We start from the raw sequence: 54,220 nt of genomic DNA on the forward strand, positions 1-54,220 counted from the left end.
GTTACGTTGTCAGAGCCGCTCTTGATTCAGGCTCCTAGATTCACCGGGTGACACCGGTGGTTCACTCCTTCAATGCGGCGAGAAGGGCGAACAACTTCTGTAAGCGACTTCGTGTCGCACCTCGATCAGGTTGTTCAGGTACTTCGAGGTCCGGACCATCGTGTGCTCAGGCAGTAGGCCATCGACCTTCATTTCACGCACGGCCGGGTGCGAGGCAGCGTATCCATCGAGCGTGATCGTCTCTGGAGGCTGGCCCTGATGTTTGATGGCGTTGCTGAGAAAGGCTTTGGCCGAGGTTACATCGCGCTTCGCACGGAGCATAAAGTCCACTGTCTGGCCGGCCCGATCCACGGCCCGGTAGAGATAGACCCACTTGCCACGAATCTTCAGATAGGTCTCGTCAACATGCCACGACTGTCCCGCAGGTGTTGCGAAGCGGTTCCAGCGCTCAACGAACTCCGGCGTAAAGCGCTTTACCCAGCGCATGCTCGTCGTATGCGCCAGCGACAAACCCCGCTCGGCCATCATCTCGACAAGATCGCGCAGGCTGAGCTTGTAGCGAAGGTACCAGCGCACACAGAGAATAATGATTTCCCGATCAAAATGCCGACCATCGACCCCCCCCTCCAGACCTTTTTCCTTGCTCGTCACCGGCCACCAGATTGATTGGATCGCCACTTAGCCGATCCGATGCGCCTATTTGCACCATGTATGGACGACTCCCTGTTGTCAAGCAGTCTCAGTTCTCTGGCATTGGGTCGAGGTTGCAGCCATGTATCCGGGCTCGGTTCACAGCACTCGCTGCGGGCCCACGATGAATATCCGCGAATGGGTACCCCATCAGAGCCTCGGGCCTGGTTGCCCTTGGTGCAAAGCGGGTTTGGCCCACCACGGTCCGACCGTTCTGTCATCGAATTGAAGTCTGCTCAAGCAACCTCTGGAAAGTGAACGCGGCTTCGATGTTAAAAGCTGGGTCTGTTAATCCGTCACGCTGGATCGCGCGGGAACGTGGCCAGCCTGATAGGCCTGGTTTCGTATCAGCATGGCCCAGGCTGTTCGTGCATTCTTTGCCGCAAGCGCCACGGCAGCAATGTTTTTGTGTCGGCGTTGACACAGTTTCATCAGCCAGGAATCAGCCATCTCGGGCTTGACGGCTGCCATGCGGATAACCGCGCGGGCACCGTGAATCAGAAGTGTTCGTAATGCCGTATCGCCGCGCTTGCTGATGCCCAGCAGGCGTGGAGTACCGCCCGAGGAATGCTGGCGCGGGACCAGACCCAGCCATGCAGCGAGTTCCCTGCCGCTGCGAAAGGCTCGGGCGTCGCCGATCGACGCGGCCAGGGCCGACGCGGTGAGCGGCCCGATTCCGGGTATTGACTCCAGAAGGCGGCCGGGCGCATCGGTACGATGGATCGCGCGGATGCGACCTTCCAGTTCAGCCACCTTGTTGCCCAGTTCGCGCAGGTGCTCGACGAGCATCTGGATTAACGCCCGGAAAGGCTCGCTATGCTCACGGTCACGCGTGGAAAGCGCCTCCATGGCCCGTTGCCCCAGCAGCCGGATGCCCTGTGGCAGCGCGATGCCGAATTCGCCCAGAAGCCCACGGATCTGGTTGGCCAGTGCTGTGCGTGACTTGACCAGGCCGGCACGTGCCCGATGAAGTGAAAGTATTGTCTGTTGCACCGGCGTCTTGACCGGCACAAACCGCATATGCGGTCGCTGTACCGCCTCGCAGATTGCTTCGGCATCAGCGGCATCGGTCTTGTTGCTCTTTACGTAAGGTCGTACGAACTGCGGGGCGATCAGACGAACGGTGTGCCCGAGCTTTGCGAGCTCCCGGCCCCAGTAGTGCGACGACCCACACGCTTCCATGCCGACTACGCACGGTTCAAGCTTCGCGAAAAACGCCAGTACGTCAGCGCGGCGCAGTTGCTTGCGTACGACAACATGTCCCTGAGAATCCACTCCATGAACCTGGAATAGAGTCTTGGCAAGATCCAGTCCGACAGTGGTTACCTTCATGATGAACGCTCCTTTGCCGTGGACATCACGACCCGTCCACTTTGGCATAAATCTCTCGCCGTTTAGCGGGAGTCGTCCATCACATCAGAGCCCGGACGAGGGTCCTGCGGCGCCGGTGCAAACTGCTCATGACTCGTCGTCGCTGAGCCGCACGATCGGTGTACGGCTGAATTCATTGTTCGTTTCGACGAGCAGCAGCAGATGGTTGAGAAACTGCGCGCGCGCTTTCGGCGGCAAGGCGGCGATGGTGCGCTCATTGCCCGCTGTTCTCGGTTCCGCTTTTCGACGCCCTCAGCCACACGAAAAACGCGGTGACGATGTTCGTGCTCTGTTTCGCCGGGCTCCTCATGCTGAGCGGATTCACTTCCATCCACATGCTGGTGAAGACGGGACTTTTTCCGGCGCGGATCAGGGCACTTGCGGTCGGGCTCCCCTACGCGCTGACAACCGCGGTCCTCGGCGGCACGACGGAATTTGTCGCGTTGCGGTTCAAGGCGTCCGGCCACGAGTCGTACTTCTTCTGGTACGTCACAATCTGGGCCGCCATTTCGCTGCTCGTCTATCTACGGATGCCTGAAACCAATGTCAGGCGGCGGCGGTGAGCCCGGCGCGACTTGCTTCGTAGAACCAGTGCGACTGCCGACGCCGTCGCGCGAAAATTCGCCGGCGTGGATAGGTTGACCGTTTCAACGGGGACGCGCCACATTCAAACGGTTGCGAAAGCGTCCAGGTGCACGCCGGCGGACGTGTTCGTTGCGCGGCGACGGGATGAGGCGCGGGGCAGCAACAGCATTCACGCCGAGACGCGGGGCTTGCCCTTGCTCTTCGGACCGACGCCTTTGCCCGAAGCGGAACGCTCCTTGGGTGTTGCGCCTCGTTGCGCTGCGCCGGTTCGTCCACCACGCGTGGCTTCCATCACGTCCTCAAGTTAGTGCTCTACCACGCGCTGGAAATCCAGCATCGCCGCATGCTGATCAGCGACGCTCGTATCGTGGCTCAGCCGTGACGGCTGCTTTCATCAGATGCTGGACGACTACGGCCCGAAACAAAGCCTCTTTCACGGACAGTCGCGGCGCGAGGGCGGCCACTACGGATGCGATTCCCTTGCACAGTCTTTCGCGCACGCTGGTGGCGCCGGGCAGCACGACATCATGCGCGTCGGCCAGCACCACGAAAGCGGGGTGCGTCGTGCGAAACGCCACGAAAAACGTCGTCAGCCGGCCCGCAACGACCGATACCTCAAGCAACGGCACCTCCTCGCTCAGCCGGTCGAACGCTGCTTCAAGCTCGGTCAGGTATTGCTCGATCAGCGTACCTGCAACCTGCTCGTTCGTCGGAAAGAACTGGTAGAGCGAACCGATCGACGACTCCGCGCGCGCGGCGATCGCTGTCATCGTCGTTGCTTTGTACCCTTTTTCGGCGAATTCCGCGCTTGCGGCTTCCAGTAACGACGCCACCCGCGCATGACCGCGGGCACGGCGCCTTCGCTTCGCCCGAATTCGGCGTTGACTTTTGTGAGATTATCCTCATATACTATTTGTGAGCACCACCTCACAATACACCAGCGGCTCGCCGCTTTCAACGGAAGACCTTTATGTTGCAAAAACTTGACCCTAAGACTACCGCTCTCGTTCTGATCGATCTTCAGCAGGGCATTCTCGGATTCGGGAAAGCACCCCGCCCAGGTGTTGCCGTGGTGGCTACCGCGGCAACACTCGCGAAACGCTTCCGGGAAGTGGACGCGCCGGTCGTCCTGGTGCGGGTGGGCTGGAGCGCCGACTTCGGCGATGCATTGAAGCAGCCCGTCGATCAGCCCATGGTGCTTCCCACTGACGGACTGCCCTCGAACTGGTGGGACTTCCCGGCCGAACTGGCGGTGGAGGAGCGCGACATCAAGATCACGAAGCGCCAATGGAGCGCTTTTTACGGCACGGAACTCGACCTGCAATTGCGGCGTCGCGGCATCGAAACCATTGTGCTTGGCGGGATTTCGACGAACATCGGCGTCGAGTCGACGGCCCGCGCCGCACACGAGCATGGGTACTCGCTGGTGCTCGTGGAGGACGCAATGAGCTGCTCGGCGCCCGAGCATCACCATGCGTCGCTGAATTTCGTCTTCCCGAGGCTCGGTTTCGTGAGGCAATCCGGGGACGTACTCGAGGCGCTCGCAGGCTGATGAGACTGATGGACAAGCGCGGCAAAACAAGTATCTGAACAAACTTGTTGAACAGGACCATCGTGCCATCAAACGCATCATCAAATCCATGATGGGCTTCAAGGACTTTTGTTGCGCCCGCATCATCCTGTCGGGCATCGAGGTGATGTATATGATCAGGAAGGGACAGATGAATACGGCGAAGGGAACCTCTCCGTCGGCCGCCCGGGCGGTTTTACTCTTTGCTCATGTAAGGCCTCCTAACAAGATATTATTGTTTTACCGTTCTTTTCTTATTGCGACACAACCGTGTTATCCCGAAACCAGCTTTTATCGAAGGAGAAGCAGATTATGACGATGAACAGACGTAGTTTCTCGGCTGCCCTGATAGCCGGAGCCGCCGCCTCACTCGTTTCTACCCGCGGTATGGCGGCGACTCAACCGCCGAAGAAAGCGCGGAACGTCGTCCTTGTGCACGGGTTGTTCGCCGATGGGTCGTCCTGGTCCGAAGTGATCCCGCGATTGCAAGCAGCGGGACTCAATACCACGTCTGTCCAGAACCCGCTGACGACGTTGCCTGACGCGGTTGCTTCGGCCCAACGCGTCCTGGCGCGCCAGGACGGCCCGACCGTATTGGTCGGGCATTCCTTCTCGGGGATGATCGTGACGGAGGCTGGTGTGCACCCGAAGGTTTCTGCAGTTGTTTATGTGGCAGCTCGGGCGCCTGACGCGGGCGAGGATTACTCTGAGCTGGCCAAGAAATTTCCTGTGCCGCCGGCGTCTGCGGGGATTGTTTTCGACGGCGATGAAGGTCGTCTGAGCGAGGCGGCGTTCCTTCGCGATTTTGCGGGCGATCTACCGGAAGCGAAGGCGAAGGTCCTCTATGCAGTGCAAGAGCCGTTTCACAAGGCGCTGCTAACCGGAAAAACCACACAGGCTGCCTGGCGGTCAAAGCCGAGTTTTTACGCTGTTTCGACGGAGGACAGGACAATTAACCCCGACCTCGAACGTTTCATGGCGAAGCGCATGGGTGCCACGACCATCGAGTTGAAAGCAAGCCATCTCTCGTTGATCTCTCATCCCGACGAGATCACCCAGCTAATCCTGGAAGCCGCGGGGCAGGTTAGTTAAAGAAGCCAGAAGGTTCTGGCTCGTCGCAAGATTGCATTGTCTCAAACGTCACTTGCAGCGTGCAGGGGGTGACGCGCCATCGCGTGGCTGTTTCAGTGGCGCCTCCTCCCAACGGGTCAAGTGAGGGAGCGGTGACTGGGACTTTGCGACGTGGCGTCGGCCCTCCGGGAACCAGCAGTTGAATCTGCCAAAGCGACACACAAGTGGCATTGTCATTCTTCCCTTTTCGAGGGGGCACGACAACGCGGAAGTCATTTCTCTACGCAGCATGATCCCCCGGCGTCAGACAAGTTGTCGCCTCTGAATTTTCTTATCAAGAAGAGTCAGAGGTGCAGGTTGAAGGCAAAACAAACGTATTCTGTGTGCGCCGGGAGACCGGCAAGGAGTAAGTGGTGCAAGTCCACTACGATGAACGAGTAGCGAACCACATCGACCCCGAGCCGTGCGTCGGTATCCGCGAGGATATCGGCGAAGCGTCGGTAGGGTAACGTGCGGGCCAGCCATTGAGCCACGATAGAATTGCGATCCCGGGTGCCGACGCTGTACAGAAAGCGGAAGGCAATACGGCGGGGCGCGTAAGCGCGAGCGCCCCGAAGACCTGGCGTGGTCGAAGACCCTGGCACGTACGGACGCTCTTTGCGCGGGAACCGGGAGATCTCTCGTCTGGCCAGTCGCAACACCAGGCTGATCCGCATCGGGAAACTGTTTTTCGCCATGCCATCGTGACCATCCTTCCGCCGGGCATCGTCGGTGTTCTTCCAACTAAGCCAGTCCTCGCGCACGTCCGGCGGCACGATCTCGACAGGCTGCTTTTCCTCCCTGGCTTTTTCGAACCACCGGAACTAAATTCCTAACAACTCTGTGGCTGTCTTGCTTGAGTCGCCCAGCTACTAGGAACAAAATTCTGCAGAACGTGGGAGCAATATTGTGCAAACCAACGGGTCGAGATAGCCTGACGCCATCCCCAGCCATACGACTTTACATAACATAATTAATCATCATTAAATAGGATAACTACTGACCTGTGTGGGTCATGCCTTGGATGCCTCGGTCGGACCTTCGATGCACTCGGTTTGAAGTAGGGCAACGACACTGAGATCTGTGCCGACCGGTCCGGCGCGTTCTCGGACAGCAGGAAGCCGACAGTCGCCGAGCGGATCGAGCGCCTTCGCAAGTACCGCGGACGACTGCGTGCCGGCTTCAAGTTTGATCGGGAATCGCTCAGCGAAAAGGGGAAATGCTGAATGACCGTTGAGGCACCGCAACGATTTGCGGTCGATAGCGACGTCATTGCCTATCTGTTCTCCGCCCACGCCGGGAAGGCTGACCGGGCCGAGGCGCTGGTGGTGCAGGGGACTCGACGCCCGTCATCAGCGCACAGGTAATGGATGAGGCCACGCTCGTCATGAGCCGGAAAATTGCCTCTCTTGGCCGGAGACCAACGTCTTCGTGGGCGATGTTGAGGAGTTCTGCGAGGCCGTGCCATTGATGCCCGAAGCCACAAGGAATCGCTAGCGGGTAAAGCGGCTGATGCACGCCGTCCCCGCTGCTGACAGTCGTATCGAAGCACAAACGCGGCGAATACGACCGCGAAATTGAGTCTGCCGGCCGGCGCGTCTTCCTGATCGCGCGGCGGAAAACGCTTGACGTCAGTCCGGCACTGCTCGCCCCGAGTCTCGCCAGGCGCTCGCAGTCTCTGTCACAATAGCGGTATTGGTTCTGCCAGCTTCAATGCGCACGATAGTGAGTTCGTCGGGCCGCCTGTCGCCGCTAACATGCGACGTTCAGTGCCGAAGACCACCGTTACAGTAGGCGCGACATGACATACGAGCGTTGCGAACATTGCGGCAACGAGACGCCGCCCTGGGACACCATACGCAGCGACTCTGGCGACGGCAGCTATGAGTTGCTCTGCACTCTGTGCTTCAACGCCAGGATTGCCGAGTCCAACGGATTCACCGATTTCGAGAACGTCCGACTTGATCCCATCCGGATTATCGATTGCCACGGGGAGTCCCACCAGTTCCATTTCCAGCTCCGGCTCCTGGGCGACCGAATTGCGCTGGATGCTTTCGAGCTTCGTGGAGAAATTCCCGCCGGCTACCGGTTCCAGCTGATCGGTGAGGCCGACGACGATGTGCTCGTCCTGCTCGGGCGCCTCGTCGAAAAGATTCGTCGGGCACTGTCGGTCACGCACATCGATTTTCGTGAGCGCCGAATCATTGACTGCACGGTACGGGGACGCATCGAATGGGACGAGTCGCAGGCCGGACACATGCCGCTTGTGGTGGTCGACGGCAAGGACATCTCGTGGAACGACCTTGGGAGAATGCTCATGAGCATGGAAGGGTGGCAATTCCGGCTGGATATCGCTGATCCGAGCGAAGAGCTTTGAGTTTGAGTTGCGTTGTCGACGCGGCGAAACGGATAGCCAAGCCCGGCGTGGGCTGATTACCCGCCTGGCCGCGCGAACGTTACAACCTGTGGGAGGAACGCCATGGTCGCAGTCAGGCACGATGATCTTTCTATGGCCTTTGACTTCGTCAGCTACGCGGCAGCAATGGAACATAACGCGTATGTCTCGCTCGATACAGGCAAGGTCTGGTGGACTTCCGATTCCAGCGACGCGTTCGATGAGGAGCTTCCTGACGACCTTGAAACTTCCGACCGCTACCTTGCGATACCGCATAAGCACGAGCTCGATCTGGGAGGACGTCTCGCCTTGCGCTTTGTCGCACAGGAGTTGCCTGCGTGTTACGACCAGGTCGAAGGATTTTTCCGGCGGCAGGGGGCTTATGCGCGTTTCAAGGATTTGCTGGAGCGTGAAGGCATTCTCGAGCACTGGTATGCGTTTGAAGCCGATGCAGTCGAAAGCGCGCTGAGGCAATGGTGTGCGGAGAACGGGCTTGAGCTTGTTGAGACGTGACGGGCGCCGTCAGCTTTCGCAACGTCAAGTGTGGCGTCTCCTGTGGTCGAATGCGGACGTGTTCTGCTGACGCATCTGGCGCCGGGCCGCCCGAGCGACTGTGTGCCGTGCGAAAATCAGCGATTTCACATCGCCAGGAGCGAATGCGCATGAGGTCTGGTATCGCGTGAAGAGGACCTTTATTCCAACGGCGCAGCAGCAGGCCGTGATCGAGGCGGCGCGTGGCGCCGGGGACCTGAAGATCAAGGCATTTGCAGGCGCGGGCAAGACCTCCACGCTCCAGCTCGTGGCCGAACACTTCGGCCAGCGGCGCGGCATGTATCTCGCGTTTAACCGGGAGATCGCAGCAAGCGCAGTCCGGCGATTCCCGCCTCACGTCGACTCGCGGACGATGCATTCGCTGGCGTGGGCATCCGTCAGCCCAACGCTGCGAAACCGGATGAGCTTTCAGGGCGAGCCACCGCACGAACTGGCTGCACGCTACGGGCTTGGCGCGCTGGAAGTGCGAACGGTGACGGGCAGGGCCGTCGAGATTGCCCCGTTCGAGATCGGGCGGATGATCGCCGATGGGCGGGACAGGTTCTGCCGGTCCGCTGACATCCAGCCGGCAGTACAGCATATCGTCGTCGACGAAAAAGTCGACGATGCGGTGGCCGCGCAACTGCGCCTCTACCTGCTGCCCTACGTCGGGCGCCTGTGGGAAGAGGGCGCGGCTGCGCGCGCCGTGAGTGCCGTTTCGCCTGACGTGCTCCTGAAGCTCTGGGCGCTTTCCGAGCCACGCATTGAAGCCGACTATCTCCTGTTCGACGAGGCGCAGGACAGCGAGGGTGTCATGCTTTCCGTCCTTGGCCGGCAGCGCCACGCGCAAATCATCTACGTGGGCGACCCGTACCAGCAGATTTATGAGTGGCGGGGCGCGGTCAATGCGATGGCGCAGATCGACGCGCCCGAATGCGCGCTCACGGAGTCGTTCCGCTTTGGCGCCACGTTCGCGGCGCTTGCCAGCCGCCTGCTTGGACTGCTCGGTGAGCGCACGCCCATCCGGGGCCAGGAGACCATCGGCTCGATCCTGGTGGACGATCCCGCGATAGCGCCGCCGGTCGACGCGATCCTGTGCCGGAAAAACGTCACCGCGATCTGGCAGTTTGCCGCGGGACTCGAGGCGGGACATCGACCGGCGATCCGGATGAGTCCGGCCGAGATTCTCGCATACGCCGATGGTGCGGACCGGTTGCTGGCCGGCCAGCGCGCGTTTCGCCCGGCGGCGTTTTCGCTCTTCGAGACGTGGAGCGACGCACAGGCGTTTGCGCGCAGTGCGTTTGGTCAGGACCTGCTGCCAGTGGTGCGGATCGTGGACGAACTCGGTACCGGCTATCTGCGGGCCCTGGCGCAGCGCTCGGCGGCGGAAGGCGCCGTCGACTACGTGATCTCAACTGTCCACCGCGCGAAGGGCCTCGAATGGAAGCGGGTTAGAGTGGCGAACGATTTCCGTTTGCGGGGTACCGACGGCAGCCCGATGCCGGACGACGATGAGCTTCGCCTGGTCTACGTGGCGGTCACGCGCGCACAGCATGTTCTCGATATTTCGGGGTTGCGAGACGAGCTGCTACGACTTTTCAGTCTTCGGCGTTAGTACCTGCTGATGAAAGCGGCTTGGGCGTCGCTCCGATGATGTTTACGCAGTGCCGTCTGGCAGGTCGGGACGCAGTTCGGCTTCGATCTGATCGATGGTCGGCAGGCCCGTCTCCAGCGACGGGGGCACCTCGCGCATGAGTTGGTACTCGGCCACGCCCATCGGTTTGGCCACGCCGCGCAACGCATATTCCCCCACGAGCCGATTCTTTTCCTTGCACAGCAGCAGGCCGATGGTCGGCTGGTCCTCGGGCGCCTTGACCTGCGCATCGATCGCGGAGAGGTAGAAGTTCAGCTGGCCCGCATATTCGGGCTTGAACGGCGTCGTTTTCAGTTCGACAACGACATAGCAACGCAGCTTGAGGTGGTAGAAAAGCAGGTCGATGTTATGCCGAGGTCGGGATAACATCGATCTTCTCTTTTACAACCGCAAGCTCCGACGGCTTGTCGCAATCGAACTCAAGTTGGGCGCATTCAAGGCCGAGTACAAAAGCCAGATGGAACTGTATTTGCGCTGGCTCGCGAAGCACGAGCGGGAGCCAGACGAGGAACCGCCGCTCGGCATCATCCTGTGTGCAGGCAAGAAGCAGGAGCAGATCGAACTTCTGGAGCTTGATAAAAGCGGTATTCATGTCGCCGAGTATCTGACCGTGTTGCCTCCACGGGAGCAGTTGCAGGCGAAATTGCACCAGTCGATCGAAGCCGCGAGGTCTCGACTCCAGAGCAAGCGGCGCGAATGATTTGATCCCCGTAATCGACTGGTCGATTTTTCCGGGGAAGTCAGCCCAGGCGGGCGATATCCTGGAAAGGAGCGCTTTCTCTCTCGTAACGGGACTTGAAAACGAGCGCATTACGAGACACGGAAGCATGGAGCCCAAACGCACCACAATCCTCGTCCTCGCCAGCATTCTGACGTTCTTCTGGACAGCGTCAAGCAGGAAGTCCGGCGCATTGACTCAGGTTTTTTGCTACCAAGTAGCGGCTGTTGCCTCACGTAATTTCGCGGCGCACTTCCCCATGTGCTTCCAACTGAGCCTCGTGCGAGGCCCAAGCGGAATTACATGTCCGATTCCGACGATTATCGCCGACAGGCGAAGAAAGGACCCGGAGAGTGTCGCCTGCAACTGTCCACGTGCGGTTCCGCAGGCAGCCCGGCTGCTGCGGAGTGCCGGTGAGCTGTCGATTCAGGTTAGAGCGCCACGATCTGTCGCAGTAGTTCCAGCGCTTTCATTTCGTCCAGACGTCCAGTTCGTGCTTTTCCCGCGAGCGTCTTGATCAACGCCTCTGCGATCGGTTCGATACCTATCAGATCGTCCAGGCTCGTGACGGGAGCAGAACGGAGTGGCTCCGCGATGACCTCTGTGACGGAAGCCGACGCAGGCTGCTGGTGAGAAACAGACGAAGGGACATCATTGTCAACAGTTTGCCGGATCGCCAGATCGGAGGCAGGCGGGGCGGTGCCGTTGGCGTGATCCGCCTCAGATGGCTGGGCGTGCCGGTCGCCCGTGGTTTTCGCCTTCTTACCCGTGGGCTTTCTTGTCACCGCCGCTTTCGGCTTTATCGCTGCTGGCAATTCCTGCTGATCGGATGCAGGTCGACCCGATTGCGGATCGAGCAGAGCCGACACCGACTCAGGAATGTCCGTCACCAGACGCGGAACGTCCAGCCAGGCCCTTGGCAACCCAAGATGTTCGGTGAAACGGTTGGCTTCGGCATCGTCCATACGCTTCTGTCCATACAGACGATTGTCCAAATTGGAGGCGCTGATTTTCACTACTGCGCTGAGTCGCACCTTGGAACCTTTGCGGTGGGTAAGCACATGCAGGTTGGCACGACGGATGTCTCCCAGCGCTGCCACGTCGTTCAGCGGCAGGGATTGCTGAGCCCCCGACTTTGGAGACGCTTTAGCTTTCGCCGATGCCGATTTTGACGAGGGCGTCGCACCAGGTTTTGCCCCGGCAGGATTACTCTTCGCAGCGGCCTGTGATGAGCCGCCACCGGTTTTTTTTGACATCTCTGATTTCCTGGGCAAACAGTCTATGAGGGCAGGCGGGTGATTCGTCTGGGTGGCAGGAGCCGTCTCCACTACCTGCCCGTATGCGGATTCCAGTTCAGTATTGACGTGGATAAACTCGAGCGGCGCCTTCAGACGACTGATGGTCTCGGATGTGAGGGCGGGATTGGGTTGATCGAAAAACCCATCGGGTAACCCGAGCGTCGTTTCGATGTGAAAGGCCGTCTCGGGTGTGAATCTCTCGCCGTTGACCAACTCGGCCACGCGCGTCAGGCTGGAATCGAGTCCCAGTGCGATGTTCTCCGCGCCTACCGCGTCAACCAGCCACCTAAACGAACGCGTTTTGAAAATGGATGCCGTCTGGGCCGAGTCTCGCGGCGGTGGCGTTTTTACGTGTGGCTTGTTCTGTCGGTGGGATGTCGTTTTCGAAGGTTGGCGCGATTGACGCTGGCCCTTGTCTCGAGATCCCGAATATCGCCCATGTGGCTGACTCATAAAGTGCGACTCTCCGCCGGTGAAATCACTATCAATGCGGAGATTATAAGGGAGGAGATGCTGGCGTCGGGCTCGCCATCATTCATGAGTTGTTCGGGCGACTTCCTTGGTCCAGGTGACCTCGGCGGCAAGTCAGAGAGGTCAACGAAGGCACCTTGCTGTTGTGCGCGCCAAGGCGGGCAGTGGAGTGTAATGTCATTGCTAACAGTCGATCAAGGGCAAGCATCAGCTCGACAACGATGATCGATCGATTCATGTTTCACTGTCGATGATGGGTCTTGTGCTGCTACGACGACGATTCTGCCTCGCGTTTACTCGCATTAGGCGCGTGGGGATCGCGTCACTCCTGAGTCGCGGTATAGCAACTCGGCGCCGTTTTTGCTGGTGCGGTGCCTTGCCAACAACGCTTCATTTCGCCCGTGTTCGTATCTAATCTCCACGCATTGCCGCCGCCATCCACAGCCAGTTGGTAGTGGCCTGATGCCGTGGGCGAAGCATCATGCGATGCTTGGCCGCAGCCAGTGAGGAGTAGGGATAGCGCAATAGGGATGAGTCTCATATGGTTTTTCCTCGGTATCTCAGGCCACAGCTGATTACTCTGCGCCTGGCGCTTCCTTGTCCAGTTCGTTGTAGTCCTCGGCGGGGTCATCGCCGACCACATCCTCAAATTCGAGCGACTCGGGGAAGACGTCGAGCGCTGCCTCAGTTAGTTCCTCGGCCAACGCGTTGATCGAATCGATCCATTCCTTCGTAGCGATTCCCTTGTCTCCGTTCTGCCAGTTCGCCGACCTATCATCGAATTCGTCTTCAAGGGCGCGATGCAGGTCATCGAGCATGCCCCGCGCCACATCGACCTTTTCGTTATATGCGTCCACGTCTGGTTGCAGCTTCGCACGTGCTACGGCAAACGCCTCATTGAACACACGCACAGACTCTTCCAACGTGTTCCGCTGTGCCGTCAGTTCTCCGAACGCTGCATCGATGCGCTTCTGATCGGCCGCCTTGATCTTGAATGCCATGCTTGTCCTCTTTCGCGATACCCAAGTCCTGCTACTGGGCGGCGAAACTTAACTGATGATCGCCAAAGGCTTTTCCTAGGCGATGAGTACTTCAGCTGGAATCTTCAACTCGCGATTCAGACGACGAATCATGGCAAGGCTTAGCCCGCGTTTCCGATTGAGCACCTCGTAGACTCTGTTCAGGTTGCCAAGATACGGCTGCATGTCGCTGGCAGACAGTCCGGCCTGCTCCATGCGGAACTTAATGGCCTCAATGGGATCGGGAAGATCGAGCGGAAAATGCTCAGCTTCATAACGCTCCACCAAGGTGGCCAACACCTCCAAACGGTCTCCTTCCGGAGTGCCGGGAGCCGGGTCGACGTCGACCAGGCCAGATACTGTCTGCAAGGCTTCTTTGTAATCGTGTTCGTTGTGAATTGGACGGATTTCCATCTTGGTCACTCCAGTTCCACAGTTTGAGCATCAATCCTGTCGTACTCACCACGCGTTCCGACGAACTTGATGTAGACGACCCCGATGCGATACGCGACCGCAACAATCAGCCTGTAGTCGTTTCCCTTGATGTTGAATACCACACGGTTTCGACCAACAAAGCTCGCGGTCGCATATCTGGCCTTTATGTCCTGCGGCGTCATCCAGACGGCCTTTACCGCTTCCTCATGCCATGCCAGCAGCGACTGCCGCGCGATCGGATGCTTGTCGCAGAATGCCAGGAGGACTTTTTTCGCAATGATTCGCATCGGTGCATATTAGTCCCATTTTGGGACTAAAGCAAGTGTCAAACCTCGGTGCGCCCCACCTGTTCCTTAGGACGAGGGATTGCGAAGCAAAGGAATTGAGAGCGCAAAAAATGGTGTAAGTGAAGGCCCGGATGACCGGAGCTATGCGCCCCTTCGTTTCAGGACACCGGCCCCAATTACGGCGTTTTTGTCCTTTTTCACTCTTTCCCACCGGCGCCACCCGTTCCATCAACCACCTCGGTGGGTAACCGGACGCGGCCCGATCTTCGGAGCGAAGCACGCGCACGGGGGCCGGATCGGTGTTGGGGCGGGGCGTCACGCGGCACGCGCGGTACCCATGATAGAAAACGCGGAACGGTCGGAGGCCGGCGGACGGGGCCCCGCGGCGGCTTGCACCGGGCCGCCCGCGGAGCTTGAGGATTGATGGGGTAACCCCGGATTCAAGTCATTAAATGCAGTTTTGCTTGTCGCAGTTATCAAAACTGTCATCATGTGGCCCTTTTTACCTTATTGATGTATTCTCTATTCGGCCACGGGGGGAGCAATGCGCGCGTCGCCACACCGAACCAGCTGCAGCAGCGGCGGTGTCTGCGACGGAGCGCGAAGCACGGATGCGTGTCGGTAGAGAAGTTCCACGAGGTGTCGGCATTTACAGACGGAAAGAGAATTTGCAGCGGCAACGAATCGGACCCGTCGCGGCAGCCCAAACCGTTGCCCCCCTCATATGGCCGTGACGAAAGCGAGATCACGTAGGGTGGGGCGGTTCGCTTGCTCTGCTGCGGTCCCGGTCGGCCGGCACGATTGGGTTCAACCTGCGGTGGTGGAACAGCTACAGGCCACGGTACCGCTTCACTCTTCGCCTGCACCCGCTTTACACGATGCATGAAAGTTCGCCCGACCGACACCAAACGGCGGCCATCGGACGCGACAGGGATCAGCGCGGGCGCCTCGTAATCGATCTGGTGATGCGACGCTGGTCGGACTGGCGCAGATTGCGCAAAGCCCCTCCGATCGGGTAGGGTGACGGCATCTTCGGAACCACAATGAGGCAGGACACGATGAACAAGCAGGAACTGGTGGTCGCTGTTGCAGCAAAAACTGGCGACAGCAAGGTCGCCACGGGCGAGACGCTCGACGCACTGATCGGGGCCATCACGGCAGCCGTCACGAAAGGCGATACCGTGCAGCTGATCGGCTTCGGCTCGTTTTCCACGGGTGCGCGCGCCGCGCGGGTCGGTCGCAATCCGGCGACCGGCGCCGAGATCCAGATCCCTGCCGCAAAGACAGTCAAGTTCACCGCGGGCAAGGCGTTCAAGGATGCAGTCAACGGCGCCTGACACTGGAAGTAATCCGTCAATCAGATTGCTGCGGCGGCGTCGCCGACGAATTTCGGCGACCACCGCGCGGCATTCCTGATGGACCGCCATGTAGCCTCGCTGCAACTGCCGAAGCCGGCGGGCTGGACGCAAACCGATACATACAGCAGCTGTTTGCAACTAGGGAGGATGTACGTGCCTTCCGACTCATTCTGCGCGGAGCGGGACAAGAGAGGTGGCTGAACGACAGGCACCACAACGAAACGCCGAACTAGACTTGACGACCTACGTCGGAATCGCGAGCCTGTTCGACCCGGCCAAGTAAACCTCTGGACGTACGTGTGCCGAACGAATTCATCCTCGTACATCCCCGTTCTGATTGCGCAATCTGCGCCGCTGTTTCGTCTTGTGAACAGCAACTTCAATCGTCCGCTCGAACCAATAACTTGCCTCACGACAAATCCTGCCACAGCCCCATAGCGCAACGCAAAGCGTTTAAGCCCATCAAAGCCGCTGCAGTTCATCTTTCATCCACTCATGGACGGCTCGACTCAGTTCCTGCTGCGACAAGTCCCGAGGGAAGAGTGCTGGGCCGACAACTACGCGAATTTCTCCGCGGCGAGTGGGCCAGCCTTTTGCAGGCCATACCTTTCCCGCGTTGAGGACCACGGGGACAGCGGGCGCGCCAGTCGCACAAGCCAATCGAACGCCTCCCGATGTCATCTTCAAGGGGGCGCCATGCGGCACCCGGGTCCCCTCGGGAAATATGACAACGACATCTCCCTTCGCAAGCCTCTCAGCGCTCTCCTGCGTCACGGCCTGATGAGCCTGTCGAACAGAGCCGCGGTTCAGACTAACCATATCGAGACCACGCAGTACCCATCCAAAAAAGGGAATGCGAAGAAGCTCTTCCTTGAAAACAAAACTGATGCGTTGCGGAAAAAGCGCGAGAAACGCGAGTGTCTCCCACGTCGATTCGTGACGGCACAGCAATATCGCCGGTCCTTCGGGAATATTTTCGAGCCCTTCTATCGAAACTGAGACTCCGGGCAGGTAGCGCATCACAACCACCAATGCTCGGCACCATTGTTTTGCCAGCCAGTATCGTCCCGCCCTGCCGACGAACGGGAACAGGAGCAGTATGACCATTGAATACAGCGTCCCGCTACCGAAAAGGTAAAAGATGAATAGCCATTTAGTAAAAAACGAGCGCATCGGGACGTGATTCAGATTGGTTTGCGGCGGAACTTTCCGCTCTTGATGGGTAAGACTACGCCGACGACGATGCGTTCGTTCCACAGACAGAAGCGGCGATGTCGCGCGTGAGTCGTGGCACGCAAAACAGCTGGTCAGTGCGGCTTGCGCCAAAGGGTTCTAAGGCTTGTCGAATCCTGGAATGCGCTCGTACGGTTTCTGGAAACAGGCGCGTCAATGTTGCGCGCAGGGTTGAATCCAAAGTTCCATTCGTCAATTTCGATTTGCGAGCGCTCAAGCGGCCAGCCGGTGCTCATAGCACGGCCGGTCTCTGTCATCAAGTATTGCGTAAGTCCTCCAGGCCCGATGCTCCGGGCTGCGCAACGGGCCCGCGCTCGTACATTTAAGTTGTACCACGCAGCGGTCCTTGAACTCACACGACGCTCCTGGCCATCCCGTTCTTCGCAAGCGTTCGTTCTTCCATCGGCCGCGCGACTCAAGCCACGACCCGATGGACCGCGCGCGCGATTCGGTACGCGCGAAGCCTCAAGGCGCGACCGCAGGCGCGTTGGTAGGCTTTTGACCGGCCGCTTTCTGTTGAGCGTTCTGCAAATTTTGCGGATAGTTCGATTGATTTCCTGCCGGGTTATATCCGTTCTTTTCCAGCGTGCTCAGCTCAGCGTTCTTTTTAGCGCGGTGCGCCTTGCGCTCGGCCTTCTTTTCCGCCTTCAACTCTTGCTTTGACATAGCGCCATCGCTGGCCCCGGCATCGGTTGCGGCCGCATGAGCTTGCGACAACGGAAGTGAGAGGAGACTCAAAGCCATACCTGCTGAAACGGCAAGAGCCGACAGTTGCTTGACCTTCATACGTATCTCCGTATCGATGCGTTAGGCGACGTGAGACTGCTCACGGACCGTTTGGGTTGGTTCCTGAGAAGAAAATGCCTCTTCGCGCTGGAACGACCCAACCGTAATCGATGAGTCGTCGAAGGGGATACAGGGGTTAGCCGCGAGGAGATGAACAAGCATAGCGCTGAAAAGCTCTTGCTCACTTGCTTTGAGCCGCATTTTCCCTGATTTCACGAAAGAGATTCCCCCTTCTGCTCTTCGTCTGAGCGGATGGGGAATATACACTCGGCAAAAATACACAGGCGCAGTTCAGGGCACGTGCCGCGAGGAAATTACCGCCCTGCACATAGCCTCACTGTTGTGCTTGATGTTACCTGTCATTTTCTTCCATGCGAGCGTCTGTGCGATTCAACGTCGTTCGGCCGTGTCACGCTCGATGAAAGATAGACGGGCGTTCGAACGGGCGACTTCAGAAAATTTCGGGTGAGCGAAGAAATTGACCGGCCTCGATAGTTGGAATTTTACATAGTAGAACTATATTAAAGGAGATAACGATGAAGAAACTTCTGTTCAGCGTGTTCGCATTATCTACGGCGGCGACCGCCACGGCCCAGAGCAGCGTTACGCTATACGGCATCGTGGACAACGGCATCGTCTACGAGACCAATCAGCCAAAAGGCCATGTTTTTGCCGCACAAAGTGGTGGTTGGGCGCAATCAAGATTCGGTCTGAAAGGCGCTGAGGACCTCGGCGGAGGAACCCAGGCCATCTTTCAGCTTGAGTCTCGCTTGAATACCCAGAATGGCAGCTTCGCGAACGGCAGTTTCTTTGAGGGGCAAGCGACGGTCGGTCTTCACAACGATACCTGGGGGCAAATCAAGTTCGGCAATATGGGCTCGGCCGAAATCAGCCAGTATTCAGGCGACGTCGACCCCCAGCAGACGAAGCGGTATTCGATTGGAACGTTGGTTCGGGGACGCATCTTCTCTCAGGCGGCGAATGGCGTAGAGTATCTTTCGCCGACGATTGCCGGCTTCACGCTACAAGGCCAGTATGATTTGACGAACTCGTCTACGTGGAACGCCGGCGACCCCGGGAGCGCGCCAGGTCAGTTGGGAACTTCAAGCGGACTTGGGAGTGCGCAAGGTCGTTCCGATGGCATCAAATTGTCTTACGCAAATCGAGGGCTCTTCTGGCAAGCGACGTATGACGAGATTCGCGACCCCAATGGCCAATTCAGCAACGTTTATCTGACGTCCCGCTCGATTCTCACGGGATTGACTTACGGTTTTGGACCCGTGACTGCATATCTTGGCTACCAGCACCTCAGCGCGCCCAATGCATCTAACGCCGGATACTTCGGCGCGGCCACTCCGCCAGCGTTGCCCGGGGGAACGAGCCTCCCCACGAACGTCAACCATGAATGGATTGGTGCGATATGGCAGACTACACCTGCGCTTGCTATTACTGGAGCGGTTTACCATGCCAACGCAAACAACGGCAATGGAAACGCAACGCTGTACACGCTCGGTGCAAACTACTCGCTCTCCAAGCGAACACTCCTGTACACGGAACTGGCGTATCTCCGAAACAGTTCAACTTCTAATTTGGGCCTCGATAGCGGCTTGTATGGAGCGAACCTCAATAACGACCCAATCAACGGAAATGCTTCCAGCACCAATCCCAACTTCGGCAAGAGCCAGTTTGGGATCATGGCAGGTCTGGCTACAAGGTTCTAAGGGGGCATGGGAGTTTAGGAGGAGGTGTGATTCTCCTGGGCTTCCAGCGACCTCGAACTCGTAGACCCGCTCTAGCGAACAGTTGCTGCCTCGCAGTCCCCAGCTACAAAAGGCTTGGCTCTGTGATAGCAGCCTACGCGCGAAATCGACTGGCTATGTGGTCAGGAATATTTTCAGGTGTGACGACCACAACGGACGACGACTGCGACACGGCCGACGCGGGTAGAAGCTTGTGATAATGCATGATGTGCTGGCACGCTGACCGCATGTCTTGCCGGAGGTCATGATGCAAGATTGCCTGAATCTTTCCAGCACGTAAGAGCTGCACATTATCCGTGTCCAGGTCATGACCGATGAAGCAGACTGGAGCTTGTTGCTGCGCTTCCAGCGCGCGAAGAATCGACACGTTACCTCCGCCCATCGAGTACACGGCGGCGATGGGAGTATCGTCGTTGAGAACGCTCCGGACTCTTTCTTCTGTTGGCAAATCAAGCCCATGCCCGCCGCTTGCATCAATCAGTTTGAGTTGGGGGTGGCGCTTGCGCAATGCTCGACGAAAGCTTATCTCGCGCTCTTCCTCCCCCCGAAATTGCTCGTCGCTCATCGTTATCAACACATTGGCCGGCTGTGGTCCCAGCAATAGGCCCAGAAGGTAAGCGGCCGTGGCGCCGGCGACGCGATTGTCGAGCCCGGCGTAGGCGATGCGGCCTGACAGCGGTATGTCGGTGAAGACCGTGACGACAGGAATTCCATGACGCTGGAGTTCGCCGACCGCCTCAGCAATCTCGGGAACGTCGCGAGCCTTCAGGAAAACCCCGTGGCTGCCTCTTCGCACGATAGACCGAAGAGCCTCTACGACTTCGGGCGTCGTCATCGTCTCCCGCAACAGGAAGCGCGGACGAACAACCGCCGGGTGCATGAACGCGAGTTCCGCTTCGAGCGCATCCTTTATCTCGTCACTGAACCGCGCCGGTGCTTCCACTACCACATCGACGATGAGCTTCCGCCCCGTGTTTGCCAGGTTCAGCTCCTGTTTCTCAAGCTCCTTTATCGCTTGCTCAACCCGCTTGCGGGTGTGCTCCCGGACGTTGGCGCGCGCGTTCAGGACCCTGTCAACAGTCGCCACACCAAGGCCTGCCTGAAGGGCGATTTCCTTAATCAAGAAGCGGTGAGCCAATCCGACCCTCCTTATCTGATAGTTTTTTGATGTGTTTCTGAGACTTCGATTTGTGCTTTGCGCGTTATCCTACATCGAAAATAGGAGACACGGATGGACTATCAAGTCGAAGCTGAGCGAACCAGCTGGTATCGCGAAAGCGACTGCAGCTTGAGTGATTTCGTGACAGTACTTAACGCGGGGAGGGAGCGGCTGCTCCGCTACGCTGCGAGGTCGGCTCAAGGAATTCCTGTATACGAATGCCTCGACCTGGAAGAGGTGGTCTCATCCGACGTTGAAAGGACGCAGTTACAGTCGGAATGGGTCGACGTCCTGCGGGACGGAGCAGGCGTTTTCGTGCTCAAGCACGCGTTTGCCGACACGGGATGCGTCGACGAGGCGACGGCCATCTTCGAATCGATTATTGAAGCTGAGAAAAAGTCGGGTCCGGCGGCTGACCATTTCGCGAAAGCGGGCGCCAATGACCGTATCTGGAACGCGCAGGAGAAACTCTGCGTTACAGCACCTGAGGTCTTCACCAGATATTTTTCAAATCAGTGGCTGCCAGCGGCCGCCGAGGCATGGCTCGGCCCGTCTTTTCAGGTCACGTCGCAGGTCAATGTTGTCAGACCTGGCGGGCAAGCGCAGCAAGCCCATCGCGACTACCATCTGGGCTTCCAGACGGCTGAGGTTGCCGCGTCTTTTCCGGCGCACGTACACGGGATGTCGGCTTTCCTCACGTTGCAAGGGGCCGTCGCGCACAGCGATATGCCCATTGAGAGCGGTCCGACCAAGCTTCTTCCTTCCTCGCAACGATACGCTCAAGGCTATGTCGCTTGGCGTAGGCCCGACTTCCGGGAGTATTTCGAAAACAACTTCGTCCAGATGCCGCTTGGCAAGGGCGATGCCATCTTCTTCAATCCGGCGCTATTTCATGCAGCCGGTTCGAACCGAACGAGCCACGTGCAGCGCATGGCAAACCTGCTTCAAATCTCGTCAGCTTATGGTCGCGCGATGGAAGTAGTGAATCGCACGCGAATGTCCGAGACCCTCTACCCAGTCCTTCGACACCGATTGATGACCGGCAACATGACCGAGTTCGAGGCGCGGTCGGTGATTGCCTCGTGCGCCGAAGGCTATTCGTTCCCGACAAATCTGGACAGGGACCCGCCCGTCAGGGGACTTGCGCCAGAGAGCCAGGGCCAGATGATGCTCCGGGCGCTTCGCGAGGACTGGGAGCCTGCCGAGTTCGCACGAGCCCTCGCAAAGCATGCCTGGCGTCGCGGCACCGGCGAATCCGACAATCTGATAGATTATTGATGTGTTTTTGTGATTAAAAGATAGAGTGACAGCACTATTATGATGTCAACGCGAAACACAAGATGACTCAGCGAAGTCGCGCATGCTCCCGTATCTGGCTCGGATGCGGGCGGAGACAGGGCGTAATGGTGCAAGGGCATGGACCAGTTCAAGGAACTACAACTGTTCGTCGAGGTAGCGGAGACGGGCAGCATCAGCCGGGCTGCGGAAGCTACCGAGCTTTCTATTTCGGCGGCAAGCCGGTATCTGATTTCGTTGGAGGCGAGGCTCGGGGTCCAACTGGTACGGAGGACGACGCGCAACCTTTACCTGACTGAGGCCGGCGCCGAATTTCACCGGCGCTGCAAATCTATCCTGGGTGACCTTGGCGAAGCCGAGGCAGTAATCAAGGAAGCGGTTGTGCGCCCCAGCGGCGTTCTCCGCGTCACAGCTTCCTTATCGTTCTGCATGCTGCACATTGCGCCCATGCTTCCTGATTTCACGGCGCGTTACCCCGACATCACGGTGGACGTGCTAGCGGCCAACCGTTACTGCGACATTATCGAGAACGGCATCGACGTCGCGATTCGTACGAAAGTCCTTGAGCCAGACAGCAACATCACGATTAGAAGACCGGCGTCAACGCGCCGGATTCTGGCTGCTTCGCCAGGCTACATTGAGGCGAACGGCTGTCCCCGATTCCCAGCAGAGCTTGCGAAGCACAGGCTGCTGAACTATCAACTTGCCGACAATCCACGCGAGCTCTCATTCACACGATGGGGCGAGAATGTTGTTGTCAGAGTAAAACCGTTGGTCGAGTCGAATGACGGTCAGATATTGCGAGTCGCCGCGCTCGACGGCATGGGCATCCTCGTCCAACCCAAATACATCATCCACGACGACCTCAAGGCCGGCCGCCTTGTCCCGGTGGTCGACGACTGGGACCTGCCACGGCTGACGATGAACATCGCGTTTCAGACCCGCTCACATCTACCTGTCAAGGTGCGGCTGTTCATTGATGCACTTGTGGCGCGGTTCCAGCAGAACGACTACGAACGGCATTGGACGGCGTGAGCCCTATGCTCACTGCAGTTGAGGCTTCTTCCCACTCAATGCGAAAGACTTTCCCTTTCCAGCTCTGTTTTGCCAACCACGGCGAATATAGACTCGTCTCAAAGCTGCAGAAAAGATTGATGGAGACACTCGATGCAAAGCGCAACCTCTACAGTTCAGTCCACCTCGCCGTACTTCGATGAAGCTCGCTCGGCCGAAGTCGTCAATGCACGCATGAGCGAAGACGCCGACGCTCGCCTGCGCCAGGTGATGTCGGTCCTGGTGAAGCATCTTCACGCTGCGGTCAAGGAAATCGAACCGACGCATGAAGAGTGGTTCACCGCCATCCGCTTCCTGACCGAGACGGGTCAAATGTGCACGGACTGGCGGCAAGAGTACATCCTGCTCTCGGATGTCCTCGGCGTCTCGATGCTCGTTGATGCAATCAACCATCGTCGCCCGAGCGGCGCTACGCCGAACACGATTCTGGGTCCGTTCTACATCGCCAACGCACCCGACTATCCAAACGGCGCGAACATCTGCCTGGATGGGAAGGGCGAACCCCTGGTTGTCGAAGGTCGGGTAACCGATATCAACGGAAACCCGATTCCGAACGCAAAGCTCGAAGTGTGGCAGACCAACGACGACGGCTTCTATGACGTGCAGCAGAAAGGCATTCAGCCCGATTCGAATCTGCGCGGCGTCTTTACCTCCGATGCTGACGGCCGCTACTGGTTCAAGTCCGTCAAGCCGCGTCACTATCCGATTCCCTCGGACGGCCCAGTCGGAAAGCTGTTGGGCGCAATGGGTCGACACCCGAATCGGGCGGCTCACCTGCACTTCATCGTGACCGCGCCTGGCTTTGACCCGGTCATCACTCACATTTTCACGCCCGACTGTCCGTATCTTCCGGAAGACGCGGTGTTCGGCGTCAAGCGTGAACTCATCGCCGAATTCAACAGGATTGAAGACCCGGAAGCTGGCAAGCGCCTCGGGTTCTCGTCGCCGTTCTGGACTGTTTCGTGGGACTTCACTCTCGCGACGTCCAGCAAGCCCACGCGGGCCATCCCGTAAATCGTCTGGCACGTCGAGCGTGCCGTCAAGAACCTGATGACATTGAGAGACAGAGGACTACTACATATGAGCGCGAAGAAAGAACTACTGGCTGCGTACTGGACCCTCGCGGGCGACGTTTATCCGTGTGCATCGAATGAAATCAGCCCGTTCCCGTTGCGCGAGCGCTGCGAAGCGGCTTCGCGTGCAGGCTGGAGTGGCATCGGCCTCATTCTCGACGACCTCGAGTACAGCATCGGGAAGTACGGGGTGTCCGGCGTCAGGAAGATTCTGGACGATACGGGCATGAAGTACTTTGAGCTCGAAATCCTCATGGACTGGTACTTCGACGGAGAGGCGCGTGCCAAGTCGGACGACTGCCGTCGCCGCTTCATCGAACTGGGGGGCGAACTCGGCATGCGCAATCTGAAAATCGGTGCGAGCCCCTTCGACAAAAATCCGGCCGACTTCGCCCGTATGACCGACGAATTCGCAAAGCTTTGCCAGGACGTGGCGACGGTCGACGCGACGGTCGCAATCGAGTTTATGCCCTTCTCTCCGATTCGGAATATCGCCGAAGCGCTGAAGGTTGCCGAAGGGGCCAACCAACCCAATGGCGGTCTGATGGTCGACCACTGGCACGTTGCCCGCGCCGGCACGCCTTATAGCGAAGTCGCCCGTATCCCGACGCGCTTCATCAAGGGAGTCGAACTGGATGATGTAGGCGCACAGGTCAAGGGTTCACTGTTTGATGACTCGACCTTCAACCGCCAGCTTTGTGGGGAGGGTGCAGGTGACTGCCGCGCCTTTGTTGATGCCCTGGAACAGGCAGGCTGCACGCTCCCATACTACGGCGTTGAACTCATCTCGGAGGTGCACCGGAAATTTCCGCTCGACGAGATGGCGAAGCGCGCTTATGACACCACCATCGCGCAGTTCTCGGCAAAAGCCGGCACTGCTGCCTGACGCTTCCAACCCTTAACGACAAAACATTTCAGGAGACTCACATGATTCGAATCGCCGTACTCGGTGCCGGCCGCATTGGTCGCATTCACGCGGGCAATGTTGCCGCGAGCCCGAACGCACAACTGGTCGTGGTGGCCGACCCGGTTGAAAGTGCCGCCAGGTCGCTGGCCACGCGCCTCGGCTGCGAAGCCTCGACGGACCCCGCGGCCGTCCTTGAGCGAAAGGACATCGACGCAGTCGTCATCGGTACGCCCACGGACACGCACATCACGTTCATGCTCGAGGCCGTCAAGCGCGGCAAGGCTGTCCTGTGCGAAAAACCCATCGACCTTGACATTGAAAAGTCGCTCGCCGCAGCGAACGAGGTCGAACGCCAGGGTGGTCGTGTCATGCTCGCGTTCAATCGCCGTTTCGACCCGACGTCGCAGGCGTTCCGCAAGGCAATCGACGCGGGTGATGTTGGCGAAGTGCGTCAGGTCATCATATCGAGCCGGGACCCGGGCATGCCTCCCCGCGACTATGTCGAACACTCGGGCGGCATTTTCCGCGACATGGTCATCCACGACCTGGACATGGCTCGCTGGCTGCTCGGCGAAGAGCCTGTCGAAGTGATGGCTATGGCTAGCCGCCTCATCGACGAGTCGCTGGAGAAGCTGACCGATTTCGATACGGTGATGGTGCAGTTGCGCACCGCTTCGGGCAAGCAATGCCACATCAACTGCTGCCGCGAAGCCGTGTACGGCTATGACCAGAGAATGGAAGTCTCCGGTTCCAAGGGGATGCTGCTCCAAGACAACCTTCGTCCGTCGACGATTCGTCGCTGGTCGAAGGAATCCACGGACGCGCGGGAGCCGCTCCTCAACTTCTTCCTCGAACGCTACGTAGAAGCGTACAAGGCCGAACTCGAAGCCTTCGTCGACGCACTGAACGCGAACTCGCCTTTGCCGACCTCCGTGCAGGATGGGCTGAAGGCGTTGCGCCTGGCGGATGCCGCGCTCGAGTCCGCTCTATCGGGCAAAGCCGTCAAGGTCTAACTGGAAATCCGGAGGAGATAAGTCATGACGCGAAAGATTGGTCCCAACGAGACGCTCGGCGTAGCCTGTCTTGGAATTACGCACCCCCATACGTCCGGGCGAGTCAAGGCCATCCAGCGTCGCACCGACGCAAAGATGCTCGGTGCGTGGGATACGAGCCCGCTGCTCACCCCATTCGTCGACGCGCTCGGTCTCCAATCGCGCTCGAAGGAAGACATCCTGGCGGACGAGAATGTTCATGTCGTGCTCGTCCACTCCAAGAGCGAGAAGATGGCCGACCTGACCATCGAGGCACTGGAAGCCGGCAAGGCAGTCTTGTGCGAAAAGCCCGCTGGCCGGAGTTCTGCGGACGCGAAACGCATCGTCGACGCAGTCGAGCGTACGGGGGGGTTGTTTCAAGTCGGCTATTGCTGGCGTTTTGCGCCTTCGGTCGATGCCATGCAGGCTGCCCTCAAGAGCGGTCGTCTCGGGAAAGTCGTACAGGTGCGCGCCCACGGAGGCTGTTCACATGACGAAGCGGGCACTGCACACATGACTCAGCCAGGCGATATCGGCGGCGCAGTGTTCGTTATCGGCTGCCACCTCATCGACCGCATTCTTTTGCACTTCGGCCTGCCGCGCTCGGTGAACGCTCGAATCACGAAGTTCCCGAATTTTCACGGTGATGAATCGCGTGAAGACGCGGCAGGCACAGTGCTGAACTACGAAGACAAGATTGTCTCCGTCGACTTCATGTCGTGGGACGTCCTGCCGTGGACCGAAAGCTGGGACATCACCGCCTACGGAACGGAAGGCATCATGTCGTCACGTTCGCTGCCCGCGAGCTACAAGATTTACGACGCGGGTAAAGGCGACCATCCGGAGGGCTGGACCGAGTGGCAAGAGACCAGCTTTCCGGAAATCTGGGCCACGAAAAAGACGGAGTATTCGCCCGATATTGCTGAAATCGGCAACCCGGTGTACTTCGACCGGGAGTCGAACGCGTTCTTCGACGCCTTGCGCAACGGCACGCAGTCGGTTGTGCCTGCCACGCAGGCGTACAACATCAGCCGTGTCATCGAGGCTATGTTCGCTTCATCCAAAGAAGCCGGTGCAGAGGTTGTTATCGGTCAATAGTTTGAATGGCCGACGCCCTCGGACGTCGGCCACGGATTCCGTACCTTGTAAAACCGGAATCACAAATATGCATTCCTAAATAGGAGACGAAGTCATGAAGATTCTAAAGAGTGTCGCGGCCATCCTGGCCGCTTCGGCTGCCTTCTCGGCAGTGTCTGGTGCGGCCTTCGCCCAGGATAAGGGTGTTGTTGGAATATCGCTGCCCGACAAGACCGAATCCCGGTGGATTACCGACGGTAAAAGCATGGTCGACGCACTGAAGGCAAAAGGCTATTCGGCCGACCTGCAGTATGCGAACTACGATGTTCCGACGCAGGTGAACCAGGTCGAGAATATGCTCGCGAAGGGTGTCAAGGCACTGGTCATCGCACCTATCGACGGCAAGACGTTTTCTGACGCTCTGGCGCTCGCCCACAAGAAAGGCATCAAGGTCATTTCGTATGACCGCCTGATTAGCCAGACCAAGGATGTCGACTACTACGCAACCTTCGATAACTACGGTGTGGGTGTTTTGCAGGGACAGAGCATCGTCTCCGCATGGCAGAAAGGCGGGAGCAAAACCCCATTCAACATCGAGATTTTCGGGGGTTCTTCGGATGACAACAATGCCCACATGGTCTATGCGGGCGGCATGTCGGTTCTGAAACCGTACATCGACAGCGGCAAGTTCGTGATTCGGAGCAAACAGATTGCTTTCGAAAAAGTTGCGACACGCAACTGGGATGGGGCGACCGCTCAGGCCCGGATGGACAACTTGCTGAGCGCATTTTATGGCAAGGACCACCTCGACGCAGTCTGGGCACCGAATGACGCGCTCGCGATTGGCATTATCTCGTCTCTCAAGGGCGTGGGATACGGTTCGGGTCAGCAAGCAATGCCCATCATCACGGGACAGGACGCGGACGTGCAGAACGTGAAGAACATCGTTCGCGGTGACCAGACGTCGACTGTGTTCAAGGACACGCGCAAGCTCGCCGGCGTCGCCGCCGACATGGTCGACGACGCGCTGACCGGCAAGCAGGTGCCCATCAACGACACGAAGAGTTACAACAACGGTGCGAAGATTGTTCCGACGTATCTTGTAAAGCCTGTTCTGGTAGATAAGTCCAACTACCAGTCGGAACTGGTCACGAGCGGCTACTACACGCAGACTCAAATCAAATAAGGCATCTGAATTTCAGTGTGGGCGGGCTTCGAGCGGGACCCCGCTTCACGCAGGCACGCCCCGAGCGTGACCAATTGGAGGAAGTTGACCATGGATACCATTCTGGAGATGCGCGGAATTCAGAAGAGCTTTGGCGCTGTCAAAGCCCTGAATAACGTTAATCTGAGGGTGCGTCGGGGCGAAATTCACGCCATTTGTGGAGAAAATGGCGCAGGAAAATCGACCCTGATGAAAATCCTCAGTGGCGTCTATCCGCACGGCTCATATTCTGGCGACGTCCTTTACGACGGCCAGGAGCGGGTATTCGCCGATATTTCGGATAGCGAGGCGGTTGGAATCATCATCATCCACCAGGAGCTTGCCCTAGTGCCGATGCTCTCGATTACCGAGAACATCTTTCTTGGTAACGAACAGTCGAAGCGCGGCGTCATCGATTGGCAGGTTTCACGTGCGAAGGCAAAGGTACTGCTCGCCAAGGTGGGTCTCACGGACTCTCCAGACGCAGCGGTCGGCACGCTTGGGATTGGCAAGCAGCAACTCATCGAGATTGCCAAAGCATTGTCGAAAGAGGTTCGTTTGCTGATTCTTGACGAGCCCACTGCAAGCCTGAATGAAAAAGACAGCGACACGCTGCTTAGCCTTCTGCTCGAGCTCAAGTCGCGAGGTGTGACGTCAATCATCATTTCGCACAAGCTTAATGAGATTTCGCGCGTCGCAGACGGCATCACCGTTATCCGTGACGGCTCGACGGTCGACGCCCTCGATTGCAGCACCGAGAGTGTGAGCGAAGACCGCATCATCAAGGCAATGGTTGGCCGGGAGATGTCCGACCGTTATCCGCCGCGTACGTCGAACATCGGCAAAGTGATTTTCGAAGTCAATGACTGGTGCGTCCAGCATCCCACGCAGCGCGACCGTGCCGTCATAAAAGGCGTGAACCTGACGGCGCGCAAGGGCGAAATTGTTGGTATCGCGGGGCTGATGGGTTCCGGGCGCACCGAGCTCGCCATGAGTGTCTTCGGCGGAACGTACGGCCAGGGCATCACAGGCGAAGTGCTGATGCACGGAAAACACGTTGACACTTCATCGGTCAAGAAGGCTATCAAGGCGGGACTCGCCTACGTGACCGAAGACCGGAAAGGCAACGGTCTGCTCCTGGACGACAACATCAAGCGAAACATCACGCTGGCGAACCTGTCCGGGGTATCCAGATTGGGCATTGTCGACGAGCACGAGGAGATAACGGTTGCGACCGATTTCCTCAAAAAACTCCGAATCCGTGCTCAAGGCGTTACCCAGGTCGTCGGCAACCTGTCGGGCGGAAACCAGCAAAAAGTCGTCATCAGCAAATGGCTGTTCTCGGAACCCGAGGTGCTGATTCTCGACGAGCCCACACGAGGCATCGATGTGGGAGCGAAGTACGAGATTTACAACATCATCAACCAGGCGGTTGTGGCGGGTAAGTGTGTGGTCATGATTTCCTCGGAAATGCCTGAACTTCTTGGCATGTGTGACCGCGTTTATGTCATGAACGAAGGCCGGTTTGTCGGCGAATTCACCGCAGCAGAAGTCTCGCAGGAAAAAATCATGCGAGCAATTATGCGAAATGGAGGCATCGAAAATGCGTAAGGCACTCTCTCCGGTAGTCGCCGAAGGCGCCGAGGTCAAGAAAAGCGAACTGGTCGGTCTGGTCAAGCGTGTTGGCAGCGAATATGGGCTACTGATTTCGCTTGTCATCATCATGGCGTTCTTCCAGGTTTCAACGAGCGGCGTACTTATGCAGCCACTCAATCTCACCAACCTGGTGCTTCAGAACAGCTACATCGTCATCATGGCGCTCGGCATGCTCATGGTGATTGTTTCAGGCCACATCGACCTCTCCGTCGGTTCAACGGCCGGGTTGGTGGGCGCCCTGGCAGCGGTGTTGATGGTGCAGTTCGAGGTCAACTACATCTGGGCGACCATCATCTGTATCGCGGCGGGCGCGCTGATTGGCGCCGTACAGGGCTACTGGATTGCGTTCTGGCGGATGCCATCGTTCATTGTGACGCTGGCTGGCATGCTGGTCTTCCGTGGCATGACCAACCTCGTCCTCCAGGGACAGTCCATCGGTCCGTTCCCTGATGCCTTCGGCGCAGTCAGTTCAGGTTTCATCCCTGATTTTTTTCATGGTCAGGCGCTTCACCTCACCTCGATTCTCCTCGGCGTGCTTGTCGGTGTGCTTTTCTTTGTGATTGAGCTTCGGCATCGTGCCGGCGCGGCTAAACATGGAGTCGAGAGTGGCTCGTTCTCGATGTTCGTGACGAAGAATGTCGTCCTGACGGCGCTGATTGTGTTCTTCTGTTACCTGCTCGCATCCTATCGTGGCCTGCCTACCGTGCTCGTCATCATGGGTGTGCTGATTGGCGTGTACACGTTCATCATGAATCGCACGACAATCGGCCGTCGTATCTACGCTGTTGGCGGAAATTCAAAAGCAGCAAGATTGTCGGGTGTCAGCGTTCCGGCAGTGAGTTTCATGACTTTCGTGAACATGGGTGTCCTTGCGGCGCTGGCAGGTCTGATTTTCGCCGCACGTCTGAATAGTGGAACGCCGAAGGCTGGCACGGGATTCGAACTCGACGTCATTGCAGCGTGTTTCATCGGCGGCGCATCCGCCTCCGGTGGTGTCGGAAAGGTCGTCGGTGCGGTCGTGGGCGCCTTCATCATGGGCGTGATGAACAACGGCATGTCCATCATGGGTATCGGCGTGGACTATCAGCAAGTCATCAAAGGCATCGTTCTGCTCGCAGCCGTGTTCGTCGACGTATACAACAAGAACAAAGCGTAACCACTCTTTCCACGGCAGACCAGATTTAGAAATCAGCAGGGCGAAGTGCGTAGCGAGGCCCAGCTGACATGCATACCTGAGTTATTAAATTGCATGCCAGAACATCTGGTTTGTTTATAAGCACTACAAATGGAATTTAATATGGTCAAGCATATCGTGATGTGGAATGTTCGCGGCGAGACTCCCCAGCAAAAGCAGAAATCCGCGATGCTGGTAAAGAACGCCTTCGAGAGCTTGGGCGGAAAGATTCCCGGGCTCACCAGGCTGGAGGTCGGGCTGGATGTAAGCGCCGTGGAATATGCCTGCGACGTCGTCCTGTACACGGAATTCGAAAGCCAGGAATTGCTCGACGCGTATGCGTCGCATCCTGAGCATCTGCGAGTGAAGGAAATCGTGGGTGACGTTCGTATCGCTCGCCACCAAGTCGATTACGTCTAAGCGTGCTGCACCGTTTGACGACACAGGAAGCCAATCCCCATGTATGACTTCACCTACACCACGCAGGCGTCGAGAGTGGTATTCGGCGCCGGATGCATGAAGCTGATTCAACAGGAAGTCGAGACGTTAGGCGCACGTCGCGCGTTAGTTCTATGTACGCCCGAGCAGAAGGCGCAGGCGGAGGTGGTTTCATCGCTCCTCGGTCCTTCGAGCGCGGGAGTCTTCGACGGCGCCCAGATGCATGTTCCCATCGAGAACGCTCGCCGCGCGCGCGAACACGCGAAGTCGGTCGACGCGGACTGTGCAGTGGCTGTTGGTGGCGGTTCGACGATAGGGCTCGGCAAGGCGATTGCACTAGAATCGTCGTTGCCGATTATCGCGATACCGACGACATATGCTGGGTCTGAGATGACTCCCATCTACGGGATAACTGAAAACGGCCTGAAGAAAACGGGTCGGGACGCCAAGGTAATCCCCAAGACAGTCCTCTACGACCCGGAGTTGACCATCGGGCTTCCGGTTCGTCTCTCGATTGTTAGCGGCCTCAACGCTATCGCCCATGCCGCCGAGGGGCTCTACGCAAAGGACGGAAATCCCGTCATGTCAATGATGGCAGAGGAAGGCATTCGCGCGCTCGCCAACGGGCTTCGTGGGGTAAAGAAAAACAGCAAAGACAGAGCTGCGCGCAGTGAGTGTCTCTACGGTGCGTGGCTGTGCGGCATGATACTCGGTAGTGTCGGAATGGCGCTTCATCATAAGCTTTGCCATACGCTGGGCGGAACATTCAACCTTCCTCATGCAGAGACGCATGCAATCGTGCTCCCTCATGTGCTTGCGTACAACGGTGCCGTCGTGGACGCGGCGATGGGTCGAATCGCCAGGGCGTTGAACGTAGAGTCGGCGCCTGACGGCCTCTACAAACTCAACGAAGAACTCGGAGTACCGCGAGGTCTTCGCGAGATTGGATTGCGCGAAGCTGACCTCGACTATGCATGCGAGGTTGCATTGTCGAATCCATACTGGAACCCGAGGCCGATTGAGGAGGAACCGCTTAGAGCACTGCTACAGCGTGCCTGGGAGGGGGCGCGTCCCACCGCGTAACCTTCGACAAACTGATTTCCCCGTAGCATTCTGTCGTCTCCAGGGGGAGTTATATGCTGTCAACGCCGAATAAAGGCTAGGGTTTGCTCAACTCGCCTTTCAGAATCCATTGGCGGTCGCTCTCCGATATTCGGTTAATCTGGAGGGTGCCGGCAACCTGCAGCCCGGGAAATTTACCCGCCGCGCCGCTGACTTCCCACAGGCCGTTAAAAGCTGAACGGGGCTCGCCGGCTTTGCCTGTGACGGTTATCTGTCGCAGCTCTGTTTTCAGATAAAGAATGTCGCCCGGTCCACGAGTGATGGCAAGGTGGCCGGTTCCCCTGCCATTGGTTTCAGGTCCCAAGGTCACCTCGTGAAGACTCGGCACTGTCAAGTTGAGGAGCGTCGGCTACGTGTCTGGCGAAAAAGTAGTTATCCTTACCAGGCAACTCGCTCAGCTGCGGCTGAGACAGTCCAGCCATGCCATGTGGCGAGGCGTTCTTTCAGAATGGTGCGGTGACATTCCGCGTTCATCCGATGTCTGGGTAACGCGAAGTGCTGCCGGATCGGGCCGAAGCATGAGAGAAAAGCCTGCGTGCGACGCGCGTCGCGAAAGCCGCACATTTGGCGCTCGCGCCTGCGGGTTGGTTGATGGCTATTCTCGGCGCGGTTGTTTACTCGTGCAGCTGCTTTGACGAAAACGTGCTTTACCTGAGCGAGTTCAGGGATATCAGCCTTCGCTGCCGGATAACTGCGCAGTTGATCCGTAACGATCTTCCGCGGCACCGGGTTTGATCGCAGCACTCGTCGACAGAAGCGCCTGGCCGCAGCCTTCGCGCCGCTTTTGTACCAACACGTCGAGTTCTGCGCCATGCTCGTCGACGGCACGCCACAATAGATACGGCTCGCCGCGCAGCGTCACGAACATCTCGTCAAGGTGCCAGGTGCTGCCCGGCTTGTGCCGCACCGCCTTGGCGCATTTGGCGAATCCAGCACCGAACTTGTCACACCAGCAACGGATCGTTTCGTACGTGACCACGACGCCGCGCTCGAGCAACAACTCTTCGATGTCGCGCAGGCTCAGGCTGAACCGGAAATACCAGCGAACCGCGCAGCTGATGACGACAGCAGGGAAGCGGTGGCCGTGATAAAGCGATTTCGTCTTGTGCATCGCTTCATTCTACCGCCGCCTGTCCACCAACCTGACACAGCCACACAGAGTCCCTCGTCAAGGTTGCGGTGCTCGACGACTCCAGAGCCGTCACCTGTCGCCCACGCCTTGAGCGTCCGCTGATCAGGGCGAAACCGACATCGCGGAGCGCTGCTGCAACGGTCGCATCGCTGCTGCAACGGTCGCATCAAGGGAGCGGCGGTTTTCTGCGGCGTTGAGGGCGCGGTCTATTCCTGCGGGGAATGACTGTTATCGATAGCGCCCATCTTCTGTTCGAGCGCCCTGTGCTTCATCATCTCCTCGCCACGATGCGCAGCCACGACCTGTACAACACCACGCTCTACCCGCACTCGGACCGCTATCGCGGCGTGTTCGGGCAGCTCGATGTGGTGTTCATGAACCAGCGCGAGCTGGAGAGACGAGGCTTGCGTCCAAGCGAGCACGTTGACATCGCCGTTTTGCGAAGAAGCATGTGGAGGGCTTCTAGTCGTGCTCCTTGCAAGAGTTCGGCCCGACTGAATCGGTGTCGCCGACGCCGACCGTGCGAGAGGCGCGCCCCGCTCGTTTTCTACGTTCGGTAGCCGGTGGCGGCGTGGAGCACCCAGCGAATACTCGCAAGCAGTGGACGGCAACGATCTGCCGGACTGACAACGGATCTTCAACTCGAGAGCCACATGAAAGCGATTGAATTGCGTCAACTGCGCTACTTCTCGATTCTTGCGCGGGAACTCCATTTCGGCCGGGCGGCCGACCTCGCGTCGATAACGCAGTCTGCGCTTAGCCAGCAGATTGCGAAACTGGAAGAACTTGTGGGCGCGCAATTACTAAACCGCGGCCGGCGCGGCGTGACGCTGACCGCTTCGGGCGAGGCTCTGCGGAACAGCGCCGATGCAATCTTCGTTCAGGTTGAGCGCGCATTGCGTGAGGCGCAGGATGCCGCGGGCTGTAGAGAATCCAGGCTCTCGATCGGTCTGGTCGAGTACGCGAATCTGCCATTTATTCCGCCTGCGCTCATTCGGTTGCAGGCACTATATCCGGACATCACGATAGAGCGCCACGAGATGAACACGGCGCAGCAGATTACCGCGCTGACTGAGAAACATATCGACATCGGTTTCGGCGTATTGGTCGACGCTGCACCAGAAAACGACGACGTACTGGTTCAGCCGCTGTTCGAAGCAGAGTGGGTCTTGTTGATGCGCAGCGATCACCGGCTGGCAAATGTCGACTGTCTGAACCTTTGCGATCTTGCGCAGGAGCGACTGATCGGCTCGGCACGTGCGGTCAATGCGCCGCTTTATGACTCGATGGTTGCTCGGTTCGAGCAAGCTGGCTTCACGCCAAATTTCATCTATGAAACGACGCAGATACAGGTTGGCGTCACGCTCATCGAACAAGGACTCGGCGCGATGATCGGCACTACATACCTATTCTCGTCGCTTCCAAAAACTTTGCGGTACCGGCAGATCAACGGCCTCGAGCCCGTAACGGTCCAGATGCTGTCGCGCACAAATGAACGCAATTCGCTGATACTTGACTTTCTCGAACTGGCGGCTGAAGAAGCGCGTTGCGCGCAAACCCACGCTACGGCGCTCGCACCGCCGGTCGATAGGCAGCGCGTACTAAGTGCGCCTACTAAACCGTGATCGGCGTGGAGTAACGTAGACTCTGCCCGGGGAGCACCACGCGACAGCGTCGATGCCATCATCCGGCAAGTGGAGCAGGCGCTACGGATTATTCGGGAAGCGGCGGGGTATCAGAGTTTCAAGATCTCGATTGGCCGCATTGAAGATGCCAATCTGCCGTTCATTCCGCTCGCGTTGATTCGGTTTCAGGCGCTATATCCGGACATCACAGTTGAGTGCCACGAGACGAACACGGCGCAGCAAATCGTCGCGCTAAAAAGAAACAGCATCGATCTGGGCTTTGGTTTGCCAGCAGGCAGTTTGCTCAACGATGTGGAGACTCTAACGGAGCCACTGCTCGAGTCGAGCTGTGCGTTGCCGGTGCGCAGCGACCACCGGCTCGCGAATGTCGACTGCCTCAACCTTGTCGACCTTGTGCATGAGCGTCTGATCACCTCGGCGTGCGGCGCAAATGCTCCGCTCGACGACTCGATCGTAGCGCATTCCAAAGGCGCCGGCCTCAGGCCAAATTTCGTCTACGAAACCTTGCAGGCGCAGGCCGGAACTACGTTGATCGAACAGGGACCAGGAGTAGTGACGGGTACGACCTGTCCATATCATTGCCGTAGACAATCATATATCGATTCATCAATGACATGGAGCCGATGTCGGTTCAAATGTTCTCGCGCTTGGAAGAGCGCGATTCGCTGATTTTCGATTTCGGTGAAATGGTTGCCGAAGAAGCGTGTCGCTTGCGTGCTCTGAACCTCCAGCCGGGCGCATCTCTCGATAAGTACGCGGTTCGCTTCACGTGTCGGATCGATTAGCGCCAGTAATCGGCCTTGCAAGTATTTCGAATTGGCTAATACTGATGATGTCATCCAAACTTCTCCTCAACGCACGAGCGGCTTGATGAATAGGCGGATCACCGTCGAGTTCATCCGCCGGCATGCGTTCATGCACTGTCTGTTTCATGCGTATCGCGAGAATTCGGAAGTGGATATGACATCACGAGAACGCATGCTAGAGATTGCAAAAAACCGCGCAACCGATGTATTTCGCGCATTCCTAATCGACTGGAGTATTAAAGATGGCCCAAGCACAAGCGAAGCCCGGAAAGACCCTTTTGTCCCCTAACGATCACACGCTGATCATGATTGACCATCAGTCGCAGATGGCATTCGCGACGAAGTCGATCGATGCGGTTCTTCTGCGCAACAATGTCGCATTGGTCGCGAAGGCGGCCCGCGAGTTTGGCGTGTCGACGATTCTGACTACCGTCGCAGAAAAGGCGTTCTCCGGTCCGATTTTCGAAGAGATCAGCTCGACATTTCCTGGCCAGACGATGATTGATCGGACTAACATGAATGCGTGGGAGGACCCTCGCATCACCGCTCGCGTAAACGAAATCGGAAAATCACGCATCGTGATGGCGGGTCTCTGGAGCAGCGTCTGTATCGTCGGGCCGGCGCTTTCGGCGCTTGATCAGGGATTTGAGGTGTACGTTATCACTGATGCGTGCGGCGATGTTTCGGACGAAGCGCATCAACGCGCGCTAGATCGCCTCGTCCAACAAGGCGCACGCCCGATGACGTCGTTGCAATATTTGCTCGAGTTGCAACGCGATTGGGCTCGCACCGAAACCTACACTGAAACAGTGCAAACCTCGGTAGCGCACGGCGGTGGTTACGGACTAGGTCTGATCTATGCGAAGACGATGTTCGGCGGTTCCGAGGGACACTGAACGAGATTTGTCATACCCGCTCGGTCTTGGTCTTATCGCCGCCGGTCGAGCCGGTGGCGAAAATCGAAGTGCAGGTTGACCAGTGACAGCGATCGGCAACACGGCGATCATTATATATTCAGGATAACGAGATATTTGTTGCGTTATCTACGCCGCGCGACTAAACCGGTCGTCCGATTTTTTGTCTTTGAATTGTCGTAGGTTGCCAGGGTCCTTGATTGGCGATGCAGCCAGTCGATCTCGCCGCTTTGCGTAATTAGCTGGAGCGACTGGCGCGCTTCAATCCGATACTTCGACGTCAGGGCAGGACCAATGAAACTCTATCTGTTATCACTAGGCGCCGGCATCCTGGTCGGCATTATCTATAGCGTGATCAATGTACGTTCGCCAGCACCTCCGCTTGTCGCACTGCTGGGCCTGCTCGGCATGCTGATCGGCGAGCAGGCGATTCCTTCCGCGAGGCAGTTGTTGGGTTATTCGACGCCACCGCCCCTATCGCATCAGGCGAGCGGAACCGGTCGTCTTTCCAGCAAACGGTCGTGTCATGCCGTGTTGCAGGCAGACCGGGGGCTTGTTGGCAACGAAGAGGAACACTCATGAGCATTACCATTACTCAACCGGACCTGATCCTCTACAACGGCCGGGTTACGACGCTGGATCGTTCGAACCCCGCGGCAACGGCTGTTGCGATCAAGGATGGCAAGTTTGCTGCGGTGGGCAGCGACGCCGAGGTCCTGCTGCTCGCAGGGTCAACAACCCGGGTGATCGACCTGAAGGGGCGCAGAGTACTGCCCGGACTGATCGACAATCACACTCACATCATTCGCGGCGGACTGAGCTTCAATATGGAGCTGCGTTGGGATGGTGTGCGCTCCCTTGCCACCGCGATGGACATGCTGCGCGAGCAGGTTGCCGTCACTCCGGCGCCGCAATGGGTGCGCGTGGTGGGTGGATTCACCGAGCACCAATTCGACGAGAAACGCTTGCCCACGATCGAAGAACTGAATGCGGTTGCGCCCGATACCCCCGTGTTCATTCTGCATTTGTACGATCGCGCGCTACTGAATGCGGCGGCTCTGCGCGTGGTCGGCTACACGAAGGACACGCCGGAGCCTCCGGGAGGACAGATCGTGCGAGACAACGCCGGCAATCCGACCGGCTTGCTGCTCGCGCAGCCGAATGCATCGATCCTGTACGCGACGCTGGCGAAGGGTCCGAAACTGCCGTTCGACTATCAGGTGAATTCGACACGCCACTTCATGCGCGAACTTAACCGGTTGGGCGTGACCGGTGCGATCGACGCGGGCGGCGGCTCCCAGAACTATCCGGACGATTACGAGGTTATCCAGAAACTGTCCGACGAAGGCCAACTGACGATCCGTCTCGCATACAACCTGTTCACGCAGAAGCCGAAGGCGGAGAAGGAAGACTTCTTGAACTGGACGAAGACGTCAAAGTACAAGCAGGGTAACGATTACTTCCGCCACAACGGCGCAGGCGAGATGCTGGTGTTCTCGGCGGCGGACTTCGAGGACTTCCGTGTCGCGCGTCCGGATATGCCCCCGCAGATGGAGGGCGAGCTGGAAGAAGTCGTGCGTGTACTGGCGGAGAACCGTTGGCCGTGGCGTATGCATGCGACCTATGAGGAAACGATAAGCCGCGCGCTCGACGTGTTCGAGAAGGTCAACAGGGACGTGCCGCTTGGCGGCATCAACTGGTTCTTCGATCACGCCGAGACGATTTCCGAGAAGTCCATGGACCGAATCGGTGCGCTGGGTGGTGGCGTCGCGGTGCAGCACCGGATGGCGTACCAGGGAGAGTACTTTGTCGAGCGTTACGGTGCGAAGGCAGCCGAGGCCACGCCGCCGGTTGCGAAGATGCTGGAGAAGGGAATCCGGACTTCGGCCGGTACGGACGCAACACGGGTCGCGTCGTACAACCCCTGGGTATCGCTGTCGTGGCTGGTGACGGGTAAGACGGTGGGTGGCCTGCGGATGTATCCGCAACGGAACTGCCTTGATCGCGAAACAGCCCTGCGCATGTGGACCGAAAATGTGACCTGGTTCTCGAACGAGGAGGGCAAGAAAGGCCGGATCGAGGCAGGTCAGTTTTCCGACCTGATCGTCCCTGACCGCGACTTCTTTGCGTGCGCTGAGGACGAGATTGCCGATACCACGTCGCTGCTGACCGTGATGGGTGGCAAGGTCGTATACGGCACGGGTGAATTCGCGTCGTTCGACGACAGCGCACCGCCGCCCGCGATGCCGGACTGGTCGCCGGTGCGTCGCTTTGGTGGTTTCGCCGCGTGGAAGAACGCGAGCGGCAACGGCGAAGCGGCGCTGCAGCAGGTCGCAGCGGCGTCGTGTGGTTGTGCGACGGCGTGCGGTGTGCACGGTCACGCGCATGCCCGCGCGTGGACGGCCAATGCGCCGACCTCGGACCTGCATGGTTTCTGGGGCGCGCTCGGCTGCTCCTGCTGGGCGGTCTGACGTGAGGACAAGCGCGCTACAGGGAAATCCGTCGTGGGTGGCCGCGTTGCTGGCACGCTCGTGGGTGCTGCCGCTGGCGCGGCTCGCCCTCGTGTCTGCGTATCTGATTGGGGGCGTCGACAAGCTCGCGCATTTCCACGACGCCATTCTGGAGCAGGGGCATTTCGGCCTGCATCCAGGGGTACTGTGGGCGACGCTGGCGATTGTCGTCGAACTGGGCGGCTCCTTCTGCGTGGTTTTCAACCGGCTTGTCTGGCTGGGCGCAGGCGGTCTGTCCGCACTGACCGCCGTTGCCATGCTGGTCGCCAACAATTTCTGGAGTCTGACTGGCAATGCACGTTTCATCGCATTGAACGGTTTTTTTGAGCACCTCGGATTGATTGCCGCCTTTATTGCGGTGACGTATCTGGCCAGCGGCGCACACCGGTCCCGTGGCAACGCACAACTGAACCCAGATAGGAACTTTCAACATCATGCATAACAGAGGACTTTCAACATCATGCGTAAATTCCGTTCCCTCGCTGTAACCGCGCTGGTCGCGGGCACGCTCGCCGTGGCCTCGTCGCTGGCGCCAGCCAGCCCCCCGGTGCTAGTCAGGCCCGCGGCGGCGCCGTCGTTGACCGTAGGGCCGCAGTACGACACGACACACGTCTACGTCGCGCCAGAGGACTTCGACAGGTTCACCGACAGCTTCGTCTCGACGTTTGGCGGCCATAAGTCGCAGGAGGGCGCCTTCCAGGTGACGCCGACGCCGAGCCAGACGATGTCGCAGCTCGTGTTCACGCCGGCCGGCACGTTGTCAGTATTTGGCTTCAAGACGCCGGTTCCGTACCCGTTCGGCAGTGAGCGCACCGGCTATCTCGTGACCGACATGGATGCGGCGGTGAAGTCGGCGAAGGCGCATGGCGCGGATGTATACGTGGACACGTTCCCGGATCCGATCGGGCGTGATGCGCTGATCTCGTGGCCGGGTGGTGTGCACATGCAGCTGTACTGGCACAAGCAGGCGCCGCACTACGATCCGCTGGAGACGGTGCCGGAAAATCGCGTGTATGTATCGCCGGAGCGCGCGAACGCGCTCATCCACGACCTCGTCGTGTTCTCGCATGGCAAGGTCGTGTCCGATGACCGCAAGGCGCCGGGCATCGAGATTGGTCGGCCGGCCGACACGTATCGTCGCGTCCGGATCGAATCAGGCTTTGGCAAGATCACCGTTCTCGTGACCGACGGCCATCTGCCTTACCCGTTCGGGCACGAGCTGACCGGCTACGAGGTGAAGGATCTCGCCGACACACTGAAGAAAGCGCAGGCGGCCGGCGCGACCGTACTCGTGCAGCCGTGCACCTCGGGTGGCCGCGACGCCGCGCTCGTGCAGTTCCCGGGCGGTTACATCGCCGAGATTCACGCGGCCGCGCGCTGAGCCAGGCCGGATGTACCGGCCGTCCCCGCCCGGGAAGGAGGCGGGGACGGTCTGGTTTCCTTTGATTGCCCGCGACGTCGCCGTTGGGAGGTCTCAGGGTCAGATGATTACGGCGGCTGAGGCGACGGAAAAGGATTGCAGGCGACGGGTACGATAGCGAGACCATGCTAGGATTTTCCGCACAGGGTCTGATGAAACCCGAAGATACTGTCCTGGCTGCGGTTGCGGTAAAACGAAGCAATGTTGTCACCGGACTATGCCAATGGGGGCAGGGGTTTCGCCATTGAATGGGAGCGTTAAAAACCTTGGGGTTGTAACTCCGATGCCAACCCGAACTACTCCAGTAACTCGGCAGCTTCGCGCGACAATGGTTTCCTTGGTGGCTCGTATCTCGCAAGTCGTTCAACAAGGTCACCGTTGATCACAGCGCATCGGACCTGGGCAAGCAGATGAGCTCCGATCGGAGACCAGCGCATTTGTTGACGCTTGCACATGCGCTGATTGAGTACCTGATTGACTGCAGACTCGGCCGTGGCGGTCGAGATAGGTTTGCCGCAACGATGTCGCGCGCCGTAGTTCACCGTCGACCCGCCATTCGCTTCGACATATTCAACAAGCGCTCGAGTCCGGTAGTCAAGCTGCGCCAGACTCTCTGCAATGCCCGGCGTTTCAGGCACGATCACCCGACAGAGAATCAGGATGCTCTGCATCCGGGTTTTCGCTTTCTCGAGCTTCGCGTGCCAGAAGCACCAGCGCAGCTTGTCAACACGGGAGATCAGCACACGTCGGGCGGCCTTTTCCGTTTCCGTCCGCGCACGCATGCCCTTGATGATCTGCTCGAGGTACCTCACCCTCATTGATACATGGAACCAGTCCAGGACAGGTGTAGAAGAAAGCGGCAATCGACAAGTGATTGACTGCAGGCCATTTGCACCATCGGTGATGACCGACAGTTTCGGTCGATCGCTTCCGGATGTGGCTTTTACAAGGGTGGTAAGCCGCTCCACAATATCCGGCAACCTGTTTCTCACGAACGCGAGTACGCGCGAAGTCCGGTCTTTGGCGCTCAGGCGCCCCGTTAGAACCTCAAAGTTCGAACATTCTGATTTACGTCGCCCCCGAACGAATCCTCGCTCGATGGCCAGCGTCCACTCCGTATCTTCCTTCGTGGCGCGACATGCAACCGGCTGGACAGCCTCGACGCGCGCACCTGCCCGTAGCGCCCTGTTCCGCACGGTCACAGGGTTCAATGTCTCCCGCACAGGCAGGAACTCACGCATCATGGCGACGACCTGGCGATACGGCATCTGTGCCGCGAGCCTGGCCTCAAGCGACAGCAGTTCCGCGGTCGCCCGCTCGGGGACGAATTCGGTCATCGGACTATACGGATACTTCATCTGGAAGGGCGTCTCGCACGGACAGCAAACGATCAGGGCACTGCGAAATGGCACGGTACCAAAGACCGTATCCACCCTGCGAATCCGCCGGTCCTTGAGGTCGAGGAAACGGTGACATGCAGACCTCTTCTGCCTGTGCTGCCACCACAATCCTCTGAAGCCTGTGCAGCACATCTTTCCCTTCGGCCAGCGACAGGCCGATCTTCTCCGGTTCAAGTTGGCGATAGGGACGTTCGAGCTCACAGATTTCGAACGTATCTGTTTCATTCCAATCGGTGGTGATCTCAACGCGAATTGTGATTTTCATCCCAACCCTCCGGCGGCCATGGCTGCCGGAATCCTGGGCGCCCTGCGCTGAAACCCCAAGGTTTTTAACGCTCCCCATCACGCTGTGCAGCCGTCGTGCGCCTGATCAGCGCTAGCAGTTCCTCCCGGTCCTTCCTGGCCAGCTTCACTGGCGTTGCATGACGACCTCGGCTCATGCGACCAGGATAGACCATGCAACCATTTATTAAAAGTAATTGCGGGACGCTGTAGTCTAGTTCAGAGGACGCGCATCGGAGCCCAAGGTATCTACGAGAAAGTCGAGGAACGCGCGTGTTTTGGCGTTGGCCATGCGGCCCGCGGAGAATACGGCCCAAAGCTCAACGGGGGGCAGACACCAGTCGTTCAGCACTGAGCAGACCTCACCGCTCTTCAGTTCGGGAGAAAACATCCATTCGGATACGACGGCCAGGCCGAGATTGGCGAGAACCGCCGCGCGCAGGCCTTCAGCTGCCGTGACGGCCACGCGCCCCGATACCACGACGACCAATTCCGAGCTGCCGCGCCGAAACGTCCACGTGGTGCCGCCACCGCGCTGACTATAGACAATTGCCTGATGCGAAGGGAGGTCCGCTGGGGAAGCGGGAATACCCGCGTGTTCGAAGTATGCCCGCGTCCCGACAACCAGACGCGGGGCCTCGCCGATCTTGCGTGCCGTCATGCTCGAGTCCTCGAGTTGACCGATGCGCAACGCGATGTCGATGCCTTCTTCGCGCAGATCGACGTTGCGATCGTCGAGCACCAGGTCGATGTTGAGCTCAGGATGGGCTTCGAGGAACCATCCGATGGCCGGCACGATGTGCAGCCTGGCAAACGTAACAGGGGCGCATACGCGCAGGCGTCCCGTGAGGTTGCTTCCGGCTCCGCGGGCGGCGAGTTCCGCTTCCTCTGCTTCTTCGATCGCGCGCTTTGCGCGACCATAGAACGCCTGGCCTGCCTCAGTCGGCGTCAACCCTCGGGTGGAGCGCAGCAATAGGCGCACCGAGAGCCGTTCTTCGAGTAGTGCGATGGTCTTCGAAACGGCGGGCTGCCCTACATTCAGTATGCGCGCGGCACCTGAAAAGCTACCGGACTCCACCACGCAGACAAACGTTTCCATCGCTGTTAGCCGATCCACGGCATTCTCCTCGCTGGGCACATAGTAGGAGCACCCGCGTTCCTGCATCAGACCGGTCGGGCACGACAAGCGCTCCAGGCAGAAGCGCCCCCGGGTGATACTAACGCGCATTTTATTGATCCGGACGGGGCTGATCAAGATCACGCTGCAGCCTTAAAGTGCCGGCTCCTTACAAAGCCGGGAAAGAAACGAGTTTCACCGTGAGCCGTATCACTGTTGCCGCTATCGAGTCGGCGACCGGCGCAACGGCCGAAGTGTGTGCCGAGGTCAAGAAGCTTGCTGGTGGTGTGCCGAACCTGTTCGCCGCGCTGGGCGCACTGTTCCCGCAGGAGCTCAAGGCAGTACTGAATACGCAAGGCGTGCTGGGCGCCGGCACCCTGAGCACGCAGGAACTGGAGACGATCAGGTTGTTCGTATGCGAGATCACCGGTTGCGACTGCCGCGTGGCCGCGCGCACGGTAATTGACAAGATGACGGGGCTGTCGGCGGAGTCGCTGCGTCAGATCCGGGCCGCCGGGCCGACGGAGGAGGGCCGCCGCGATGCGTTGGTGCGCTTCGTGCGTTAACTGCAGACGACGAGCGGCACGATCAGCGCTCAGCAATATGAAATGATCCGTGCGGTGGGCTGCAGCTAGACGCAAATGGTGGAGATCCCCCCGGCGATTGCAGTGACGATGTTCACAAAAACGTTCTACCGTATCAACGACACGGGGTCGTTGGCACGATCGATCTGGTGACGACCCCGCTGCTGATTACCCGGGTGGCGGCTCCGTTTGTATCGGCATGGGGGCGGCGTTCCAGCGTGACTTTCATATTGACGGTCTCGTTCGTTTTCAGCACGCCGGGCATCACGCTGCACAGCGCGAGTGGCATCCCCATTATCTCGACGCTCGTGGAGCAATTCCTGATCAAGGATATCGTGTTGCTTGGGGCGTGCCTTACGCTGGTTCTGGCTTCGTTGACGCCGCGTCGACGAGTTTCGTGATGTCGCCGGGCACAGGGTCAACCGTGAAAGCGCGGCGTTGATGGTTGAGCCCACTGCCGTTTTGCCGATGCAAGTATCTTCGGCATCGTCGGCTATGCATTGCGTTCGCCTTCGAAAATTGCCTTTGCGCGCTGAGAACTGGTGAATCTGTGTGATCACGGCGGCTCCTTGGCCAACAGCAGCGGCGACCGGTTTGGTTGAGCCGGCGCGAGCATCACCGATCACAAATACGCCGTCGACACGGGTTTGCAGCGGAAGCGGCCGGAGCACGCCGTCATCGATATCGGCTCCCGTCAGGACGAATCCCTTGCGGTCCAGCGAGACCCCGCATGAGCGAAGCCATCCGCTAGTGGGGTTCGCGCCCATAAACAGAAAAAGATTGCGGCACTCGATTGACGTTTCAGTTGCCCAGACTACTGCGCTGGGCGTCCGTTTTCGTCCAGCCAGCGAACGATATTCTTGACCGTATCGCCGTAGAACGTCCGGTACAACTCCTTCGACACATAGCCGATATGCGGCGTGGCGAGCACATTGGGCAGATCGCGCAACGGATGGGGATTTTCAAGGGGCTCGACATCGTAGACGTCCAGCGCCGCGCCGGCGATCCGATCCGTCCTGAGCGCGTCGAGCAGCGCGGTACCGTCGACTATAGGGCCGCGGGAGGTATTGATCAGGCGGCTCGTCGGTTTCATCGTCGCCAGTTCGGCGGCGCCAACGAGGTGATGTGTGCGCGCACTGAGGCGCACGTGAATGGAGAGGAAATCGGAGATCGAGAACAATTCGTCTTTCGTAACGTACTGGATGCCATGTTCCGCGGCCGCCGCGGGCGTCAGGTTCTGGCTCCAGGCGACCACGTTCATGCCGAATGCCCGGCCGATTGTGCCTACTGCCGATCCGACACGGCCAAGCCCGAGCAGGCCAAGTGTCTTGCCTGCGAGTTCGTCGCCCACCGAGCGTTGCCACCCGCCGTTGCGCAGCGACTGATTTTCGCGCGGAATATTTCGGGCAATGGCAAGGATGAGCGCCCATGTGAACTCGATCGTCGGCGTCGAGGAATAGCCCGTGTGGAGCATGGCGATCCCCAGGGCGACGGCAGCGTCCTCGTCAATGGAGGCGTTGGCGAGGCCGGTGGACGCAATGACCTTGAGATCAGGCAGTTTCTCGAGGATCGCACGAGGCAATGGCGTGCGCTCGCGCATCACGCATACGATGTCGAATGGCTTGAGCCGCTCGATCAGGGCGTCGGGCTCGGCGATGTGGTCATTGAACACATTGATGCTTGCGCGGCCATTCAGCGGTGACCAATCCGCAAGAGTCAGCGCGACATTCTGATAGTCATCGAGGATCGCGACCTTGACGAGGGAATTGACGTTCATGCGGCACACTCCTGTTTCATCTATACGAGGACACGAGGTCCGAAATAGGGCGGGGCAACCACCAACGAATGCACTTGCGTCGCGGGTCGCCGATTTGATCCCGGCGGGTGGCCCGTGATCTCAATTTGTCGTCAATGCCATGATTGACAACTGTGCCTAAAATAGCGCGTCCTGATTCTCCCGCCATGGATCACGCATTTGATCGGCGCGCGCGACCGGCATCGGCAGCTCGCGGCTCAGGCCGGTCGGACGAGAGCGGTCACCCGCTTGATCGCACGAGCGACTGCCAGCCGTGCCGCAACCGTCTCGTACCAACGCGCAATGTTGGGCGTGCCTTCGAAGTCATTGCCGGCGAACTCGCGGCGCCATAGCCAACCGAAAAGGGCAATGTCTGCGATCGTGAAGGCGTCGCCGGCGGCGAACGCCGAGCGGGAAAGCGTGCCGTCCAGAACCTTGAGAACACGTTCGGCTTCTGTCTGGAATCGCGCGATGGCATAGAAGATCTGCTCGGTCGCCTGCCGTTTAAAGAAGCCGAGCTGTCCTGGCGCGGGGCCAACACCGCTCAAATGAAAAAACATCTGTTCGATCACGCGCGCGCGGCCGAACGCATCGGCGGGAACGAGCCGTCCTGTCTTTCTGCGAAATAAACGAGGATCGCCCCCCGACTCGGTGAGCGTGAACAGTTTGTCGCCATCGGGATCGACGATAACAGGCACTTTCCCGTTTGGATTCATCGCAAGATAGTCGGCGTGTTTCTGCTCGTCCTTGCGCAAGTTGATGGCATTGAGCACATTGTCGACACCCAGCTCTTCGAGCGCGAACGGGACGCGCACACTATTGGGCGTTGAAAGAGCATAGACATTGATCACTCTGTTTTCCTGGTTGGGGTTGAACGCTTTGCGCGTCTTGTTCGTCACGGGTCCGGACATGAGACGTGTCGAGCGATCAGCCTTGCTTGCCACTTTCCGCGCGGCCGGTATCGCCGTACTCTGTGCCTTCTTGGCGAGATGCGGTAGACAGGGCATGGTGATATCGTTCATTCCCTTGTGGAATGGCTGTGAGCTTACTCACGCTTCGGTCGTTTCCGTGAAGGTGCAACGTGGCCGCGAGCCTGCGCTACTCGTGAACGGTAAAGGGGACCGCACCGAATTCGGACTCGTCGTCGCCCAGGTACAGCCCGATGCCCGGGAAGTCGAACGGCAGTCGGAAACCCCCACGGAAGCCAAGGATGCGGGTGTAGAACTACCAGGATTGCTCGAGCTCCGCGGTGCGGATCGAGCGGTAAATCATAGGAGATCGGGGTGCGGAAGGAAGCCGCCGTGCATGGGTGTTTTCGCGCGGTTCCCTGACGATTGCAGCCTTGTACTGCGCTCATCCCTGGATGATCCGGATGGCCACGATGCAAGCAACCGGGTTCGGGAAGCCCTGCCCCGCAGCACGGTATTGCCCCGAGGAATGAATCATATGCCGCGCCCGGCACTACTCCGCTGACATTCCCTTGGCTAGCATGTTCTGCATCGACTCACGGCCGCATTCCAACGGTAGAGGGCTGGGACGGCTGGCACCATCGGGAGGAACGATGAAGATCAAGGCGATGAATATGGATTTTGGCGCGCACGTCGAAGAGGTCGACCTGACCGCGTTGACGCAAGACGATGTGGACGGGTTGCGTACTGCGCTTCTCGAGTATGGCTTGCTGGTCATCCGGAATCAGAAGCTTTCGCCTGCCAGGCAGGTCAGGATGTCGGAGGTCTTTGGCACGCTCGAGACGTTTTCGCCAGGCGAAGGGCAGTTGGCCGAATATCCGCAAATTTTTCGCGTGGCAAGCCGCCCCGCGAGAGGTCATACGAACGTTGGCCGCTACTGGCATTCCGACGGTTCGTTTCGTGCGGAGGCCACGCCTATTTCGATCTGGTATCTGGTCGCGCAACCGGTCAATGGCGGCGAGACGCTTTTTGCCGATCTGCGGGAGGCGTACAGGACGTTGCCGGATGAGAGGAAGCCCGCAATCGACGGCCTCATCACACTGCATCGAAACGGGATCAAACATCCGCTCGTCGTGCGGCATCCTGCGACACGCGAGCCGTCGCTCTACTTCAACGTCGGCCTTACCAGTGGCGTAGTGGGCTACACGCCCGAACAGTTCATGGCATTGCGGACCGATCTGGACGATCATCTCTCCCGCGCAGGTGCCGCTTACGTCCATCACTGGCGCGAAGGCGATGTCGTCATTGCCGACAACTTCCGGGTTGCCCACCGCGCTACGCCGATCTCGGTGGATCAGCATCGCATTCTGGATCGAACGACGATACGGGCGGATGGCGTGTACTGGGGCCACGCTCAGATCTGAGAGACCTTGGCCCGTGGGCATGCCGGCCCCCGCGCAAAATCTCCATCTTGCCGACGACGCACCACGCGCTCTGCGCAATGCGGCGCGCCGTTATCGCCGAGTCAACCATCGTCCGCCGGGAACGAACCCGACTCCACCACGCTGACGTGCACTTCCGTTGTCACCGGTTGATCCAGGAGATGGTCACTCCCGTCGACTTCGACCGATGATTCAATATCTGAAGAACTCGATGTCTTGCCCGTTCGGGCGCGGATGCCGCACAATGGCGCCGCGGCGGCGTCCCGTGTTGTAAGCGAATACCACTACCGAATCCTCTGCCACACAATGAAGACGACCGCCAGGCCCGAAACACGCGGACCAGCGAGCCGGCAACCTGGTCATACTCCCTGACCGGCGTGGCGGCTCCCAACGCGCCGAACGGATATTCGCTCGACACCGGCACGTTGCCGTTCGGGCCAACCGCGAGATCCTGCGAACTCATCGCCAGAGAAGGGCAGAAGCTTGCCCTAGGCCTTTCCGTCGGGTCCGGATGTGCTCGCCGCCACCATCTTCATGTCGCCATTCCTGTCGCCGATTGATCGCGCCGGGATCGCCTTCATCATCGGGGGAAGTAGCGGGCCACAACAGGCTGTCGCGGGCATAACCGGCTTTCCTCGCAGGCATGGATTGCCGGATGCCATTCCGTTCTGCGACACGCGGCGCCTCGGGCCTGGCCTGCATCGTTGCGGTGCGACCTGCTACGAGGGGCGCTACCGGGCAGACGCGTGGCCTCGCATCTTGCGTAGCGCTCGAGCGAGGTCGTTATTATTTATTGCGCGGGCTTTTCGGCAAACAGAAAATCGGCTGAGTGCGAGCAGCGGGGCCAGCATGCCGGCGACCGCGATCCAAGTCCAGCCGCCTTGCTTGTACAGCGTGCTCGCGATTGCGGAGCCGGACGGCGCCGCCGACGAAGACACTCGTCATGTAGATCCAGTTCAGACGGTTGCGACTCTTCGAATCGAGCTGGTAAATTTCACGCTGGCCCACGACCAGGTTCATCTGCACCGCGAAGTCGAGCAGAAGCCCGGTTCCGACGAGCCCGAACCTCCGAGGCCTGGAACCAGCATGACCGGCAGGTAGCCGATCGCCGCCAGCGCGAGCGTGAACGCCGTTGCGCGTTGCGTGTGGCCGGCGTCGGCGAGGCGCCCCGCGATGGGGGCAGACGTCGCGCCCATCGCGCCGACCAGCGAGAACACGGCGACCGCCGTCTGCGACAGGTGGTAGTGGTTCATCAGCGCGATCGGCACCGCGGTCCAGAACAGACTGAATGAGCCGAACATCAGTCCCTGGTACAGCGAGCGCTGGCGCAGCACCGGCAGCGTCGCGACGAGGTGCTCGAGCGAACGGATCAGTTGCAGATAGCTTGCCGAATGGCTGGGGCGCCGACGCGGTAGCGTCAGTGCCAGCAGCACCGTGACGAGCGTCATCACGACTGCGCCGAAGCCGAATACCGCACGCCACCCGAAGTGCCCGGCGATGAAGCTCGAGATCGGACGCGAGAGCAGAATGCCGAGCACCAGCCCGCTCATGATCGTGCCGACCACGCGGCCGCGCGTTTCGGCCACCGCGAAATGCGCGGCGAGCGGAACCAGCAGCTGCACCGCAACCGACGTGAAGCCGATCAATAGCGAGATCCCGAGAAAGAGCGCTGGCTCGTCCAGCATCGCGGCGGCAGCGAGACTCGCGATCGATAGCACGGCGCTGATGATCATCAGCCGCTTGTTTCGACCAGGTCGCCGAGCGGCACGAGGAAGAACAGCCCGGCCGCGTAGCCGATCTGCGTGAGCGAGACGATCAAGCTCGCGGTGCCTTCGGACATGTGCAGGTCTGCCGCAATCAGCGAAATGATAGGTTGCGCGTAATACAGGTTTGCGGCGATCGCGCCGCAACTGAAGGCGAACCGCAGGATCAGGCTGCGCGCCATTGTCGGCGCGGTGCCGGCGCGGGCCGGGGAAGCGAGGGTCGTGCTCATGGGGCTCTGTCTCGTATCGGTTGACGAGCAATGTGTGACGAGAGCCTGCCGCCACTTGCGACGACGACAGGCTACCAATCAAGTGCAGTAGATAGCGAAAGTTTCGAGGCATTTGCCGCAGTGCAGAAGACAGGCTGAAAGTTTCGATGCATTTGCCGCAGTGCAGAAGACAGGCTCGGGCAATAGATTTCATTCCCTGGCGGAATATCGACGCGTTCGCCGAAGGTCGATTTTTCGTGGGGAGCGCCGTCGTTCGCGTGATCGCGCCACACAGGCCTGCTTTTTCAAGCGCGAAGACTACGGCGCGCCACAGGTGTCCCAGCAAGACGATGGTGCCGCTCAGCATCAAGGCGGATAGCAGGCTCGAAGCGACAAGCGTCGTTCCCGCAGACACGTCGCTGACACCGTACCGCAAGCCAAACAGAATGCCGAAAGACCCACAGGGGATTGCCGCCAGCAGAATCGCCTGTCCGGCACTAGCCTTCGGCACGGCTAGCAGGCTGACGCGCGAGTGCAATTAGCGGGTGCACAACGTTACTCAACAGAATGCCGAAATCCGCCTGCGCGTCGAGCTTGAACGCCTGCGCCGCGAGCACGAGCACGAGCACAGTCGAGAACAGCGCGAGGCCGACCGTCGTGCTTCCGATGATATTGAGCGACTGGAGATCGGGCAACGTCCATCCGCAGACCGACGCGAGCACACCTCCAATGGAGGCAAATACGACCGGCTTGAGAAACGGATTGCGCAACGCCTTGACGAGCAATCCATCGGTTCGCCGCGCCTGGTTCGAGCGGGAGCACGCGCACGAGCTTGCGGCGGTTCAAGTCGCGAGCGTGCCAATCGCAATGCCGGGTGCGCAATGCAGCCGCAACCGGCCTGCCGGCGAAACGCCTGCACTGCGAGCCTCGTCGGTTGCCGGGTCGATCGCTGCGAGAATCGCTTTGGCGCGCTCGTCGAAACGTCCACCGGGTTCGGTGACAGGGAGATGTCGCGACGTGCGATGCGGCGCGACGGTCCGCAACTGTTGCTCCGGCGACGTGACTGCACGCGAAACCAGGGCGGCCGTCACATTGTTCACTTTTGCGACGGCGGTCAAGAAACCGGTTTGGATTATGCGGACGAACATCCGCACGCTGCTGACGATATCTGACGTTCTGTTCCGGCACGGTGAGAGCAACCTTTGTTTCCGGAGCGCCGGTTCGTACCCGACCTTTCTCACTTTCTCAATGTGCTGCCGCTTTCCGACGCAGTCTGACATCAGGCATGGCGGGCGCATTAAACATTTTATGCCTGCCTGGAATGGATGTTATGTGCATCGGGAGTCTACTGTGAGCGTGACCCCGCGCGCATTATCTGGATACCACGAATCTCCCTTTTGGAAAAGACAATGAGCACGTTCCCGTCGTACACGATTGAGACCGCACCGGCCGCTTCAAAACCCGCCCTGGAAGACGCGAAAAAGACCTTTGGTTTTGTGCCGAATCTCCAGTCTCACATGGCCGAATCGCCTGAGCTCCTTGCCGGCTACTCCGCCCTCTGGGACCTCTTTGCCAAGAGCACGCTTACCCCGCATGAGCAGCAGGTCGTCTACCTGACCTCGAACTTCGAAAACAATTGCCATTACTGCATGGCCGGCCATTCGGCACTTGCCCGGATGATCAAGATGGATCCCGCTGTCATCTCCGCGCTGCGCGATGGAGAGCCTCTGCCTGATCCGAAGCTTGAAGCCCTGCATCGCTTCACGACGATTGTCGTACGCGAACGCGGCTTTGCTCCTGACGCAGATGTCGAGGCGTTTCTCGCGGCCGGCTTCACGCGCCAGAACGTGCTCGAAGTGATACTTGGAGTCGCCACGAAAGTCATGAGCAACTATACAAACCACATCGTACATACCCAGTACGATCCGTTCATGAAAGGCAACGAGTGGACGATGCCGGTAAAGTCCGCGGCCTGATCCGTGCGCGTTGCGCGCCGATATCTTATGGAGGTCTCGTAACATGACCAGCACAACTGCAAGAAAGCCCGATGAGCTTGCTATCCCTTATCAGCTGCCTCAACCCCCTCACATGTCACCCGACATCGTGCATCTGGGCGTTCTCGACAAATGGCTGGAGGACGATAACCTCTGGGTGCCGATGACGCCGGCTGTTTCGTTCAAGCCGCTGCTTCTCAGCGCCAGCCAGGGCTACTACGTCAATCTGCTTAGAGTGCGCCAGTCCGGCGTGCTCTCGCGCCACCGCCATACCGGGCCTGTGCACGCGATCGTTCTGAGAGGCAGATGGTATTACCTCGAGCACGACTGGGTTGCGGAGCAGGGTGGCTACGCACACGAGCCGGCAGGCGAGACGCACACCTTGTACGTGCCCGAGGACGTAAAAGAGATGATCACATGGTTCCACGTCACGGGCGGGTACACCTATGTCGATCCCCAAGGCACAGCAGTGGGATACGAAGATGTGTTCACGAAAATCGAAGCGGCTCGCAGGCATTACGAAGCGATCGGCCTCGGCGCCGACTACGTAAAGCAGTTCATTCGCTAAGCGTATTCGTTACACCGGAATTTTCGGATACCGCGAAAGCACGAAGAAAGATGTGCCCTATGCGCGGCGGCGGCGGGCGTCTCGATCGTCCGGTACCACGGGCTGCAATGGAGGATTTTCATCATGGAACGACGAACTGTTGACGTGGCTGGCGTACCGGCCAGCTACCTGAGCGCCGGTGACCCGGCAGGACCCGTCTTGTTGTTGCTGCACGGCACCTATTGGAGCCGGGTATGGCAGCCGGTGCTCGATGACCTGGCCGCCGCCGGATTACGCCCCATCGCGGTAGATTTCCCTGGCTCCGGCCGCTCGGGTGGCGAGCTGACCATTGCTGATGCCTCGATTCCCGCTTTGGCGGATTGGCTGCCGCGCTTCCTGGATGCGCTCGGTATCGTGGGACCGGTGGGCGTCGCAGGACACGACATTGGCGGGGGCATTGCGCAGCAGGTGCTCGTCGATGGGAAGATAGAGGTCAGCAAGCTCGCGCTCATCAATGCAGTGATGTTCGATTCGTGGCCAGTGCCCGGCGTTGCCCGGTTCCGCGATCCGGCGGTGGCCGCTGCGACGACGACGGAGGATATCCTTGCTGCCCGTCGCAAGTCAGTCCTCACGGCACTGGCGAGGCCAACATCGGAAAGCGAAGTGGCCGAGTATCTCGAACCCTGGACGGACCCGCGCGTTGCAAGGTCGTGGCTCGCCTTAGCCGGTGCGGCGGACAATCGTTACACGATGGAGTTGTTGCCGCGCCTTCGCGCGTCGCAGACGCCAAAGCTGCTCGTCTGGGGCGAAGACGACATTTTCCAGCTCGTCGAGCACGCAGAGCGCTTCGCCAAAGAGATCCCGAACACGCAGCTTGTCCGGATTCCCAAGGCGGGCCACATCCCCATGGAAAATGACGCTGCCGCAGTGGCTCGTGCGTTGGCCGGGTTCTTCATCTGACGCAGAGCAGCAGGCAGGAACGGTTGTCGCACGCCGGTCCTTGCCCAGCTCGCGGATGGGCTCATGCAAGGTTCGGCAAGGTACTTGCCAGCACGGCGTCCGTTCAATTGTGTGCGTGTTTCGAAAGCGAGGCGACGAACTCTCATGTTGCTCCAAGGGGCCTGGTGAGAAGCCCTTCCACAGTATCTAGTCCATTGAACCGGATGAATTGCACCGGATGCGTCGAGCTGGATCGGAATACTTCCATTTCAACGGGGCAGCCTGCTTGTTGTATTGACGGATATAGCGCATGAGCTTTTTGTCGAGGTC

The 54,220-nt window shown here is 59.0% G+C and carries 50 protein-coding genes and 7 pseudogenes; 34 read left to right on the forward strand and 23 right to left on the reverse strand.

Going from position 1 to position 54,220, the window contains the following annotated elements; genetic code table 11:
* Nucleotides 1-111: 111 nt before the first annotated feature.
* Together FVF58_RS43325 and FVF58_RS43330 are read right to left on the reverse strand one after the other, a co-directional pair.
* Nucleotides 112-651: pseudogene (locus FVF58_RS43325) on the reverse strand (IS6 family transposase); the annotation flags it as partial.
* Between the two features lie 327 nt (nucleotides 652-978).
* Nucleotides 979-2,022: an IS110 family RNA-guided transposase gene (locus tag FVF58_RS43330; protein ID WP_149675761.1), complete on the reverse strand. Its 1,044-nt coding sequence runs from the start codon at nucleotides 2,020-2,022 to the stop codon at nucleotides 979-981.
* Between the two features lie 311 nt (nucleotides 2,023-2,333).
* Between FVF58_RS43330 and FVF58_RS43335 the strand changes: the two genes are divergently transcribed.
* The gene (locus FVF58_RS43335) at nucleotides 2,334-2,624 is read left to right on the forward strand and encodes an MFS transporter (protein WP_246217470.1); all 291 of its coding nucleotides are present in this window, start codon (nucleotides 2,334-2,336) and stop codon (nucleotides 2,622-2,624) included.
* Nucleotides 2,625-2,996: 372 nt separating this feature from the next.
* Here the strand turns inward: FVF58_RS43335 and FVF58_RS43340 are convergent, their stop codons facing one another.
* Nucleotides 2,997-3,479 carry a TetR/AcrR family transcriptional regulator gene (locus FVF58_RS43340; RefSeq protein ID WP_223191215.1) on the reverse strand — a complete coding sequence of 161 codons (483 nt, stop codon included), beginning with the start codon at nucleotides 3,477-3,479 and terminating at the stop codon, nucleotides 2,997-2,999.
* A gap of 137 nt (nucleotides 3,480-3,616) precedes the next feature.
* On the opposite strand from FVF58_RS43340, the gene FVF58_RS43345 reads away from it, so the two are divergent.
* The 3 genes and pseudogenes from FVF58_RS43345 to FVF58_RS43355 all read left to right on the forward strand — a co-directional run bounded on the left by FVF58_RS43345 (nucleotide 3,617) and on the right by FVF58_RS43355 (nucleotide 5,308).
* Entirely contained in the window at nucleotides 3,617-4,198 is a 582-nt protein-coding gene (locus FVF58_RS43345) for a hydrolase (protein WP_149675763.1), read from the forward strand.
* A 19-nt stretch (nucleotides 4,199-4,217) separates the two neighbouring features.
* Nucleotides 4,218-4,431, forward strand: a pseudogene (locus tag FVF58_RS43350) (DDE-type integrase/transposase/recombinase); the annotation flags it as partial.
* 97 nt (nucleotides 4,432-4,528) lie between these two features.
* On the forward strand, nucleotides 4,529-5,308 hold the full coding sequence (locus FVF58_RS43355; protein ID WP_149675764.1) for an alpha/beta fold hydrolase: 780 nt from the start codon (nucleotides 4,529-4,531) through the stop codon (nucleotides 5,306-5,308).
* A 323-nt stretch (nucleotides 5,309-5,631) separates the two neighbouring features.
* Here FVF58_RS43355 and FVF58_RS51975 read toward each other — a convergent pair whose 3' ends face one another.
* Nucleotides 5,632-6,102 carry a hypothetical protein gene (locus FVF58_RS51975; protein WP_188131129.1) on the reverse strand — a complete coding sequence of 157 codons (471 nt, stop codon included), beginning with the start codon at nucleotides 6,100-6,102 and terminating at the stop codon, nucleotides 5,632-5,634.
* Nucleotides 6,103-7,127: 1,025 nt separating this feature from the next.
* Between FVF58_RS51975 and FVF58_RS43370 the strand changes: the two genes are divergently transcribed.
* The 3 genes from FVF58_RS43370 to FVF58_RS43380 all read left to right on the forward strand — a co-directional run bounded on the left by FVF58_RS43370 (nucleotide 7,128) and on the right by FVF58_RS43380 (nucleotide 9,867).
* Complete coding sequence (locus FVF58_RS43370) at nucleotides 7,128-7,703, forward strand: DUF7686 domain-containing protein (protein WP_149675766.1); 576 nt, start codon at nucleotides 7,128-7,130, stop codon at nucleotides 7,701-7,703.
* 102 nt (nucleotides 7,704-7,805) lie between these two features.
* Entirely contained in the window at nucleotides 7,806-8,234 is a 429-nt protein-coding gene (locus FVF58_RS43375) for a hypothetical protein (protein WP_149675767.1), read from the forward strand.
* A gap of 205 nt (nucleotides 8,235-8,439) precedes the next feature.
* Nucleotides 8,440-9,867: a UvrD-helicase domain-containing protein gene (locus FVF58_RS43380; RefSeq protein ID WP_425469021.1), complete on the forward strand. Its 1,428-nt coding sequence runs from the start codon at nucleotides 8,440-8,442 to the stop codon at nucleotides 9,865-9,867.
* A gap of 42 nt (nucleotides 9,868-9,909) precedes the next feature.
* Here the strand turns inward: FVF58_RS43380 and FVF58_RS43385 are convergent, their stop codons facing one another.
* On the reverse strand, nucleotides 9,910-10,275 hold the full coding sequence (locus FVF58_RS43385; protein ID WP_246217472.1) for a PDDEXK nuclease domain-containing protein: 366 nt from the start codon (nucleotides 10,273-10,275) through the stop codon (nucleotides 9,910-9,912).
* Between FVF58_RS43385 and FVF58_RS43390 the strand changes: the two are divergent.
* Nucleotides 10,274-10,606 (forward strand): annotated as a pseudogene (locus FVF58_RS43390) (PDDEXK nuclease domain-containing protein); the annotation flags it as partial. The gene FVF58_RS43385 and the pseudogene FVF58_RS43390 sit on opposite strands and share 2 nt — an antisense overlap.
* Before the next feature lie 449 nt (nucleotides 10,607-11,055).
* Here the strand turns inward: FVF58_RS43390 and FVF58_RS43395 are convergent.
* The 4 genes from FVF58_RS43395 to FVF58_RS43410 form a co-directional block, all read right to left on the reverse strand.
* Nucleotides 11,056-12,375, reverse strand: coding sequence for a hypothetical protein (locus FVF58_RS43395; RefSeq protein ID WP_149675769.1), 1,320 nt, complete (start codon nucleotides 12,373-12,375; stop codon nucleotides 11,056-11,058).
* A 593-nt stretch (nucleotides 12,376-12,968) separates the two neighbouring features.
* Complete coding sequence (locus tag FVF58_RS43400) at nucleotides 12,969-13,394, reverse strand: hypothetical protein (RefSeq protein WP_149675770.1); 426 nt, start codon at nucleotides 13,392-13,394, stop codon at nucleotides 12,969-12,971.
* A 75-nt stretch (nucleotides 13,395-13,469) separates the two neighbouring features.
* Entirely contained in the window at nucleotides 13,470-13,826 is a 357-nt protein-coding gene (locus FVF58_RS43405) for a helix-turn-helix domain-containing protein (RefSeq protein WP_149675807.1), read from the reverse strand.
* 5 nt (nucleotides 13,827-13,831) lie between these two features.
* Nucleotides 13,832-14,134 carry a type II toxin-antitoxin system HigB family toxin gene (locus tag FVF58_RS43410; RefSeq protein WP_149675771.1) on the reverse strand — a complete coding sequence of 101 codons (303 nt, stop codon included), beginning with the start codon at nucleotides 14,132-14,134 and terminating at the stop codon, nucleotides 13,832-13,834.
* Between the two features lie 1,043 nt (nucleotides 14,135-15,177).
* Between FVF58_RS43410 and FVF58_RS43415 the strand changes: the two genes are divergently transcribed.
* A complete protein-coding gene (locus tag FVF58_RS43415; protein ID WP_425469022.1) occupies nucleotides 15,178-15,471 on the forward strand; it encodes an HU family DNA-binding protein in 294 nt (97 codons plus the stop codon).
* Between the two features lie 483 nt (nucleotides 15,472-15,954).
* Here FVF58_RS43415 and FVF58_RS43420 read toward each other — a convergent pair whose 3' ends face one another.
* Both FVF58_RS43420 and FVF58_RS43425 read right to left on the reverse strand, forming a co-directional pair.
* A complete protein-coding gene (locus FVF58_RS43420; protein WP_149675772.1) occupies nucleotides 15,955-16,665 on the reverse strand; it encodes a lysophospholipid acyltransferase family protein in 711 nt (236 codons plus the stop codon).
* A 525-nt stretch (nucleotides 16,666-17,190) separates the two neighbouring features.
* Nucleotides 17,191-17,511, reverse strand: a complete 321-nt coding sequence (locus FVF58_RS43425; RefSeq protein WP_188131130.1) for a hypothetical protein — start codon at nucleotides 17,509-17,511, stop codon at nucleotides 17,191-17,193.
* A 536-nt stretch (nucleotides 17,512-18,047) separates the two neighbouring features.
* Here FVF58_RS43425 and FVF58_RS43430 point away from each other — a divergent pair.
* Nucleotides 18,048-19,232, forward strand: a complete 1,185-nt coding sequence (locus tag FVF58_RS43430; RefSeq protein ID WP_149675774.1) for a porin — start codon at nucleotides 18,048-18,050, stop codon at nucleotides 19,230-19,232.
* A gap of 133 nt (nucleotides 19,233-19,365) precedes the next feature.
* Here FVF58_RS43430 and FVF58_RS43435 read toward each other — a convergent pair whose 3' ends face one another.
* Nucleotides 19,366-20,409 carry a LacI family DNA-binding transcriptional regulator gene (locus tag FVF58_RS43435; protein ID WP_149675775.1) on the reverse strand — a complete coding sequence of 348 codons (1,044 nt, stop codon included), beginning with the start codon at nucleotides 20,407-20,409 and terminating at the stop codon, nucleotides 19,366-19,368.
* A 93-nt stretch (nucleotides 20,410-20,502) separates the two neighbouring features.
* On the opposite strand from FVF58_RS43435, the gene FVF58_RS43440 reads away from it, so the two are divergent.
* From FVF58_RS43440 to FVF58_RS43490, 11 genes are all read left to right on the forward strand, one after another.
* Nucleotides 20,503-21,708, forward strand: a complete 1,206-nt coding sequence (locus FVF58_RS43440) for a phytanoyl-CoA dioxygenase family protein (RefSeq protein WP_149675776.1) — start codon at nucleotides 20,503-20,505, stop codon at nucleotides 21,706-21,708.
* Between the two features lie 138 nt (nucleotides 21,709-21,846).
* Nucleotides 21,847-22,761: a LysR family transcriptional regulator gene (locus tag FVF58_RS43445; RefSeq protein ID WP_149675777.1), complete on the forward strand. Its 915-nt coding sequence runs from the start codon at nucleotides 21,847-21,849 to the stop codon at nucleotides 22,759-22,761.
* A gap of 132 nt (nucleotides 22,762-22,893) precedes the next feature.
* Nucleotides 22,894-23,814, forward strand: coding sequence for an intradiol ring-cleavage dioxygenase (locus FVF58_RS43450; RefSeq protein ID WP_149675778.1), 921 nt, complete (start codon nucleotides 22,894-22,896; stop codon nucleotides 23,812-23,814).
* A gap of 66 nt (nucleotides 23,815-23,880) precedes the next feature.
* A complete protein-coding gene (locus FVF58_RS43455; RefSeq protein ID WP_149675779.1) occupies nucleotides 23,881-24,759 on the forward strand; it encodes a sugar phosphate isomerase/epimerase family protein in 879 nt (292 codons plus the stop codon).
* Between the two features lie 41 nt (nucleotides 24,760-24,800).
* Complete coding sequence (iolG, locus tag FVF58_RS43460) at nucleotides 24,801-25,793, forward strand: inositol 2-dehydrogenase (RefSeq protein ID WP_149675780.1); 993 nt, start codon at nucleotides 24,801-24,803, stop codon at nucleotides 25,791-25,793.
* Nucleotides 25,794-25,817: 24 nt separating this feature from the next.
* Nucleotides 25,818-26,909: a Gfo/Idh/MocA family protein gene (locus tag FVF58_RS43465; RefSeq protein WP_149675781.1), complete on the forward strand. Its 1,092-nt coding sequence runs from the start codon at nucleotides 25,818-25,820 to the stop codon at nucleotides 26,907-26,909.
* A gap of 94 nt (nucleotides 26,910-27,003) precedes the next feature.
* Nucleotides 27,004-28,074 (forward strand): multiple monosaccharide ABC transporter substrate-binding protein, encoded by a 1,071-nt coding sequence (chvE, locus tag FVF58_RS43470; protein WP_149675782.1) that lies wholly within the window; start codon nucleotides 27,004-27,006, stop codon nucleotides 28,072-28,074.
* Nucleotides 28,075-28,164: 90 nt separating this feature from the next.
* Complete coding sequence (gene mmsA, locus FVF58_RS43475) at nucleotides 28,165-29,703, forward strand: multiple monosaccharide ABC transporter ATP-binding protein (RefSeq protein WP_149675783.1); 1,539 nt, start codon at nucleotides 28,165-28,167, stop codon at nucleotides 29,701-29,703.
* Nucleotides 29,696-30,904, forward strand: coding sequence for a multiple monosaccharide ABC transporter permease (gene mmsB / locus FVF58_RS43480; RefSeq protein ID WP_149675784.1), 1,209 nt, complete (start codon nucleotides 29,696-29,698; stop codon nucleotides 30,902-30,904). The genes mmsA and mmsB overlap by 8 nt, the downstream gene beginning before the upstream one ends.
* Before the next feature lie 141 nt (nucleotides 30,905-31,045).
* Entirely contained in the window at nucleotides 31,046-31,342 is a 297-nt protein-coding gene (locus FVF58_RS43485; protein WP_149675785.1) for a Dabb family protein, read from the forward strand.
* Nucleotides 31,343-31,381: 39 nt separating this feature from the next.
* Nucleotides 31,382-32,443 carry a maleylacetate reductase gene (locus tag FVF58_RS43490; RefSeq protein WP_149675786.1) on the forward strand — a complete coding sequence of 354 codons (1,062 nt, stop codon included), beginning with the start codon at nucleotides 31,382-31,384 and terminating at the stop codon, nucleotides 32,441-32,443.
* A 76-nt stretch (nucleotides 32,444-32,519) separates the two neighbouring features.
* Here the strand turns inward: FVF58_RS43490 and FVF58_RS43495 are convergent, their stop codons facing one another.
* Together FVF58_RS43495 and FVF58_RS43500 are read right to left on the reverse strand one after the other, a co-directional pair.
* Entirely contained in the window at nucleotides 32,520-32,786 is a 267-nt protein-coding gene (locus FVF58_RS43495; RefSeq protein WP_149675787.1) for a hypothetical protein, read from the reverse strand.
* Nucleotides 32,787-32,860: 74 nt separating this feature from the next.
* A pseudogene (locus FVF58_RS43500) lies at nucleotides 32,861-33,593 on the reverse strand (IS6 family transposase).
* Between the two features lie 674 nt (nucleotides 33,594-34,267).
* Between FVF58_RS43500 and FVF58_RS43510 the strand changes: the two are divergent.
* Together FVF58_RS43510 and FVF58_RS43515 are read left to right on the forward strand one after the other, a co-directional pair.
* Nucleotides 34,268-35,239 (forward strand): LysR family transcriptional regulator, encoded by a 972-nt coding sequence (locus FVF58_RS43510; protein ID WP_149675789.1) that lies wholly within the window; start codon nucleotides 34,268-34,270, stop codon nucleotides 35,237-35,239.
* 69 nt (nucleotides 35,240-35,308) lie between these two features.
* Entirely contained in the window at nucleotides 35,309-35,929 is a 621-nt protein-coding gene (locus FVF58_RS43515; RefSeq protein ID WP_188131132.1) for a LysR family substrate-binding domain-containing protein, read from the forward strand.
* 96 nt (nucleotides 35,930-36,025) lie between these two features.
* On the opposite strand, the gene FVF58_RS51980 is transcribed toward FVF58_RS43515, so the two are convergent.
* Nucleotides 36,026-36,193: a hypothetical protein gene (locus FVF58_RS51980; RefSeq protein ID WP_188131133.1), complete on the reverse strand. Its 168-nt coding sequence runs from the start codon at nucleotides 36,191-36,193 to the stop codon at nucleotides 36,026-36,028.
* 115 nt (nucleotides 36,194-36,308) lie between these two features.
* On the opposite strand from FVF58_RS51980, the gene FVF58_RS43520 reads away from it, so the two are divergent.
* From FVF58_RS43520 to FVF58_RS43540, 5 genes are all read left to right on the forward strand, one after another.
* Entirely contained in the window at nucleotides 36,309-36,962 is a 654-nt protein-coding gene (locus tag FVF58_RS43520; protein WP_149675791.1) for a hydrolase, read from the forward strand.
* A 312-nt stretch (nucleotides 36,963-37,274) separates the two neighbouring features.
* The gene (locus FVF58_RS43525; protein ID WP_149675792.1) at nucleotides 37,275-37,562 is read left to right on the forward strand and encodes a DUF1427 family protein; all 288 of its coding nucleotides are present in this window, start codon (nucleotides 37,275-37,277) and stop codon (nucleotides 37,560-37,562) included.
* Nucleotides 37,559-39,451 (forward strand): amidohydrolase, encoded by a 1,893-nt coding sequence (locus FVF58_RS43530; RefSeq protein WP_149675793.1) that lies wholly within the window; start codon nucleotides 37,559-37,561, stop codon nucleotides 39,449-39,451. The genes FVF58_RS43525 and FVF58_RS43530 overlap by 4 nt, the downstream gene beginning before the upstream one ends.
* 1 nt (nucleotide 39,452) lies before the next feature.
* Entirely contained in the window at nucleotides 39,453-39,932 is a 480-nt protein-coding gene (locus FVF58_RS43535) for a DoxX family protein (RefSeq protein ID WP_425469023.1), read from the forward strand.
* Nucleotides 39,933-39,950: 18 nt separating this feature from the next.
* Entirely contained in the window at nucleotides 39,951-40,871 is a 921-nt protein-coding gene (locus tag FVF58_RS43540) for a glyoxalase (protein WP_149675795.1), read from the forward strand.
* A 271-nt stretch (nucleotides 40,872-41,142) separates the two neighbouring features.
* Here the strand turns inward: FVF58_RS43540 and FVF58_RS43545 are convergent.
* A pseudogene (locus FVF58_RS43545) lies at nucleotides 41,143-42,575 on the reverse strand (ISKra4 family transposase); the annotation flags it as partial.
* 231 nt (nucleotides 42,576-42,806) lie between these two features.
* The gene (locus tag FVF58_RS43550; RefSeq protein ID WP_149675796.1) at nucleotides 42,807-43,709 is read right to left on the reverse strand and encodes a LysR family transcriptional regulator; all 903 of its coding nucleotides are present in this window, start codon (nucleotides 43,707-43,709) and stop codon (nucleotides 42,807-42,809) included.
* A gap of 200 nt (nucleotides 43,710-43,909) precedes the next feature.
* Between FVF58_RS43550 and FVF58_RS43555 the strand changes: the two genes are divergently transcribed.
* Entirely contained in the window at nucleotides 43,910-44,275 is a 366-nt protein-coding gene (locus FVF58_RS43555; RefSeq protein WP_149675797.1) for a carboxymuconolactone decarboxylase family protein, read from the forward strand.
* A gap of 167 nt (nucleotides 44,276-44,442) precedes the next feature.
* The gene (locus FVF58_RS43560) at nucleotides 44,443-44,694 is read left to right on the forward strand and encodes a DUF417 family protein (protein ID WP_246217475.1); all 252 of its coding nucleotides are present in this window, start codon (nucleotides 44,443-44,445) and stop codon (nucleotides 44,692-44,694) included.
* 413 nt (nucleotides 44,695-45,107) lie between these two features.
* Here FVF58_RS43560 and FVF58_RS43565 read toward each other — a convergent pair whose 3' ends face one another.
* Both FVF58_RS43565 and FVF58_RS43570 read right to left on the reverse strand, forming a co-directional pair.
* Nucleotides 45,108-46,070 carry a D-2-hydroxyacid dehydrogenase family protein gene (locus tag FVF58_RS43565; protein WP_149675799.1) on the reverse strand — a complete coding sequence of 321 codons (963 nt, stop codon included), beginning with the start codon at nucleotides 46,068-46,070 and terminating at the stop codon, nucleotides 45,108-45,110.
* A gap of 236 nt (nucleotides 46,071-46,306) precedes the next feature.
* Nucleotides 46,307-47,110 carry a glutathione S-transferase family protein gene (locus tag FVF58_RS43570; RefSeq protein ID WP_246217476.1) on the reverse strand — a complete coding sequence of 268 codons (804 nt, stop codon included), beginning with the start codon at nucleotides 47,108-47,110 and terminating at the stop codon, nucleotides 46,307-46,309.
* A gap of 539 nt (nucleotides 47,111-47,649) precedes the next feature.
* On the opposite strand from FVF58_RS43570, the gene FVF58_RS43575 reads away from it, so the two are divergent.
* A complete protein-coding gene (locus FVF58_RS43575) occupies nucleotides 47,650-48,420 on the forward strand; it encodes a TauD/TfdA dioxygenase family protein (protein ID WP_188131134.1) in 771 nt (256 codons plus the stop codon).
* Nucleotides 48,421-49,169: 749 nt separating this feature from the next.
* Here the strand turns inward: FVF58_RS43575 and FVF58_RS43580 are convergent.
* From FVF58_RS43580 to FVF58_RS43590, 3 genes and pseudogenes are all read right to left on the reverse strand, one after another.
* Nucleotides 49,170-50,431: pseudogene (locus FVF58_RS43580) on the reverse strand (MFS transporter).
* Between the two features lie 476 nt (nucleotides 50,432-50,907).
* A complete protein-coding gene (locus FVF58_RS43585) occupies nucleotides 50,908-51,195 on the reverse strand; it encodes a transporter (protein ID WP_149675801.1) in 288 nt (95 codons plus the stop codon).
* Between the two features lie 57 nt (nucleotides 51,196-51,252).
* Complete coding sequence (locus FVF58_RS43590) at nucleotides 51,253-51,690, reverse strand: LysR family transcriptional regulator (RefSeq protein ID WP_149675802.1); 438 nt, start codon at nucleotides 51,688-51,690, stop codon at nucleotides 51,253-51,255.
* A 129-nt stretch (nucleotides 51,691-51,819) separates the two neighbouring features.
* Here FVF58_RS43590 and FVF58_RS43595 point away from each other — a divergent pair, with 129 nt between their 5' ends.
* The 3 genes from FVF58_RS43595 to FVF58_RS43605 all read left to right on the forward strand — a co-directional run bounded on the left by FVF58_RS43595 (nucleotide 51,820) and on the right by FVF58_RS43605 (nucleotide 53,911).
* Nucleotides 51,820-52,386 (forward strand): carboxymuconolactone decarboxylase family protein, encoded by a 567-nt coding sequence (locus FVF58_RS43595; protein ID WP_149675803.1) that lies wholly within the window; start codon nucleotides 51,820-51,822, stop codon nucleotides 52,384-52,386.
* Between the two features lie 43 nt (nucleotides 52,387-52,429).
* Nucleotides 52,430-52,972, forward strand: a complete 543-nt coding sequence (locus FVF58_RS43600; protein WP_149675804.1) for a 2,4'-dihydroxyacetophenone dioxygenase family protein — start codon at nucleotides 52,430-52,432, stop codon at nucleotides 52,970-52,972.
* 123 nt (nucleotides 52,973-53,095) lie between these two features.
* Nucleotides 53,096-53,911 (forward strand): alpha/beta fold hydrolase, encoded by an 816-nt coding sequence (locus FVF58_RS43605; RefSeq protein WP_149675805.1) that lies wholly within the window; start codon nucleotides 53,096-53,098, stop codon nucleotides 53,909-53,911.
* Between the two features lie 186 nt (nucleotides 53,912-54,097).
* Here FVF58_RS43605 and FVF58_RS53630 read toward each other — a convergent pair.
* A pseudogene (locus FVF58_RS53630) lies at nucleotides 54,098-54,220 on the reverse strand (IS630 family transposase); the annotation flags it as partial.

The sequence above is a fragment of the Paraburkholderia panacisoli genome, assembly GCF_008369935.1.
Classification (GTDB): domain Bacteria; phylum Pseudomonadota; class Gammaproteobacteria; order Burkholderiales; family Burkholderiaceae; genus Paraburkholderia; species Paraburkholderia panacisoli.

Bases quoted from the DNA above. Each gene is read 5' to 3' on its own strand.
- FVF58_RS43385 (WP_246217472.1), bottom strand. From the start codon at position 10,275: ATGTTATCCCGACCTCGGCATAACATCGACCTGCTTTTCTACCACCTC.
- FVF58_RS43405 (WP_149675807.1), bottom strand. From the start codon at position 13,826: ATGGAAATCCGTCCAATTCACAACGAACACGATTACAAAGAAGCCTTG.
- FVF58_RS43425 (WP_188131130.1), bottom strand. From the start codon at position 17,511: ATGAAGGTCAAGCAACTGTCGGCTCTTGCCGTTTCAGCAGGTATGGCT.
- FVF58_RS43370 (WP_149675766.1), top strand. From the start codon at position 7,128: ATGACATACGAGCGTTGCGAACATTGCGGCAACGAGACGCCGCCCTGG.
- iolG (WP_149675780.1), top strand. From the start codon at position 24,801: ATGATTCGAATCGCCGTACTCGGTGCCGGCCGCATTGGTCGCATTCAC.
- FVF58_RS43445 (WP_149675777.1), top strand. From the start codon at position 21,847: ATGGACCAGTTCAAGGAACTACAACTGTTCGTCGAGGTAGCGGAGACG.
- FVF58_RS43415 (WP_425469022.1), top strand. From the start codon at position 15,178: ATGAGGCAGGACACGATGAACAAGCAGGAACTGGTGGTCGCTGTTGCA.
- FVF58_RS43455 (WP_149675779.1), top strand. From the start codon at position 23,881: ATGAGCGCGAAGAAAGAACTACTGGCTGCGTACTGGACCCTCGCGGGC.
- FVF58_RS43540 (WP_149675795.1), top strand. From the start codon at position 39,951: ATGCGTAAATTCCGTTCCCTCGCTGTAACCGCGCTGGTCGCGGGCACG.
- FVF58_RS51980 (WP_188131133.1), bottom strand. From the start codon at position 36,193: ATGAAACAGACAGTGCATGAACGCATGCCGGCGGATGAACTCGACGGT.
- FVF58_RS43330 (WP_149675761.1), bottom strand. From the start codon at position 2,022: ATGAAGGTAACCACTGTCGGACTGGATCTTGCCAAGACTCTATTCCAG.
- FVF58_RS43450 (WP_149675778.1), top strand. From the start codon at position 22,894: ATGCAAAGCGCAACCTCTACAGTTCAGTCCACCTCGCCGTACTTCGAT.
- FVF58_RS43520 (WP_149675791.1), top strand. From the start codon at position 36,309: ATGGCCCAAGCACAAGCGAAGCCCGGAAAGACCCTTTTGTCCCCTAAC.
- FVF58_RS43430 (WP_149675774.1), top strand. From the start codon at position 18,048: ATGAAGAAACTTCTGTTCAGCGTGTTCGCATTATCTACGGCGGCGACC.
- FVF58_RS43395 (WP_149675769.1), bottom strand. From the start codon at position 12,375: ATGAGTCAGCCACATGGGCGATATTCGGGATCTCGAGACAAGGGCCAG.
- FVF58_RS43465 (WP_149675781.1), top strand. From the start codon at position 25,818: ATGACGCGAAAGATTGGTCCCAACGAGACGCTCGGCGTAGCCTGTCTT.
- FVF58_RS43375 (WP_149675767.1), top strand. From the start codon at position 7,806: ATGGTCGCAGTCAGGCACGATGATCTTTCTATGGCCTTTGACTTCGTC.
- FVF58_RS43565 (WP_149675799.1), bottom strand. From the start codon at position 46,070: ATGAACGTCAATTCCCTCGTCAAGGTCGCGATCCTCGATGACTATCAG.
- FVF58_RS43525 (WP_149675792.1), top strand. From the start codon at position 37,275: ATGAAACTCTATCTGTTATCACTAGGCGCCGGCATCCTGGTCGGCATT.
- FVF58_RS43345 (WP_149675763.1), top strand. From the start codon at position 3,617: ATGTTGCAAAAACTTGACCCTAAGACTACCGCTCTCGTTCTGATCGAT.
- FVF58_RS43355 (WP_149675764.1), top strand. From the start codon at position 4,529: ATGACGATGAACAGACGTAGTTTCTCGGCTGCCCTGATAGCCGGAGCC.
- mmsB (WP_149675784.1), top strand. From the start codon at position 29,696: ATGCGTAAGGCACTCTCTCCGGTAGTCGCCGAAGGCGCCGAGGTCAAG.
- mmsA (WP_149675783.1), top strand. From the start codon at position 28,165: ATGGATACCATTCTGGAGATGCGCGGAATTCAGAAGAGCTTTGGCGCT.
- FVF58_RS43490 (WP_149675786.1), top strand. From the start codon at position 31,382: ATGTATGACTTCACCTACACCACGCAGGCGTCGAGAGTGGTATTCGGC.
- FVF58_RS43590 (WP_149675802.1), bottom strand. From the start codon at position 51,690: ATGTCAGACTGCGTCGGAAAGCGGCAGCACATTGAGAAAGTGAGAAAG.
- chvE (WP_149675782.1), top strand. From the start codon at position 27,004: ATGAAGATTCTAAAGAGTGTCGCGGCCATCCTGGCCGCTTCGGCTGCC.
- FVF58_RS43595 (WP_149675803.1), top strand. From the start codon at position 51,820: ATGAGCACGTTCCCGTCGTACACGATTGAGACCGCACCGGCCGCTTCA.
- FVF58_RS43420 (WP_149675772.1), bottom strand. From the start codon at position 16,665: ATGCGCTCGTTTTTTACTAAATGGCTATTCATCTTTTACCTTTTCGGT.
- FVF58_RS43510 (WP_149675789.1), top strand. From the start codon at position 34,268: ATGAAAGCGATTGAATTGCGTCAACTGCGCTACTTCTCGATTCTTGCG.
- FVF58_RS43400 (WP_149675770.1), bottom strand. From the start codon at position 13,394: ATGGCATTCAAGATCAAGGCGGCCGATCAGAAGCGCATCGATGCAGCG.
- FVF58_RS43575 (WP_188131134.1), top strand. From the start codon at position 47,650: ATGAAGATCAAGGCGATGAATATGGATTTTGGCGCGCACGTCGAAGAG.
- FVF58_RS43440 (WP_149675776.1), top strand. From the start codon at position 20,503: ATGGACTATCAAGTCGAAGCTGAGCGAACCAGCTGGTATCGCGAAAGC.
- FVF58_RS43600 (WP_149675804.1), top strand. From the start codon at position 52,430: ATGACCAGCACAACTGCAAGAAAGCCCGATGAGCTTGCTATCCCTTAT.
- FVF58_RS43410 (WP_149675771.1), bottom strand. From the start codon at position 14,134: ATGCGAATCATTGCGAAAAAAGTCCTCCTGGCATTCTGCGACAAGCAT.
- FVF58_RS43530 (WP_149675793.1), top strand. From the start codon at position 37,559: ATGAGCATTACCATTACTCAACCGGACCTGATCCTCTACAACGGCCGG.
- FVF58_RS43605 (WP_149675805.1), top strand. From the start codon at position 53,096: ATGGAACGACGAACTGTTGACGTGGCTGGCGTACCGGCCAGCTACCTG.
- FVF58_RS43485 (WP_149675785.1), top strand. From the start codon at position 31,046: ATGGTCAAGCATATCGTGATGTGGAATGTTCGCGGCGAGACTCCCCAG.
- FVF58_RS43570 (WP_246217476.1), bottom strand. From the start codon at position 47,110: ATGAACGATATCACCATGCCCTGTCTACCGCATCTCGCCAAGAAGGCA.